Below are 46,062 nucleotides of genomic sequence, written 5' to 3'. Positions count from 1 at the left end.
ATACTGGGCCGCGTTCGAGCGGGTCCGCGAAACCAAGGACCTCGCCACTGCCTCGGTCGAGATGGTGCTGCATGAACTGGCGCAGGACGAGGCGACCGCCCCGCAGGTGCGCTGGCTCTCCGGCCTCAAGTGGTTCGAAGTCGACACGCCCGAGGACCTCGCCGTGGCCCGCGAAAGCCTGACCGCGTGAGCCAGGAGCAGAATGTCCGCGTTCTGGTGTTCGACCTCGACGGTACGCTGGTGCCGACGATGGAGGACTACGCCGACCGTGCGGCGCAATTGATGGAAGAATCATTCGGCACGCCGTTTGCGCAGGCCCGCCGCTCCTACTTCGCAACCTCGGGCCTGCCATTCGAAAAGCAGTTGCGCCAGCTTTACCCCGGGCAGGACACCGATCCGGTTGCGCAGCGCTTCGAGGACTGGAAGGACGGCTACCTTACCGGGATTGCCATTGCCCCCGACACGGCCGCGCTGCTGCAGCGGTGGCGCGATTCCGGCCTTCTCGTGGTCATCTCCTCGAACAACCTCGAGCAATATGTCGAGCGTCTGGCGAGCGATTGGCCGGTCGATTGCGCTTTGGGCTATCGCGCCCCGTCAATGGATGATCCCGGCTTTGCCAAGGGCGAACCGCACTTCGAAGCGATCGAGGAGCGGTTCGGAATCGACCGCTCCGCCTTCCTGTTCACCGGAGATTCACCGAACGACGCCCACATCGCGGCCGCCGCACGGGTGCGTTTTCGTGCTCTTCTGACCGATGCCTTTGGTCCGGAAGATTTCGAACGGGCGGTTCCGGGCACCCGGACCCTGATGAACCTGGCCGATCTCGGTGACCATATTGTAACGGTTGCCGACGCTGTGACCAGCTTGTGAAGGGCTTCTGGCGAAACGGGCTATCGCTGGCAGCTTTTTTCCGTTAAGGGCGCGGTCCCATCGGAAATTGCTGTGGCTTGCGCGCCCACCCTTTGGTGCAGCGCAGGCGGCACGATTGCGAGCAGGGAGTGGGGATTGCAAGGTCTGCCATGACCGGCGGTTCCCCGCTTCGTCTTGACGGACTGAGGATTCGGCTTGCATTCGATGGCATTTCGGTATTTTGAGGCAGTTTGATTACAGCCGCCGCAGGGCGCCTGTCTGAAGGGATCGTTATTCATGAAGCCAATCAAGGTCGCCGTGATCGGCGTGGGCAACTGCGCTAGCTCGCTGGTGCAGGGTGTAGCCTACTATCGCAACAACAATTCGTCGCAGGGCCTCATCCACGACCGCATTGGCGGCTATGGCGCCGGTGACGTCGATTTCGTGCTCGGCGTCGACGTCGATGCGCGCAAGGTTGGCAAGGACATCGCCGAGGCGATCTTCGCCGCGCCGAACAACACCACCGTGTTCCAGCCCAATGTCCCGATGACCGGCGGCAAGGTGATCATGGGCCGCGTGTCGGACGGCGTTGCCGCGCACATGACCTCGGTCGGCGAAAAGGGCTTCATCGTGGCCGACCAGCCCGAAGCCACCCAGGCCGACATCGTCAAGGCTCTCAAGGAATCGGGCGCCGAAGTTCTCCTGAACTTCCTCCCCGTCGGTTCGCAGGAAGCGACCGAATTCTACATGGAATGCGCGCTTGAAGCCGGCGTCGCCGTCGTCAACTGCATGCCCGTGTTCATCGCTTCGACCCCGGAATGGGAAGCGAAGTTCCGCGAGAAGCGCATCCCCATCGTCGGCGACGACATCAAGGCGCAGGTCGGTGCAACGATCGTTCACCGCGTGCTTTCCAGCCTGTTCGCTGCTCGCGGCGTGAACGTCGAGCGCACCTACCAGCTCAACACCGGTGGCAACACCGACTTCATGAACATGCTCGACCGCCAGCGTCTGGGCAGCAAGAAGGAATCGAAGACCGAGGCCGTGCAGGCAATGCTCGCCACGCGTCTCGAGGACGAGAACATCCACGTCGGTCCTTCGGACTATGTTCCCTGGCAGAAGGACAACAAGCTGTGCTTCATCCGCATGGAAGGCCAGCAGTGGGGCAACGTTCCGATGAACCTGGAACTGCGCCTGTCGGTTGAAGACAGCCCGAACTCGGCTGCTTGCGTGATGGACGCGATCCGCTGCTGCAAGGTCGCGCTCGACCGTGGCGAAGGTGGTGCGCTGATCGGCCCGTCGGCCTACTTCTGCAAGCACCCGCCGCAGCAGTTCAATGACGACGTCGCCGCCCAGATGGTCGACGAATACGCTTCGGTGGAGAAGCTCGCCGCTGAATAAGCGACAGCTTCCCTGACGGATTGAAAGGCCGGCCCGACGTTTCGTCTGGTCGGCCTTTTCATTTGGCTCCTAAACCTTTACCCGAAGCGACCATGGATGCGCTGATCATCGCTGCCGGTTTTGGCAGCCGCCTTGCCGAGCTTTCCCCGTCGAAGCCGATGACCCCGGTTGCAGGCGTGCCGCTGATCGAAATCGGCGTGCGGCAGGCCATGCAGGCCGGCGTTACGCGCGTCGTCGTGGTTACGGGCCATCAGGCCGACCTTCTGGAAGTTTTTCTTGCCGACCTTTCGATGCGCGCCGGCATCGAGATCGTGCCGGTGCGACTGACCAACTGGTCCACGCCCAACGGCCATTCGGTCATGGCCGGGGCCACGCGCTGCGACGGCAACTATCTGCTGATGATGGCCGACCACATGTTCGATGCCGACATTCTGGAGCGGCTGATCCACGAACACCGGCCGGACTGCGCCGTGACGCTGGCGGTTGACCGCCGCATCGACAACCCGCTGGTCGATCCCGAGGACGCGACTTGGGTCAAGATGGATGACGACGGCATGATTACCGCTATCGGCAAGACCATCGCACCCTATGATGCGGTCGATTGCGGGGCATTTCTGGCCACCCCGGACCTGGCCAGGGCGATCCACGAGGCGATTGCCGAAGGCAAGCCCGGCAGCCTTTCGGACGGCATGCAACGGCTCGCCGATGCAGGACGCGCGGGCACCATGGACATCGACGATGCGTGGTGGATGGACGTCGACGATCCGCGCGCCCATGCGCTGGCCGAGGAACTGGCGCCATGGCACCTGGCGCGCACTTTCGCGGATATCGGCGTGCCTGCGGGCGAGTAATACACAAGCTTCCCACCCCCAACCCCTCCCGCCTGCGGGAGGGGAGGAGGCAAGCGTTCACGGATACTTAAGATGAATCCGGGTCGACAGGCCGGACTTCGAGATGTTCAGGCGGACCGAGCGGAACGAGGGAATGCTTGCGATCGTCGGCGGATTGTTGGAAAAGCCGAAGCCTTCCTCGGGCAGGCCGAGAACCCCGCTGCGCTTGATGTTACGGCTCGCATCCTCGTCGTGATAGACGGCGAGCGCATAGACGCCGGGCTTGGGCACATAAAGGCACATGCGCGTTTCGGGCGCCGTGGCATCAACGCGGCCGACGTACATCGAGCCCTTCTTGACGAGGAACTTGCGCGGCTCGTCGGCATAGAGGGTCACCGCCATCAGTCCATTGCCGTTGCGCACGCCGTCGATCGTGACGTTGATCCAGGTGTCGCTCACCGGCCCTGCACAGTTCGGGCCAGCCGCACTGGCAGCAGTGCTTCCACCCATTGCAGTGGCGGCGAGTGCAGTGGCAGTCAAAGCGGCCGCAGCGCGCAGCCGTCTCGGCTTGGTCATATCAAAAAGCCCCGATTTCGATGTTTCCTGCGGCAACCGCTTGATCCACGCGCTTCCAATGAAAGCTCTCGCAGCGCCTCGTTTCTTCCCCGCCGATTCCAATAACGGCGGTTGGCTGGTTCGTTAAGTAAGATTCGTGCCGTGAATAGTGGCTGAACCCTTGGCTCGCCCGCCGTTCATCCCATCAACCGCCTCCAAAGCGGGACATTCCGTGTGGATAATGAGGCCGATAGTGCTTGTTCCGCCGATTCGCGAAAGGTAAGCGCAAGGGATGGGGTGGCTATGCCTGAGCGCATGAGCGTTTACCAATCTGCCTGCCACCCGACGCAGGAAGATGACCAGATGACCCCGCTGATTTCGCCGTCGATCCTTTCCGCAGATTTCGCCAAGCTGGGCGAGGAAGTGCGCGCAATCGATGCAGCCGGGGCAGACTGGATCCACGTCGACGTGATGGACGGCCACTTCGTGCCCAACATCACGATCGGACCGATGGTGGTAAAGGCGCTGCGCCCGCACACGACCAAGCCGTTTGACGTGCACCTGATGATCTCGCCGGTCGATTCCTACCTTCAGGCATTTGCCGATGCCGGGGCGGACATCATCACGGTTCATCCCGAAGCAGGCCCGCACATTCATCGCACGGTTCAGGCGATCAAGGGCCTTGGCAAGAAGGCGGGCGTTTCGCTCAACCCCGGAACCCCGGCGAAGATGCTCGATTACCTTATCGATGACGTCGATCTGGTCCTGATCATGAGCGTGAACCCCGGGTTTGGCGGGCAGAGCTTCATTTCCAGCCAGCTTCGCAAGATCGAGGCGGTGAGGAAAATGATCGACAAGTCGGGCCGTGACATCCACCTCGAGGTCGACGGCGGGGTCGACACCCGCACGATCCGCTCCTGCGTCGAAGCCGGGGCCGACGTGCTGGTCGCCGGGACCGCCACGTTCAAGGGCGGCCCTTCGCAGTATGCGGCCAACATCGCCGCCCTGAAGGCCCTCGGGCAGGGTGAGGCCGCCTGACATGGAGACACGCGGCTTCCCGGATGTTGGAAGTCGCCCGGCAGGTGCTGGCCGCTCTGCTCTCACGCCCGCCATCCCGCTCGATGCGACGAAGGAGGAACCGCTGGCCGATCCGACGCCCGAGGCAAGCAGCCGCTACGTGGCGCTTGACGACGACCGCCCGGACCCGGCGGTGATCGAGCCGGGGCGCGCGCTTGCCCTTGCCGATTTCGCACCTCCCGCCATCGGCACGGGCGACAGGCTGGTGCGGTTCGCCTACAGCCTGGGACTTCCGGCCAGCGCGATCCATCCTTTCCGCAAGCGCGCCCGCACGCGATTGACGGCCACGGTCACGCCGCCGCTGCCGGGCGATGCCGCAGCGGGCAAGGCCTTGCGCGCCGGGCATTTCCTTGTCCACGGCTACAAGTCACCCATCGCCGACACGGCTTTTTCGGGGCCCCGCCTGTCGCCCTCGTTCGAGCGGATGGTCCATGGTTTCCGCTGGCTGCGCGATCTTGAATCGGGCGGCACGCGGGCACAATGCGCACAAGTGGCCGAGCGTATTCTCCAGACCTGGCTGGCCGCCAATCCCAAGCCGGACCCCACGCCGGCGTGGGACGTGGGCAATGTCGGCCACCGCCTGCTGAACTGGATGGTCCACGCACCGCTGATCCTTTCGGGCCAGGACCGCGCGTTCCGGACGCGGGTGCTGCACACGATCGAGGACACGGCGCGCTGGCTCGACCGCCGCGTGACCAAGGCTGACGACCGGCTTTCCGAAGTGGCAGGCTGGTGCGCGCTGGTCGCGGTCGGTCTGCTCATGGCCGATGGCAAGCCGCGCCGCCTTTATGGCGAGGCCGGGCTGGTCAAGGCGCTGGGCGAACTGGTGGGTGACGATGGCGGCGTGCTGTCGCGCAGCCCGCTCTGCCAGATCGAGGCGATCGAGCTGCTGGTGGACCTGCGCGCCTGCTACGAAGCGATCCGGGCCGAACCGCTACCGCAGATCCAGACGATGCTGACGCTGCTGGTGCCGCCCCTGCTGGCGCTGCTTCACGGCGATGGCGGCCTTGGCAACTGGCAGGGCGCGGGCGCGATCCCGGCCGAGCGGATCGAGGAACTGGTGCGCGCCAGCGGCGTCCGCACGCGGCCCCTGCGCGATGCGCGGCAGTGGGGCTACCAACGCGCGACGGCAGGCAAAGCGGTGCTGCAGTTCGATGCGGGGCCGCCGCCGGTAGCGCGGCATACGCGCGATGGCTGTGCTTCGACGCTGGCATTCGAGCTGAGCCACGGGGCGGAGCGACTGATCGTAAACTGCGGTGGTGCAGCCTTCGCCGGAGGCATGATCCCGCTGCGGCTTGAACAGGGCCTGCGCGCGACGGCAGCGCATTCGACGCTGACGATCGACGATTTCAATTCCACCGCAGTGCTGATCAACGGCAAGCTGGGGTCAGGCGTGTCCGAGGTCGAGGTCGATCGGCGCACACTTTCGGCCGAAGGTGCAGGGCCCGGCGCGACGCGGATCGAGGCGAGCCACAACGGTTATGTCAGCCGCTACGGCCTGACCCACCGCCGCATCCTGATCCTGCGCGATGACGGGACCGAGCTGCGCGGCGAAGACCTGCTGGTGCCGTCGGGGCGCAAGGGCAAGCGCGGGATGATCGGCGTTGCTCTGCGCTTTCATCTCGGGCCCCATATCGAACTGGCCGCCAGCGCGGATGGCAAAGGCGTGACGCTATCGCTGCCAGACGGCAGCCTGTGGCAGTTCCGCTCTGGCCGCGATGCGGTCGGAATAGAGGAATCCCTCTGGGCAGACGGGCTCGGAAGGCCTATCGGCACGCGGCAATTGGTCGTGACGGCCAAGGTTCCCCGCAGCGGCGAGAGCTTCTCCTGGCTGCTGAAGAAGATGCGATAGATAGGAATTCCCACGTGAGCGAGGTTACGATCAAGCGGGCGCTGCTTTCGGTGTCCGACAAGTCCGGTCTTGTGGATCTTGGCAAGGCGCTGGCAGCGCGCGGCGTCGAGCTGCTTTCGACCGGCGGCACCGCCAAGGCACTGCGCGATGCAGGCCTCACCGTGAAGGACGTGTCCGAGCACACCGGCTTTCCAGAAATGATGGATGGCCGCGTCAAGACACTGCACCCGACGATCCACGGTGGCCTTCTGGCCGTGCGCGACAATCCCGAACACGCCGCCGCCATGGCCGAACACCAGATCGGCGCGATCGATCTGGTCGTGGTCAACCTCTATCCCTTCGAGGCGACCGTGGCCAAGGGTGCCGAGCGCGACGAAGTGATCGAGAACATCGACATCGGCGGACCTTCGATGGTGCGCTCTGCCGCCAAGAACCACGATTACGTGACGATCCTGACCGACGCTGCGGACTACGCCACGTTCCTGGGTGAGCTGGAGCAGACCGGCGGCGCGACGACGCTGGCCTTCCGGCGCAAGATGGCGGCCAAGGCCTATGCGGCGACGGCGGCCTATGACTCGGCGATCTCGCAGTGGTTCGCCACCGTGGACCAGGGCGAGCACTTCCCGCCCGTCCTCGCCACCGCGCACACCCGCGTGACGACGCTGCGCTATGGCGAGAATCCGCACCAGGACGCAGCGCTCTATGTGCCGCGCAATCCTGCCGTCACCGGCCTGCCACAGGCAACCCAGGTGCAGGGCAAGGAGCTGTCCTACAACAACTACAACGATGCCAACGCCGCGCTGGAACTGGTGGCGGAGTTCGCCGGCGCCAAGCCGACCGTGGTCATCGTCAAGCACGCCAATCCCTGCGGCGTCGCCACGGCGGATACGCTGCTCGATGCGTGGAAGGACGCGCTGGAGTGCGATTCGGTTTCGGCATTCGGCGGCATCGTGGCGACCAACGTTCCGCTCGACGGGCCGACCGCGAACGCGATTTGCGAAATCTTCACCGAGGTGGTCGTGGCGCCCGGCGCCGACGATGCGGCCAAGGAAGCCTTTGCGCGCAAGAAGAACCTGCGCCTGCTGCTGATCGACAGCCTGCCCGATGCCAATCGCAAGGGCCTGACGACGGTGCCGATCGCAGGCGGCCTGCTGGTGCAGGATCGCGATGCCGGCAAGATCGAGAAGGCCGACCTCAAGGTCGTGACCAAGCGCGCCCCGACCGAGCAGGAGCTGGAAGACGCCCTGTTCGCGTGGACCGTAGCCAAGCACGTCAAGTCAAACGCGATCGTCTATGCCAAGGACGGCGTCACCGCCGGTATCGGTGCGGGCCAGATGAATCGCCGCGACAGCTCGCGCATTGCGGCAGCCAAGGCCAAGGAAGCGGCTGAAACCCACGGTTTTGGCGAAGTGCGCACGGTAGGCTCTGCCGTTGCTTCGGATGCGTTCTTCCCGTTTGCCGATGGCCTGATGGCGGCGGTGGAAGCAGGCGCGACCTGCGTGATCCAGCCCGGTGGCTCGATCCGCGACGAAGACGTGATCAAGGCCGCCGACGAGGCCGGCCTGGCCATGGTCTTCACGGGCATGCGCCACTTCCGACATTGATTGCGTTGCAAACCCACCCCCAACCCCTCCCGCCTGCGGGAGGGGAGCGAGACTTGGCGAGCCGCAGGCGAGTTTAGTCGCAGCGGGGTGGGCATCACACTAACGTTGGCTGTCAGGAACATAGCAAAAGGGCCGGCCCCGCATCGGGGACCGGCCCTTTTCATTGCCGTCCAAGGCAGCTGAAATCAGCGATAGAAGATATGGCTGTCGACGCGCGCGATGCGGGTCTTGCCCCAGCGCGGTGAGACGTGCGCCGCGTGGAAGAACATTGCGCCCTCTACCGGGCTCTTCCACAGGCCTTCATCGGCGATCTTGGCGATGCGCACGGCCGTCTGCCAGGCGCGGCTGTCGCGGTTGATTGCCGGCATGCCGTGGCCGCGAACGAACGAAAACTGCGAGGGCTGGTAGACCACGCCGCAGTACGACGAAGGAAAGCGCCCGGAATTGGCGCGAGCGACGATCACGCGACCGACGGCAAGCTGTCCGGCAAGAGTTTCGCTCTTTGCTTCGAAGTAGACGGCGCCGGCAAGGCACTCGAGCTCGTTCGACAGTGTGGCGGGAATCGGGGTGTCCTCGACCAGCTCGGCAAGCGAATCCGCGTCGGCGGCTTCAGCTTCGATGGCAGCTCCGGGCGTTGCGGTGGCAACGGCTTGAATCGGGGTGGGCTGAACCACGGGCTGGGAGATGAAGGTCGCGGTGATCGCGGCCGGGGTGTTGAGGCTTTGAGCGGCGGCGTGGGATCCGCCAGTGCTGAGAAGCGTTGTGATGAAAGTCGCAGCAATGCTGAAGCTGGCTGCGTATTTGAATTTCGTGCTCATACTTTGTCGTCAATGGGCGGTGAGCTTCCTGCCATGGCGCGACAAAAGGCCGGTGTGCGCGAACGATGCCGCGTGCCGGTCAATCGCCGAAGGGCCATGTCGGTTGCCCCCCGTCTGCGTGCCAGTGCGTCGGGCCTTGCTGCCGTCCGTCACCGCCTGCGCAAAAATCGGTATGGGGCCTTTATTGTGCGCTGCGGAAGAGTCAACCCGCGTTCAGCCAGCGGAAAGGTTGTCCCGGACGAACCGTTCGCGATCCGCGACGGTCAGTTCAACTATCCACACGTCCGGATCCTGCTGCATTCGGCGGCTCAGATAGTCTTCGAATTCCTGCTTATTATCAATTACTTGTGACTTGGAAACCCGCCATTTGCGGCGTCCATCAACGTCGGGCATGCGTTCGTAAAGAATGCCAAGAGACTGATTTTCCAAGATAACAATCAGGACTGTTCCGCCATCGCGTTCGCCCTTGTGCAGCACCATGGCAAAGCCGCCTTCGGCTTGGACCGCACGGATGATTCCCTGGACTTCGAGGTGTGCCGGAAGGCGCGATTCCGTCACTGCGGATCAGGCGAGCGCGGCGCGCAGGCCGGCGTTGTAGCCATCGAGGCTGGACAAGGGGATGCGCGAGCGCTGGAACGTGCCGGTTCCCCGCCCCACTTCCTCGCCTTCCTCATCGATCAGGCGCGCTTCGGCCACGAGCACGCGGCGCCGGCCCGAGACCCAGCGCCCTTCCGCCGTGACGCGCCCGCCCTTGATCGGGCGGCTGAAGAACAGGTTGAACGATGTGGTCAGCAGGAAACGGTCGGTAACCAGCGTGTTCGCAGCGTAGAACGCGGCGTCATCGAGCATCTTGAAGTAGATGGTGCCATGGGCCGCCCCAGCAGCATGAAAACACGAGGGCGAGACATCGAAATGGATGCGGGACAAGCCCTCGCCGACGATTTCCAGGCGGGATTCGAACAGGCTGTTGACCGGCGCCGAAGCGTAGAGACCTTCCAGCGCGCGCCAGTGCAGGCTTGCGCTGTCGGCGCCGTCCTCAGGCGGCATCGCGATCGATGACGTTGACAAGCAGGCCGTAGATCGCATCGGCATCGGTAGCGGAGACCAGACGCTCGTGCATCCGCTCGTCCCGCATCAGGCGCGAGATCGCAGCGAGGGCCTGAAGATGCGTGGCGCCAGCCTGCGAGGGCGAGAGCAGACCGAACACGCAATCGACCGGCATGCCATCGGCGGCGGCAAATTCGACCGGATTCTCGAGCCGGAAGAACACTGCAACCGGACGTTCCAGCCCGTCGATACGCGCGTGGGGAATGGCAACGCCTCGGCCGAAGCCGGTGCTGCCAAGCTTTTCGCGTTCCTCGATCCCATCGATCACCACTTCCTTGTCGAGCGCGTAGACCGACGCGAAGCAGGCAGCGAGATCGGCAAGGATCTGCTGCTTGGAATCGGCGCGGATGACGCGGACAGCTTGTGGATCGAGTTGGAACAGAGCCGACATACGGTAAAACGTATCACATGAGTGCAAAGGCACGGTGAATTGGGGCGCGCCATGCTCCCGAATGCGGGGGAAGGCAAGCGCAAAGCACGTTCCTGGGCCGTACGCAGGCTTGCATTTGCCATCCCCGGCCCGCCGTGGCGAGCCGGGTTGGCCTGGCGGTCCTTACTTGGGCCTTACTTGGGTTCGACCCAGCCGATCGATCCGTCACCACGGCGATAGACCATGTTGTGCACCCCGGTGCCGGCGTTCTTGAACAGCAGGGCATTGGTGTTGCGCAAGTCGAGCATCATCACTGCGTCCGAGACGCTGGCGGTGGGCACGTCGACGCGGGTTTCGGCGATGACCAGCGGTGCGTCGGCGGGTTCTTCCTCACCCGCTTCGTCATGGGCGAAGACGGTGTAGGCGGCTTCCTGCAGTTCGAAGTTGGCCTCGTCTGCCTTGCGGGCGTGATCGGCGCCTTCATGGCGGTCCTTGATGCGGCGGCGATAACGGCGCAGCTGCTTCTCGATCTTCTCGGCCGACTGGTCGAGCGCAACGTGCGCGTCCTGCGCCACGGCGCTGCCCTTGAGGATCAGGCCCTGGGTCACGTGGGTTACGATGTCACATCGAAAGCCCCCGTGCGGGGCCTTGCCCAAGGTCACGTTCGAGGAAAGCGCTCGGGAAAAGTGCTTGTCGACGATGGCGCCGAGGCGCTCCTCGGCATGGGTCTGCAGCGCAGCGCCGGTTTCGACCTGGTGTCCCGAAACGCGAATATCCATAAGTCACTTCTCCTGTCACTCGGGCGAGACGCCCGGTCTGACTGAACCCACGGGCAAGCCGGAAGGTTTCAGCGCGACCAGATCGGCTCGGCAAAGCCCGCCATGAATTCGGCATGACGGGCAAGCTCCTCTGCGCTCGCAGCGTGCGGGCGCGGGGAACGGAAGGTGCGGGTCAGGCTGGAGGTGACGGTGATCGACTCCTCCACCACGACGAGACCGGCTGCCCCTGCGGCAACTGCCGCCAGTTCAAGGCCGATCTGCCGCCCGCCCATCAGCTCGACATAGAGCTGGGCGAGCAGTTCCGCGTCAAGTAGCGCCCCGTGCTTGGTGCGGTGGCTGCGATCTATGCCGTAGCGCGTGCACAAGGCATCGAGGCTGAGCTTGGCACCGGGGTGCTTGCGCCGCGCGATCGCCACCGTATCGACCATGCGATCCCGGCTGACAGGTTGGCGCCCGCACATTTCCAGCTCATTGTTGATGAAGCCGAAGTCGAATCCGGCGTTGTGCGCGACCATCGGCGAGTCGGCGATGAAGGCGAGAAACTCGTCTGCCAGTTCGGCAAACTTCGGCTTGTCGGAAAGGAATGTGATCGACAGGCCGTGGACAGCTTCAGCCTCGGCCGGCATGTCGCGCTCAGGATTGAAATAACAATGGAAAACCTGGCCCGTAGGCACCCGGTTGACCATTTCGACACAGCCGATCTCGACCAGCCGATCCCCGCTTTTCGGGTCCAGTCCGGTCGTCTCGGTATCGAAAACGATCTCACGCATTGAAGAATATGTGGACCCCTCGCCGCGGACTGGCAAGGGGGTGAGACGGTTACTGACGGGGGTTTTTTTCCCGGATGGCCGCAACCAGCGCGGCAACTTGGGCCTCCGTCTCGGCGAGGGTGACGCCGGTGTTGATCACGTGGGTCGCCCGGGCGCGCTTCTCGGCGTCAGGCACCTGTAGCGAAAGAATGTGGGCGAATTTTTCGGGCGTCATGCCGGGACGGGCGAGCACGCGCTTTCGCTGCACCTCGGCGGGGGCGGAGACGACCATGACCGCGTCGAGGTCAGCCCCATGGCCCTTTTCATAAAGCAGCGGAATGTCGAACACCACGAGCGGTTCGCCCATGTGCTCTACCATGAAGGCGTGGCGCATGCGGGCGACGGCGGGATGGACGATGGCTTCAAGACGCTTCAATGCTTCGGGATTGCCGAATACCCTTGCCCCCAATTCCTGCCGTTTGACGCCTTCGGGGCCGGTGGTGCCGGGGAAGGCTTCCTCGATGGCCGGGATCAGCTCGCCGCCCGGGCCTTGCAGGTGGTGCACGGCGGCATCGGCATCGAATACCGGCACGCCCAGTTCGCGCAGCATCAGCGCGACGGCAGACTTGCCCATGCCGATCGAGCCGGTGAGTCCGAGGATGTAAGGCCTGCTCACGCCAGAATTCTCGCACGAAGTTCGTCGTCTGCCTGCCCGCGCGGCGGCACGGCGCCGAAGAAGCGGCGGAAGGCGTGGTCGGCCTGGCCGATCAGCATCGACAGGCCATCGACCGTGCGGAATCCGGCAGCCCTGGCGGATTTCAGGAACTCGGTTTCGAGCGGGCTGGTGACGATGTCGTAGAATACCGAGCCCGGCGGGGCGTGGGTCATGTCGAAGGCGAGCGGGGGTTGACCGCTCATGCCCAGCGACGAGGCGTTGACGACGAGATCGAAGCAGCCTTCGCGGTCGTCGAAAGCGAAATCGGTGGCGTCGGCGAAGTGATCTAGCGGGGCGACGTGGTGCTCGCCCTGCGGATCGAGTTCGTCGAGCAGGGCACGGGCCTTTTCGACATTGCGGCCGGCCAGCACCACGACCATGTGCTCGTCCGCCAGCGCGGCAATGATCGCCCGCGCCGCGCCGCCGGTGCCGAGCACGCGGGCCATGCGGAAGTAGTGAGGTCTGCCGAGGTCTTCGCGCAGCGGTTCGAGGAAGCCGGGCGCGTCGGTATTGTAGCCGACCAGCATGCCGTCTTCTGGCACCACGGTGTTTACCGCGCCGATGCGCGCGGCCATGGGGTCCAGCCGGTCGAGCAGTGGAATCACCGCCTGCTTGTGCGGCATGGTCACGTTGCAGCCGCGCCAGTCAGGATCGGCGCGACGCGCGGCAAGGTAGTCTGCGAGACCTTCAGGCTTCACGTGCGCGCGATCATAGCGCCCTTCCAGGCCGAGCTTTTCCAGCCAGAAGCCGTGGATCACCGGGGATTTCGATTGTGCGATCGGATCGCCGATCACTTCGGCATAAGGCCCGGAAACTTTGTCAGGCTTCAAGACGGCAACTCACCCTGTTCACGCAACGCGCCCAGCAGCGCCAATAGCGGCATTCCGAGAACCGTGAAGTGGCTGCCCTCGATTCTCTCGAACAGTTGCACGCCCAGCGCCTCGATGCGGAACACGCCGACACAGCCCGAAACCTCAGGCCACTCCCTGTCGAGATAGCTCTGGATAAATGCGGGAGAAAGCTCCCGGACCCGCAGGTTTGCGGTCTCGCAGGTTTTCCACACCACCTTGCCATCGCGCATCAGCACGGCAGCGGAATGGAGGTGCAAGTCTTTGCCTGAGAAGAATTCGAGATGCTCGGCAGCGTTCTCGCGGCTCGTCGGCTTGTCGAACTGACGGCCGCAGACCTCGACCATCGAGTCCCCCCCGAGCACCAGCCGTCCGGGCATGGCGAGGGACACGGCAAAAGCCTTGGCTTCGGCAAGAACGCTGGCAATCTGGCAGCCGGTGACGCCGATCAGCTCGCGCTTGATCGCGGCTTCGTCAACATCGGATGTGCGCGTCTCGAAGGGCACGCCTGCAGCTTCGAGCATCATCCGGCGCGAAAAGCTCTGGCTGGCCAAAATCAGCTTCTGGGGCACGAATGTCATATCGGTTTTGCTCCGTCCCCGCTGCCGCCAGCAGCGCCACGTTCGTTATAGAGATTGATCACGGCCGCTGCTGTTTCCTCGATTGAACGCCGCGACACGTCGATCACCGGCCAGCCATTGTCTGCGAACATGCGGCGGGCGTACTGCACTTCGCGCGTCACCTGTTCGTTGTCGACATATGCGGTCTCGGGCGCCTGGTTCAAGGACAGGAGGCGGTTGCGACGCACCGCGATCAGGCGCTCCGGGCTGGTGGTGAGGCCCACGACCATTGGCCGACGCAGGGAAAACAGCATCGGCGGCGGCGGGCTTTCCACCACGATCGGAATGTTCGCCACCTTGTATCCACGATTGGCAAGGTAGATCGAGGTCGGCGTCTTTGAACTACGCGAAACGCCGGCGAGCACGATGTCGGCCTCTTCCCAGTTTTCCCAGTTCACGCCGTCATCGTGGGCAATGGTGAACTGGATCGCATCGACGCGGGCGAAATAGGCCTCGTCCATCATGTGCTGGCGGCCGGGGCGACCCTTGGCCTGAACGCCGAGCTGCTGCTGCAGCGCATCCGTCACCGCATCGAGCGCGGGGACCATCGGCAGGCCCAGGGCAATGCAGCGCTGTTCCAGTCGCTCGCGCGTTTCGGCATTGACCAGCGTGAACAGGACAAGTCCAGGATTTGCGGCAATTTCGCCCATGATGCGATCGAGATGCTGCATCGAACGCACCATCGGCCAGAAATGCCGCACGACGTCTGCGCCATCGAACTGCGCGAGCGCCGCCTTGGCGATCATTTCCAGCGTTTCACCAGTGGAATCCGACAGGAGGTGCAGGTGCAGGCGCTGCATTGGCGGGCTTTCCGTGGACATCCGGGCAGGGTCGGGATGACCCTGTGGAAACAGCACCGATAAACCACGGGACAGAGTCAGGGACAAGTTTGACCCGCAGATTCACCCTCGATCCGAGTCATCTTCAGGGGCACTTGTGGACAAGTGGACAGCGTTTTCCCCAGCCTGTGGAGAGCGGTGAGAACTTCGCGTTGACTCATGTGCTGTCCAGAGTCGCGAACAGCAAAAAGTGTGGAAGCGGACTCACAAATCGGGCAGTGACACGCAATCCCCGGTTTCCACAGGGCCAACAAACACCTTCAACCTGATTCTAAGAATCTATTTTAGTGGATTGGATCGAAATGCCCGGCCCTCTTCTCAGGACTCTTCAGGGTGAGAATCTTTCTTGTCGGCCGATCTGGCTGATGCGCCAGGCGGGGCGCTACCTGCCCGAATACCGCGAGTTGCGCGCTGAAAAGGGCGGTTTCCTGGCGCTGGTCTATGACACTGACGCCGCGGCAGAAGTGACCGTGCAACCGATCCGCCGCTTCGGTTTCGACGGTGCTATCCTGTTCTCAGACATCCTGATCGTGCCCTATGCGATGGGTCAGGATCTCAAGTTCCTCGTCGGCGAAGGCCCGGACCTGTCTCCGCGCCTGCTCGACGTTGCGCTGGAAAGCCTTGTCGCGGTGCCTGAGCGCCTTTCGCCGATCTACGAGACGGTGGCCAAGGTGAAGGCACAGATCGGCCCTGAGACGACGCTGCTGGGCTTTGCCGGAAGCCCATGGACGGTTGCCACATACATGGTGGCAGGCGAAGGCAGCCGCGATCATCACGATACCCGTGCGCTGGCCTATCGCGATCCCGGCCAGTTCCAGGCGATCATCGATGCCATCACGCAAGTGACCATCGAATACCTTTCGGGACAGGTCGAGGCCGGTGCCGAAGGCCTGCAGCTGTTCGATTCATGGTCGGGCAGCCTTGCCCCTGCCGAATTCGAACGCTGGGTCATCGCGCCCAATGCCAGGATCGCGGCCGAAATACAGCGCCGTTATCCGCACGTGCCGGTGATCGGCTTCCCCAAGGGCGCAGGCGAGAAGCTGGCCGCCTATGCCCGCGAGACGGGGGTCAATGCCGTGGGCGTCGACGAGACCATCGACCCGCTGTGGGCTGCGCGCGAAATGCCTTCCGGGATGCCGGTGCAGGGCAACCTCGATCCGCTGCTGCTGCTGGCAGGCGGACCGGAGCTGGAAAAGCAGACGATCCGCGTCCTCGAAGCCTTCGCCGACCGTCCGCACGTGTTCAACCTGGGCCACGGGATCGGCCAGCACACTCCGATCGAAAACGTCGAGGCCCTGCTGAAGATCGTGCGGGGCTGGTCGCGCGACTGAACTTTTCGGGCACTTGCAAACCCCGGTTTCTGCGCCGAAATAGCCCTCAGCAGGGGCGCACTGGCAGGCGGAGCCGCAACAGATGCAGCAGGTATTGGCGATGCTCTATCTCTGGCTCAAGGCGGGCCATGTCATCTTCGTGATTTTCTGGATGGCCGGCCTGTTCATGCTGCCGCGCTTCTTTGTCTACCATCAGGAGGCGTCGGAAGGCTCGCCAGAAAATGCGATCTGGGTGGATCGCGAGCGCAAGCTGATGAAGATCATCATGTGGCCGGCGCTGGTGGTGGTCTGGGTGCTCGGGCTGCTGCTGGCGGTGGACATCGGCGCATTTGCGCAAGGGTGGTTCCACCTCAAGCTGGCCTTCGTCCTGGTGCTGACGGCCTATCACTTCTGGCTGGCCAGCTACGCGCAGTTGCTCGCCCAAGGGGTGCGGAAGCTTTCAGGCAAGAAGCTGCGCATGCTCAACGAGATCCCGGGCATCGCTGCCGCGGTGATCGTGATCATGGTGATCGTGAAGCCGTTCTGATTTTTGGTTTCACGCAAAGACGCGAAGACGCAAAGAGTTTCCGAGCGCCGCAGGCTTCGCGGGCCGGTAAAGCGCCCGGATTGTTCACTCGGCTTCGCCGAAGCACGACATCTTCGCGCCTTTGCGTGAGAAATCCTTTTTCTTCAGCCGCGCAAGGTCCGCAGGCCATCGCGCATTGCGTTACGCACCAGGTGCATGGGTGAACGCGGCAGATGCTTCCATTGCGAGCCCCAGGCATTGGCCGGAGCATCTTGTGCCTGCGGGCGGGGGAAGGTTTCGCCGCGGCGGGGCAATCTGATCATTGTTGTTCCTCTCGAAAGACCGGTTTTCCGGTTTGATGCCGGGAGGATACCACCCCCGTGCCCCTATCCACAATTGACTATCGGCTGGCGCAGGCATATCTGCGGCGAACCGGAATGCAGATGTGCTGCCGATCGATGCAGCCGCCCTCTCGCTTTCTCCAAGCCCTTCAGAGGTTTCCGGCCATCTATCCAACCCTTTGGAAAAACACGAAATGCACCTGAAGGAACTCAAGCAGAAAACCCCCGCCGAGCTGGTCCAGATGGCCGAAGAGCTCGAGGTCGAAGGCGCCAGCACCATGCGCCGCCAGGACCTGATGTTCGCCATCCTCAAGGAAATGGCGGAAGACGGCGAGGAAATCCTCGGCATCGGCACGATCGAAGTCCTGCCCGACGGCTTCGGCTTCCTGCGCAGCCCCGAGGCCAACTACCTTGCCGGCCCTGACGATATTTATGTTTCGCCCAACCAGGTCCGCAAGTGGGGCCTGCGCACCGGCGATACCGTCGAAGGCGAAGTCCGCGCGCCCAAGGATGGTGAGCGCTATTTCGCGATCACCCGCCTGATCAAGGTGAACTTCGACGAGCCGGAGGCCGTGCGCCACCGCGTCAACTTCGACAACCTCACCCCGCTCTACCCGAACGAGCGCCTCAAGCTCGACACGCTCGACCCGACGGTCAAGGACAAGTCGGCCCGCGTGATCGATCTGGTCAGCCCGCAGGGCAAGGGCCAGCGCGCGCTGATCGTCGCCCCGCCGCGCACCGGCAAGACCGTGCTGCTGCAGAACATGGCCAAGGCGATCACCGACAACCACCCGGAAGTCTTCCTGATCGTGCTGCTGGTCGACGAACGCCCGGAAGAAGTCACCGACATGCAGCGCAGCGTGAAGGGCGAGGTCATCTCCTCGACCTTCGACGAGCCCGCCACGCGCCACGTGCAGGTTGCCGAGATGGTCATCGAAAAGGCCAAGCGCCTGGTCGAGCACAAGCGTGACGTCGTCATCCTGCTCGATTCGATCACTCGCCTGGGCCGGGCCTACAACACCGTGGTGCCCTCCTCGGGCAAGGTGCTGACCGGCGGTGTCGACGCCAATGCCCTGCAGCGCCCCAAGCGCTTCTTCGGTGCTGCCCGCAACATCGAGGAAGGCGGCTCGCTGTCGATCATCGCCACCGCGCTGATCGACACTGGCAGCCGCATGGACGAAGTGATCTTCGAAGAATTCAAGGGCACCGGCAACTCGGAAATCGTGCTCGACCGCAAGGTTGCCGACAAGCGCATCTTCCCCGCGCTCGATGTGGGCAAGAGCGGCACCCGCAAGGAAGAGCTGCTCGTGCCGAAGGACCAGCTCTCGAAGATGTGGGTCCTGCGCCGCATCCTCATGCAGATGGGCACTGTCGATGCGATGGAGTTCCTGCTCGACAAGATGAAGGATTCGAAGACCAACGAAGACTTCTTCGCGACGATGAACCAGTAACTCTGGGGGAACCAGTAACTCTGGAAACCAGTAAGCTCGATGAGCGCACGAGAATCGAGGGCGGGGATAAATTCCCCGCCCTTTCTTGTTTATGGGCATCATGCCCGCCACATTCAGACACATGGCCCCGCGCATTCCTGCCCAGCCTCGGAAGAGCGCCCACACCGGCGCAAATGGTGGAGGCGTGGTCAAGGCGGTGCTTGGGCCGACCAACACCGGCAAGACCCACCTCGCGATCGAACGTCTCTGCGCGCACTCCTCGGGTGCGATCGGCTTTCCGCTGCGGCTGCTGGCGCGTGAGGTCTATGACCGTGTCTGCGCGATCAAGGGCGCGAACAACGTCGCGCTGATCACCGGCGAGGAGAAGATCGAGCCCAAGGGTGCGCGCTGGCATCTCTGCACGGTCGAGGCGATGCCTTCGCGCCCGGATCTTGCCTTCGTCGCGCTGGACGAGGCTCAGCTCTCCGCCGATCCCGAACGCGGCCACGTCTTCACCGATCGCCTGCTGCACACGCGCGGTCGCGAGGAGACGATGCTGCTTGGCTCCTCGACATTGGAGCCGATGATCAAGGCGCTGGTGCCCGAGGCGGAAATCGTCACTCGCCCGCGCTTTTCGACGCTCACCCATGTCGGTGCCAAGAAGCTTTCGCGCATTCCGCCGCGCAGCGCGATTGTCGCCTTCAGTGCCGAGCAGGTCTATGTCATGGCCGAGATGCTGCGGCGCTTCCGCGGCGGTGCGGCGGTGGTCATGGGGGCGCTCAGCCCGCAGACCCGCAATGCCCAGGTGGCGATGTACCAGGCGGGCGAGGTCGACTATCTCGTCGCCACCGATGCCGTGGGCATGGGGCTCAATCTCGATGTCCATCATGTCGCCTTCGCCGGTTTGTCCAAGTTCGACGGCCATCGCCAGCGCCGCCTGACGACAGCGGAAATGGCACAGATCGCCGGCCGCGCCGGGCGGCACCAGCGCGATGGCACTTTCGGCACGTTGGCAGGCGCGGGCGGCACCAATCCTGAATTCACCGACGAGGAAATCTACGCGATCGAGGAACACCGCTTCCCGCCCCTCACCCGCCTGTTCTGGCGCGAGGCGGAGCCACGTTTCGACAGCATTGCAACATTGATCGAGGACCTCGAAAGCCTTCCCCCTCGCCCCGAACTGGCGACACCTCCGCAGGCTATCGACCTTGCTGTGCTCAAACGCCTGGCCGAAGATGCGGATACGGCATCGAGCGTTCGTGGTAAGCGTGCGGTCGAACGGTTCTGGGACGTCTGCCGCCTGCCCGATTTCCGCTCGCAGGGGGAGGAAACGCACAGCCGCTTCGTCGCCCGCCTGTGGCAGGATCTGCGCCATGGCTATCTCGGCGCGGACTACGTGGCGCAGGCGATCGCCCAGCTCGACAATCCTTCGGGCGATATCGACACTCTGCAGGCTCGAATTTCCGCAATCCGTTCGTGGGCTTACATCGCGCAGCGGCCTGACTGGGTGCTGGCCAAGGACGAAATGTCCGCCCGCGCCCGCGCCGTAGAGGCGCGCCTTTCCGATGCGCTGCACGCGCGGCTGACCGAACGCTTCGTCAATCGCCGCACTGCCGTGCTGATGCGCAAGGCCGAGGCTGACGCATCGCTGCTGCCGGTGCGTCTGTCGGACGAGGGCGCGGTACTCGTGGATGACGAGCCGATCGGACATCTTGAGGGCTTCCGCTTCGTGGTCGATCCCCTCGCCCGTGCCGAGGATCGCCGACTGCTGCTGGCTGCCGCCGAGCGCCACTTGCCGGGCCTCCTGCACAATCGCGCCAAGGCGCTGGCCAAAGCCACGCGCGAATCCAGGGGCATCGAGTTCGAGGACACCGCGCTGGTCTGGCAGGACACGGTGGTCGCCAAGCTCGAGCGCGGGCGAACCATGCTGGCCCCTCGGCTCAAGCCCGACGTCGCGCTGGACAGGCTTGCTCCCACCGACAAGGCGGAAGTCGTCGCGGCGCTGGACGGCTGGTTGCAGACGCAGCACCAGCGCCATCTCAAACCCCTGCTTGCGCTCGACGAAGCCAGCCGCGATCCCGCTTCCGGGCCTGAACTGCGCGCGCTGCTGCTCCATCTCGTGGAAGCGGGCGGGGTGCTGGTGCGGGAAGGCTCGGGACTGGACCGGCTCGACGCAGCGCAGCGCCAGCGCCTGAAGAAGCTGGGCGTGCGCATTGGTGCGCTCGACCTGTTCCTGCCCAATGCCTTGCGCCCTGGCGCGATGCAGGCGTGGCACCGGCTGGCGCGCATCTGGGGCAGACCAGCGCCCCTGCCGCCCGAGACGATGCAGCCGGTTGTCCACGCGAAGATTGCACCTGCCGGATACCGCAGGCTCGGCAACGAAAATCTTCGGGTCGATCTTGCCGAAAAGCTGCTCCAGGCGGCGCATGCAACCCGCATGGCCACGAAGGCAAGGCGCGTCTTCCTGGATCCCGCGATTGCCCGCTCGATGAATCTTTCGACCGCTGCTTATGCCGCCTTGCTGCGTGCCGGAGGCTTTCGCGTGCACATGGGGCGCAGCCTGCCCGAAAAGGCATTCGGCCCCCCGCACCCGCCACTATGGGACTGGCGGCCTTCCCGTCGCGAACCTGCGACCGAGCCGGAAAGACCGAAGCCGCCACCCACAGGAGCATTTGCCGCGCTCGCCGAACTGGTGGCGCGATAGGAGAGGAGACAGCCTGCTTGCGGATCGACAAGTTCCTCTGGTTCACCCGTTTCGCCGGCAGCCGCGGCCTTGCCCAGGATTGGGTTTCCGCGGGCCACATCCGCCTCAACGGCCGCCGGATCGAGCGATGCAGCGCGGGCGTGAAGATGGGCGACGTGCTCGTCCTGCCGATGCGCAGCCGGGTGACCGTTATCGAGGTTCTGGCGATCCCCGGACGGCGCGGCCCGGCCAGCGAAGCACAATCCTGCTACCGTGTGCTCGAAATTCCTGACCAATCCTCGCCAGACGGGTTGCCGGTTTGATGGCCCCGCTTGACGCCACGGCATAAAGGCCTCTAGCACGGCCTCAAACGAAGACCTGAGGGATCAAATCGCCATGACCTACGTCGTCACCGACGCCTGTATCCGCTGCAAGTTCATGGATTGCGTCGAAGTGTGCCCCGTTGATTGCTTTTACGAGGGCGAGAACATGCTGGTGATCAACCCCAGCGAGTGCATCGACTGCGGCGTGTGCGAACCGGAATGCCCGGCCGAAGCGATTCTGCCCGATACCGAATCCGGGCTCGAGCAGTGGCTTGAACTGAACGCCAAGTATTCGGCAGAGTGGCCGAACATCACCGCCAAGAAGGACGCTCCGGCCGATGCCGACGAGCACAAGGGCGAAGAAGGCAAGTTCGACAAGTACTTCTCCGCCGAGCCCGGCGAAGGCGACTGATTTCAGCACGTTGCAAGGGCCGGTGGCTCCTGCCGCCCTTGCGCTTCCGACCCTCCGCCTGCGCAGCGTAAGGCGTTTGTTGTCTCCGCAACGGAGACAGCAAACGATTTCCGCTGCGCTGCAGTGCGTTCAGGGGTGGTAATTTTGTTGCCGAGATGTTATGTAGGCCGTCAAGCGCCGGTGGGTTCATGCCCGTCCGGCGTCTTTCACCACGAAAAACGGCAGGACAAGAACAGCAACCGGATCGCAAGCCTCGCATGACCGTCGATCCGGCGGGCTCATGTCCATTTCCCCCAAGGCTTCGCTGATCTCCGTTTGCCGGTCCTGCCCGCGTCGAAAGGATTACCAATGGCAGGTAAGGCTCTCGCCTTCGATGTTGGGGACTACGTCGTTTATCCGAAGCATGGTGTCGGCCGGGTGGTCGAACTTCAGGACGAAGAAATTGCCGGCATGAAGCTGCAGCTCTACGTGCTGCGCTTCGAAAAGGAACGCATGACTTTGCGCGTTCCTGTCAACAAGGTCGAAGCGATCGGCATGCGCAAGCTGTCGTCCGACAAGACGCTGCGCGAAGCGCTCGATACTCTCAAGGGCAAGCCCAAGGTCAAGCGCACCATGTGGTCGCGCCGCGCCCAGGAATACGAAGCGAAGATCAACTCCGGTGACCTCGTGTCGATCGCCGAAGTGACGCGCGACCTGTTCCGCGCCGACGATCAGCCGGAGCAGTCCTACTCGGAACGCCAGATCTTCGAAGCGGCTTCCTCGCGCCTCGCCCGCGAACTCGCGGCAATGGAAAAGACCGACGAGCCTGCTGCGCTCAAGAAGATCCTCGCGATCCTCAACGAACACGCGCCGAAGTACTACGAAACGGCCTGATCCGTTTGACGCACTGGCGCATGAAAAGAGGCCTCCGGGAAACTGGGGGCCTTTTTCGTTGCCACTTTTGCGACCAACTTATGGCCCGGCTCCACCAACGACTTGGTCGAGATCGTATCACCGTGTTATATCGGCAATACAGTCAGAAATAGCGTCAGGAGTGACCAAGTCATGTTAAAGAATTTTGCTCGCGCGCTTGCTGGTGTTGCCGTCATGGGTCTGGCCACTGCGCTCGCTGGTTGTGACGGCGGCAATATCTCGTTCAATGGCAAGAAGGGCGTTCCGCTTGCCGATCTCGATCTGAGCGGTGCGGCGCCGACCGGCATTGCCCTGCTCGGTCCCGACAACGTGCGCATCACCCGGGGCGACAAGCTGGCGATCACGGTCGAGGGCGAAGGCGCCGACAAGCTGCGCTTTGCCCTGTCCGAAGGCCAGCTTGGCATCACGCGCGAGGATTGGAAGCTCGGCCAGTCAACCCGCGCGGCTACGGTCAACGTCACGCTTCCAGCGTTGAGCGAGGTCGTGCTGGCCGGATCCGGCAATCTTACCACAGACCAGCTCGGCGGCAGCGATGCCAAGATCACCGTCGCCGGGTCAGGCGTGGTCGAGGCGCGCGCGATCGACGCGCAGAAGCTCGGCATCGACGTGGTCGGTTCGGGCAAGCTGCGCGCGGCGGGCAAGGCCAGGGAATTGAAGATGACTGTCGCCGGCAGCGGCGATGCCGAAATGGACGGGCTGACGGTCGACGATGTCAAGGTCGACGTTGCCGGTTCGGGCAATGCCCGCTTTGCCTCCAACGGACACGTCAACGCCAACATCATGGGTTCGGGCGAAGTGCGTGTTTTCGGCCGCGCTACCTGCAAGGTCAGCGCCATGGGCTCGGGCAAGCTGGTCTGCGAGAATGGCGTCACGCCGAACAGCGATAAGGATACGGCAGGCGCGGCTGACGCCAGCGAAGATGCCGACGGCCAGTGACCTGCAGTGCAACCTGCACCGGATTGACTCCGCGAGGACCAAACTGGTGCAGGTCCTGCTTGCCAAGTGGCTAGGATAGTGGGATTTTTCCCTTGAGGGAGAAGTTCATGCGCCGTCGCCTGAAAGGGCTTTCCATTCTGGCGTTCGCGCTTTCCGGCTGCGTCGCCAAAAGCGCGTTCGACCTGGCGACAGCGCCGGTGCGGGTGGGCGCGAAGGCCGTCAACACGACGGCTGGCGTCTACGATCGCATCACGGTCAGCGATTCCGAGCGGGACCAGAAGCGCGGCCGCGAAATCCGCCGCCGTGAAGAGCGCTATGGCAAGCTTGCGCGGCAATACGAAGAGGCGCGCCGCGATTGCAGCCGTGGTGATGATGAGGCCTGCAGTGACGCCCGCAGCATCTATGCCGAGATGGACGCGATGCGGGCCAGCGTGCCCTATGAGGCACGCGACTAAAGCGCTCTAGGCCGCAGCACGGCGCAGGCGGTCGTTGATCGCCACGCCGATGCCTTCGTCGGGGATCGGTGCCACGGCGATAAGCGGTTGCGGCGCTGCCGAGCCTTGATGCAGGCAGGCGTAGAGCCGCGCCGCCCCCTCAGCCAGATCGCCCGTCGCCGACAGCGTCACGTCTCCCGCGATATTGCCGAAGCCGATCAGGAACTCCCCTGCCCGCGCCTCCACCGCGTTCAGCCGCACGGGCTTGCCCGGGGCGTAGTGGTTCGCCAGCTGCCCCGGAGCCTCGATCTTTGCTGACGTCATGGCGGCGCTCTGTCCGCCCAGGACGCCGGCAATTTCGGCTTCGGTGATCGGGCCCGGACGCAGGACGGTCCATGACCCATCCGCGCGCAGGCCGACGATCGTGGATTCGATTCCCTGCCGCGTTTCGCCGCCATCGAGAATCAGGTCGACGCGGTCACCCAGCGATGCCGCGACATGGGCTGCGCTGGTCGGGCTCACCCCGCCCGAGCGATTCGCCGATGGCGCGGCGAGTGGCAATCCACAGGTTTTCAACAGGGCCTGCATTACCGGATGTGCCGGACAACGCAGGGCCACGGTGGGCAATCCGGCGCTGACGGCGGGCGCCAATAGTGCACCCTCGCGCAAGGGCAGGACAATGGTCAGCGCACCGGGCCAGAAGGCCTTCGCCAGGCTCGTCGCGCGCCTGTCAAACAGAGCAAGAGCTTCGGCGGCCGTAACGTCGGGCACGTGCACGATCAGCGGGTTGAAATCGGGCCGGCCCTTGGCGCGGTAGATCCCGGCCACCGCCGCATCGTCGTCGGCGCGGGCGGCCAAGCCATAGACCGTCTCGGTCGGCACGGCGACCGTCCCGCCGCGCGTGATGACCTGCGCGGCGAGCTCGAGTCCTCGGGCGTCGGACAGATGCACTTTGGAAGGCTTTGTCGGCTCCATCAGGCTCGCTATAGGGAGACCCAGGCTCCGCGCCAAGCGCACATGCCCTGCGCCTGAAATTGCGCGAGACAGGAGAGGACGATGACTTTCACGCCGCCCACCGCCGACCAGCTTCTCGCCATCCGCGTGAGCGCCGGGATCGACGAACTGGCCCAGAGCGAACGCTTTGCCGCTGCCACGCCCGATCTGGTCGAGGCGATCGTCGAAGGCATTGGCGCATTCGCTGCGGGGGAATGGGCGCCGCTGCACCGCGCGGGCGACCAGATCGGGGCGAAGTGGCGCGATGGCGAGGTTACCCTGCCCCCCGGCTATGTCGACGCCTACAAGGCCTTCGTCGAGCAGGGCTGGAACTCGATCGCGGGGTCCACGGAATTTGGCGGTCAGGGACTGCCGTTCACGTTGGCCACTGCCACTCTCGAAACGCTGGGCGCGGCCAACATGGGCTTCACCCTGCTACCGATGCTCACCGTTGGCGCGATCGAGGCGCTGGAGCATCACGGCAGCGACGCGCAAAAGGCCATGTACCTGCCCAAGCTGATCAGCGGCGAGTGGTCGGGCACGATGAACCTGACCGAGCCGCAGGCCGGCTCCGATGTTGGTGCGCTGCGTACCACCGCCACGCCGATCACCGAAGGGCCTCACGCCGGCAAGTGGCGCATCGCCGGGACCAAGATCTACATTACTTTCGGCGAGCATGATGCCGCCGCCAACGTGGTCCACCTCGTTCTCGCCCGCACGCCGGGTGCGCCCGAGGGTTCACGCGGCATTTCGCTGTTCATCGTTCCGAAGTTTCACGTGGAACAGGATGGATCGCTCGGTGCCCGCAACGATGTCCGCTGCGTCTCGATCGAGCACAAGCTCGGCATCCACGCCTCGCCCACTTGCGTCATGAGCTATGGCGACGATGGCGAATGCATCGGCGAGATGGTCGGCCACGAGAACGGCGGCTTGCGGGCCATGTTCATGATGAACTCTGCCCGCATCAATGTCGGCAGCCAGGGCGTGCAGATCGCCGAGCGCGCCTTCCAGCAGGCGCGGGCCTATGCGCGTGACCGTGTGCAGTCGGCCCGCGCCGGTTCGGCCGACAAGGCCCCGGTCGCGATCATCGAGCATCCCGACGTCCGCCGCATGCTGATGCGCATGCGGGCGCTGACCGAAGGCAGTCGTGCCCTGCTCTACTACACCGCAGGCCAGGTCGATCGCGGTGCGCTCGGCAACGACGCGGCGCAGAAGCGCGCGGAACTGCTCGTGCCGATGCTCAAGGCGTGGGGCACCGATATCGGATGCGAAGTCGCCAGCCTCGGCATTCAGGTCCACGGCGGCATGGGCTTCATCGAGGAGACCGGCGCTGCCCAGCACCTGCGCGATTCAAGGATTGCTCCGATCTACGAGGGCACCAACGGCATCCAGGCGGCGGATCTCGTCACGCGCAAGCTCGGATACGAAAACGGCGGCGTGCTGCAGGCGCTGATGGCCGAGATCGCGTCGGAAATGGAAGACGTCCCCGAAGTCGCCGCGCTCGCCAAGGACGCGGCGGCCATTGGCCAATGGATGAGCACTACTGCCTCGCTGGACGACAAGCTGGCGGGCTCGGTGCCCTTCACCACGATGTGCGCCGTCGCCGTCGCCGGTTGGCAGCTGGCACGCCAGTCGCGCGCGTCCGACCTGCACGGCAAGATCGCGGTCACCAAGTTCTTCAACCGCGTGATCGTACCCGAAGCGCGAGGCCTCGGCTCCTCCGCCATGGCGGGTGCAGCGTTGCTCTACGATCTCGACAGCGAGGCGCTTGCGGGATAACCGCCGGCCCGATAATCGGCTGGGCATGACCGCAGCCCTACTCACCCGCATAGCCGAGGCGCTGGAGCGCCTTGCCCCGCCGCGCGAGGCCAGCGTCGATTGGCTGGCCTTCCCCGCCTATGTCTGGGACGGCAAGGCGGCGCGGGGGATCGATCCGCTGGAAGCGCCGGCGCTCAACCTGATGCAGGGAATCGACAAGCAGAAGGCGGCAGTGGTCGAAAACGTCGCACGGCTTTCGCGCGGCGCTGCGGCGCACGACATGCTGTTGTGGGGCGCGCGGGGCATGGGCAAATCGGCCCTGCTGCGGGCGGCGACGCTGGCAGCGCAGACCGCTCTGCCCGGATCCATCGCGCTGGTGCAGGCGAGCCCGGACGCTGGCCTCGCCGATCTCTTCGCCATCCTGCGCAAGGTCGATCGCCGCTTCCTAGTCTTCCTGGACGATCTTGGATTTGACGCCTCCGACAGCGATGGCGCGCGCAAGTTGCGTTCGTGGCTGGAGGGTGGCGTGGAGGCACGCCCGGCCAACGTGCGTCTGGCAGTAACGTCGAACCGCCGCGCGATTGTGGAGCGCCATCTTTCCGAGCAGGACGATCCGATCAACCCGCGCGACGTTGTGGATGACCGGCTGGCTCTTGCCGACCGCTTCGGCCTCAGCCTCGGCTTCCACAACTGCACGCAGGACGACTACCTCGCCATCATCGCCGGCTACGCGGCGCACTTCGGCCTGGCTTACGAGGAAGGCGACGCGTTGGAATGGTCAAAGCGCCGGGGTGGCCGCTCCGGCCGCGTGGCGTGGCAGTACGTCAACGAGCTGGCGGGCCGAGCTGGTCGGTCGCTCTGACGAGCCCACCCCGCCGCGACTGACTTCACTGCGTTCAGAAAGTCTCGCGGCCCTTCCGCAGGCAGGAGGGGGCGGGGTGGGCAAAAGCGCTTACTGCTGAGGTTTCATCAGGTCCGAATCAGCGTTGGGTTTCATGATGAACTTGCCGGTGCCCTTGGGTTGCGGCGGTGCCGTACGCGTCGGGAGCGGCGTTATCGCGGCAGCAGGCTTCGCCCCCGGAGCCGAGACTCGCCAGATCACGCCACCGGTATCGTCGCTGACCAGCAGCGCGCCATCCTTGGCAAAGGTAACCCAGGTCGGACGGCCACGCGCCTTGTCGTCATCGGTCAGGAAGCCGGTCAGCACCGGCACCGGCGGATTGGGCAGGACGTTGCCGCGCGTGTCGAACTTCACGAAGACAACATCGTAGCCCGAAAGCGGACGGCGGTTCCATGATCCGTGGCGCGCAATGAACGCACCCTGCTGGAACTTGTCGCCCATCAGGTTGCCACCCTTCGCAAAGGCAAGGCCCAGCGGGGCAGTGTGTGCGCCCAGGCCGTATTCCGGCTTGCGCACGTAATCGAGCATGTATTCCGGCATCGGCGCGGTCACGCGCTGGTCGATGTTGTTCTTCCAGTAGACCCACGGCCAGCCATAGTTCGCGCCAAACGGTACGTTGGTGAGATAATCGGGCACGAGGTCAGACCCGAGCATGTCGCGTTCGTTGACCACGGTCCACAGCTCTTCACTGTAGGGATTGAAGTCCAGACCATTCGGGTTGCGCAGCCCGCCTGCGTACTCGAACGACTTCTTCTTGGCAAAATCGTACTGGTGGATCGAAGCACGGCGATATTCGGTATCGATGCCCTCTTCGGCAATGTTCGAGGCCGAGCCGACCGTGACGAACAGCTTGGAACCGTCCGGCGCAAGCAGGAGGTTGCGGGCCCAGTGGTTGCCGCCGCCCGGCAGGTCCATCAGCTTCTCGGGGCTGCCCGTCAGCGCGGTCTGCCCCAGCCCATACGGGAACGAGAGCACTGCGTTGTGGTTCGCCACCAGCAGGCGACCTTCGCGGAAGGCCATGCCAAATGGCGAATCCAGCGCCGGATTCTCCATCACGAAGCGCTGCTCGGCCTTGCCGTCGCCATCGCCATCGCGCAGCAGCACGATCTTGTTGGGCGAAGGGCCGCCAGCGCCGACCTTCTTGAACAGATACCCCATCACGACTCCGGTGATGCCTTCGACCTTGCGCGGCGGCGAATTGGTCTCGGCAACCAGCACGTCCCCGTTGGGCAGGGTCACCACGGTGCGGGGGTGATCGAGCTTGTCGGCAAAGCGGGTGACCTGCAGACCCTGCGCCGCGACCGGAGCCTCGCCGTCCTTCCAGCCAATCGGATCGGCCGTCTTGATCGTCGGGATCGTCTGGCCGTCGGGTCGCGCCAGCTTGGGTTTCGGTCCCGAGGTTTCGTTGAGCGTGTACTCGGCCGGGGACCCGTGAATTGACCAGGCAACCCAGGCGGCGATGATGGCGACGATCACGAGCAGCGCGATCAGCAGTTTCTTGAGGAGCTTCATGCCCCGGAATCTAGGCCTGACCGTGTCTCAGAGCAATGGCACACCTGTGCGAAGTTGCGCGGCGCGACTTTTCGGACCGGTTACGCTAGATACCTTGCCATGTTCACATTCGCACCCACCGGCGGCCAGAGCCGCGCCGAACTCCACGCCGATCTTCTCGAAGCCGCCAAGGCCCTCACTGAAGGCGAGCCCGACGGCATCGCCAACATGGCCAATCTGGCCGCGCTGATCTGGCAATTCCTGCCGGATCTGAACTGGGCAGGCTTCTACCGCATGGTCGGCGGGGAGCTTGTGCTTGGCCCCTTCATCGGCAAGCCCGCCTGCATCCGCATCGCGCTCGGCTCGGGCGTTTGCGGTACGGCGGCAGCGACCGCGACGACCCAGCTCGTGCCGGATGTGCACGCCTTTCCGGGCCACATTGCCTGCGATGCGGCGAGCCGCTCCGAACTGGTCGTGCCGGTGATTCGCGATGGCGCCGTGATTGCAGTGATCGATCTCGACAGCCCCTCGCCCGACCGTTTCGACGAGGACGACGCGCGCGGGATCGAGGCGCTTGCCACAGCAATCGCGGCTCGCATCTGATCCTGGCATCTGATTCCTGCCCCGATTCGGGACAGGCGGCACTCTCGCGCGCCGGAAACCTTGGTTTTATGCGGGTCCTGGTGGTAAGTTTGCGGTTAACGAACCTTTTCAGGGGCAAACCGCATGCTTCGTCGTCTCTTGATCGCAGCCGTTGCGCTGGGTGCCGTGTCATCTCCGGCACTGGCTGGTGAACACCGTCATCCCGGTCCGGTCAGCGGTGGCTGGCAGGGCGGTTACACCGGCGGCTATTACGGCGGTGCGGCAGGCCCCGTCTACTATCCGCCAATGATCGGCGCGCCCTACCCCACGGTGGTGATGACCCAGCCTGTGGTCGATGCGCCGCCCCCTCCCCCGCCGGCGCAGGGCTACTATCCCAACGCCTACCCGCAGCCAGACCCGCGCTGGGCCGAAATGAATGAGCGCTGCGCCAAGGTCTATGGTGACAAGGGTGTCGGCGGCGCGCTGCTAGGCGGCGTGATCGGCGGCGTGGCGGGCAACCGCATCGCCGGAAAGGGCGATCGCGTGCTCGGCACCGTCGCTGGCGCTGCCGTGGGCGCAGTGGCTGGCAATGTGATCGACAAGGCCGAGGACAAGAGCCTGCGCCGCGAATGCGACGACTATTTCGCCTCGCTTCCGCCGCAGCCTTATCCCGCCGGGCCTTATCCCGGAGGCTATCCGGGCTACTATCCCGGTTACGCGCCCTACGGATATGTGATGGTCCCGGTCATGCTTTCGCCGCAGAAGCCCTGCGTCGAGAAGACCGTAGTCACCGAAACCTGGGTCGAGACAAAGCGCCGTCGAGTGATCCCCGCCAAGACGAAGATCATCAAGGACAAGCGCGTCAAGGAGAAGCGCGTCTACACCGGCTGAACCTTGCAAATGCGCAAGCAGATAGGCCCGCTCTCCTGGATCGAGAGCGGGCCTTTTGTTTTCATCGGCGGTTGATGATTAGAGCTTGCGCCCGATCAGCTCCTTCATGATCTCGTTGGTGCCGCCGAAGATGCGCGTCACGCGCGCGCCGCGCCATGCACGGGCAATCGCGTATTCGTTCATGTACCCGGCGCCGCCATGGAGCTGCAGGCACTTGTCCATCACTTCCCACTGCAGTTCGGTGTGCCACAGCTTGGCGGCAGCACCTTCTTCGGGGGTGAGTTCGCGCTTCAGATGCCGCGCCAGGGCCCAATCGAGGTGTGCCCAGCCCACCTGCAGCTTCGCCTTGATGTCGGCCAGCGTGAAGCGGGTATTCTGGAAGTCGAGGATCGGCTTGCCGAATGCCTTGCGCTCGCGGGTGAACTCCACCGTATCGTCAAAAGCCTTCTGCGCCGACGCCTGCGCACTGACGGCAATTGACAGGCGCTCCTGCGGCAGTTCGCTCATCAGGTAGATGAAGCCCTTGCCCTCCTCACCAAGGCAGTTGGTGATCGGAACGCGCACGTCCTCGAAGAACAGCTCCGAGGTATCGGCTTCGTCCTGGCCGATCTTGTCGAGGTTGCGACCACGCTTGAAGCCCTCACGGTCGGCTTCGACCAGCACGATCGAAACGCCCTTCCATGCGGGCTGCACATCGGTGTCGGTCTTGCAGCACACCAGGATCAGGTCGGCGTTCTGGCCATTGGTGATGTAGGTCTTCGACCCGTTGATCACATAGTGGTTGCCGTCTTTCTTCGCGGTGGTCTTCATGCCCTGAAGGTCCGAGCCGGTGCCCGGTTCAGTCATGGCGATGGCAGTGATCACCTCGCCCGAGACCATCTTGGGCAGCCACTTCTTCTTCTGCTCTTCGGAGCCGTAGGAGACGATGTAGTTGACCACGATGTCGGACTGCAGCGAGAAGCCGGTGGCCACGCGGCCATAGTAGGCGCTCTCTTCGTCGACGATGGCGTTGTAGCCGAAGTCGAGGCCGAGCCCGCCGTATTCCTCGGGCACCGTCGGGCACAGCAGGCCAAGCTCACCTGCCTTGGGCCAGACGCTCTTGGGCACGATGCCAGCTTCGGCCCATTCGTTCGCGTGCGGGGCGACTTCGTCCTGCAGAAAGCGGCGGACGGTCTGGCGGAAGGCTTCGTGGTCTTCGTTGTAGGCTGTGCGCGGGATCAGGTCGAGCGACATGGCCAATCTCTCCGGTTCTGGTTGTTTGCACGCAGCCTATGCGCACAGCCCCATCCCGGTCAACGAGAATTAATCGACCAATTAATGTCCGATGGTGCAGGCAGTGCTGACGCCGTGACGTCACCACAGGCCAACAATTTCAGATATTTAGAACTCACCGCCCGTCAGGCGCTGGCAGATCAGGTCCAGCTGGTCGAGGTTCTTGTAGCGAATCGTCACCGCGCCGGTCGTCGGATCGGAGTCCGGCTGGATCGTGACCTTGAGCCCGAGGAAGTCCTCGAGGTGCTGCTGGATCGCTGCCAGATCCGCCGCGCCCACCGGATCCTTGCCCGCGCGAGCCTGGCGACGCTGGCCTTCGGGCCGCGACGCCTTGCGCGCCAGCTTCTCGACATCGCGAACCGAAAGGTCCTTGGCCACCACTTCGCGTGCCAGCCCGATCGGATCGGGTGCGTTGATCAGCGCGCGGGCATGGCCCATCGACAGTTCGCTGCGCACCACCATGTCGAGCACTTCATCGGGCAGCCCGAGCAGGCGCATCATGTTGGCGACGTGGCTGCGTGACTTGTCCACGAACTTGGCGATATCGTTCTGCGTCAGGCCCTCGCTGTCGGCCAGGCGCTGATAGGCCCGAGCTTCTTCGACCGGGTTGAGATCCTCGCGCTGCAGGTTCTCGATCAGCGCCAGCGCGGCAACATCGCGATCATCCAGCTTGCGCACGATCGCTGGAATCTCGTGAACCTGCGCCTTCTGCGCCGCACGCCAGCGCCGCTCACCAGCCACAAGCTGATAGCGTCCGCCCGGCAATGGCCGCACGACCACCGGCTGGATCACGCCGCGTGCCGCGATCGACTGCGCCAGCTCTTCAAGCGCGTCTTCATCAAAATGCCGGCGCGGCTGTTCCGGATGCGGCTCGATCGACGCTACTGTCAGCAGCGCCAGCCCGCCGTCCCGGCTCTCGGCGACATCCGCGGGCGAAACCGAGATGCGCGCGATCGGCTCCTCGCGCCGCACTTCACCCATCAGTGCGCCAAGGCCACGGCCAAGCCCGGTCCGGCGTGCCGGTGCTTTCACTGCGTCTTCGCCGCTCATGCCGCTTGTCTCCTCTCGGGCAGGCGACCGATTAGTTCGCGCGCCAGTTTCATGTAGGCCTGCGATCCGGGGCAGGCATGGTCATAGATCAGCGCCGGCAACCCGTGGCTCGGCGCTTCCGACAAGCGCACGTTGCGCGGAATCACGCTCTCGAACACCAGATCGCGCAGGCACGAACGCACGTCATCGGCGACCTGGTCGGTCAGGCGGTTGCGCCGGTCATACATGGTCAGCACGATGCCAAGGATGCCCAGGTCCGGATTGAACCGCTCCTGCACCCGCTCCACCGTCTGCAACAATTGACTCAACCCTTCGAGCGCGAAGAACTCGCATTGCAGCGGCACCAGGATCGTGTCCGCCGCGGTAAGGGCATTGAGCGTCAGCAACCCGAGCGACGGCGGGCAATCGATCAGGCAGATGTCATGCCCGGTATCGCCATTGAGCACCTTGCGCAGGCGATGGGTGCGGTCCTCGACACTGACCAGCTCCACTTCCGCGCCGGACAGATCGACCGTCGCAGGTACGATATCCAGGCCCGGGATGCGTGTCGCCATCAGGCAATCGGCGACCGAAGCCTGATCGATCAGCAAGTCATAGGAAGATCGCTCACGTTCACCCGCCGCGATACCGATGCCCGTCGAGCAGTTGCCCTGCGGATCGAGATCGACCAGCAGCGTCTTCCACCCCGTTGCCGCGAGTGCGGTGGCGATGTTGATCGCCGTGGTGGTCTTGCCCACCCCGCCCTTCTGGTTTGCGACCGCGATCGTGATCATTTGCGTTTGCCCTTGGCGTTCGAGGGGCGCGGTGGACTGCCGCCGAGAAGTCGGCCGCAGATCACACCAGCGTTCGCATCCGTCAGGGATTGTTCCACGTGGAACATGTGATTCCATGATTCGGGGAGCATCTGCAATTCTTGCGCTGCCCCTGCCCCTTTCGGCAACAGCCAGACCGTGTCCGGTGTGGAAAAGCGTGCGGAAAGTGTGACCAGCTTGTCCAGAGGCGCAAATGCCCGAGCAGAAATGACCGCATGCGGACCTGACGGCAGGTCTTCAACCCGCGACAGGACAACGCGGACATTGCCTAGCCCCAGCACATCTGCCGCGCGCTGAAGCCACTCGGTGCGCAGGCGACGCGAATCTACCAGTGTCACCGGCCGTTGAGGTTGCAGCGCCGCGATTGCGAGGCCCGGAAACCCTGCTCCGGTGCCAAGATCGAGCCACTCCCCCGCTGGAAGTGTTTCACGTGAAACATGCAGCAATTGGGCGGAATCAACGATATGGCGCACCCACACGTGCGGCAACGTTCCTCTCGCCACGAGGTTCTGCCGCTCGTTCTCTTCCAGCAGCAGCGACACCAGATGGGCCAATCGCTCCATGGTGGCAGCGTCTACCTCCAGCCCATCGCGCAACCATGCCTGCGCTTCAGCTTCGGTTGCGATCGTCATGCCAGAATCCTCCGCCGCGCGTGAACCAGCAGACTGGCGAGCGCTGCCGGGGTGATTCCGGCAATGCGACCGGCAGCAGCAAGGGTGTCAGGCTGAGCCTTCTCCAGTCGCTCGACCATCTCGCGCGACAGGCCGGGCACTTCAGCAAAGGGGAAGCCCTCGCCCAAGGGGACATGTTCCGACGCACGCAGGTCCCGCAGCTCAGCCTCCTGCCGTGCGAGGTACGGCGCGTAAGCTGCGTCTTCCTCAATCTCCTCGGCAAGGAGTGGATCGAAGGTCTCATCGCCTATCCAAGGCCGCAAGGTTTCGAGCGTCACTTCCGGAAAGCGCAGCCATTCTGTCAGTGAGCGTCGCGCTCCATCCGCGCCAACCGTCATGCCGACGCGGCCGAGCTCGGTAGGCGTTGCTGTCTGCGCCAGTGCTTCTTCCAGCCGTCCCCGCATCGCCTGTCGCGCTTCGAACCACTGGGCTCGCTCATCAGCGATGCACCCGACCGCCAGGCCGATCGGCGTCAGCCGCGAACTCGCATTGTTGGCCCGCAGGCGGAGACGATACTCGGCCCGTGCCGTCAGCATCCGGTAGGGCTCGCTCACGCCGTGCAGGGTCAGGTCATCGACCATCACTGCCATGTAGCTGTTGGCGCGATCGAGCTCCGGAGCTTCACGTGCCAGCACCGCCGCGGCGGCATGCATTCCGGCGACGAGCCCCTGCGCCGCGGCTTCCTCGTACCCGGTCGTGCCGTTGATCTGGCCGGCGCAGTAGAGGCCTGGAATCGCCTTGACCTCAAGGCTCCGGCGCAGCGCGCGCGGATCGATGTGGTCGTACTCGACAGCGTAGCCGGGCACGGTGATCTCGGCCTGCTCCAGCCCTTCCATCGAACGGATCATCGCCACCTGCACATCCGTCGGCAGCGAGGTGGAGACTCCATTGGGATAGACGGTCGGGTCGTCCAGCCCTTCTGGTTCCAGGAAGACCTGATGCCCGTCACGGTCGCCGAAGCGATGGATCTTGTCCTCGATCGACGGGCAATAGCGCGGACCCTGTGCGCCGATGGCACCGGTGAAGAGCGGAGACCGATCCAGCCCTGCCCGGATGATGTCGTGCGTCCGTTCGTTGGTCCGGGCGATGGCGCAGAACACCTGCGGCAGCGGACGGGCCTTGGTCAGCGGCGACATCGTCCACGGGTCGGCATCGCTCGGCTGCTCAGGCAGGCGTGCCCAATCGATGGTCCGACCGTCGATACGTGGCGGCGTCCCGGTCTTCAGGCGCGCCATCGGCAGGTCGGCTGCCCGCAACTGCTGAGCGAGGCGATGCGCCGAACTTTCCCCGATCCGGCCGCCGTCCATGCGCTCCTCGCCGCGGAACAGGCGCCCGCCCAGGAACGTGCCGGTGCACAGGACGACCGCCCTGCCCTGCAGTCGCGAGCCGTCGGCCAGGTCGATGCCGGCAACTCGCCCGTTTTCGAGATGGAGCGCCGCAGCCTCGCCCCCGACAAGCGTCAGGTTCGGCTGTGCGGCGATCATCATCTGGATTGCCGCTTTGAAGCGCTTGCGGTCCGCCTGAACCCGCGGTCCCTGCACCGCGCTGCCCTTCGACCTGTTCAGCATGCGGTAGTGGATGGCGCCCGCGTCGGCTGCGCGCGCGATAAGGCCGTCAAAGGCATCGACCTCGCGAACCAGGTGGCCCTTGCCTAGGCCGCCAATCGCCGGGTTGCAGCTCATTGCGCCAACCGTTGCAGGATCGAACGAGACCAGAGCGGTGCGTGCACCCATTCGCGCCGCAACGGCGGCCGCCTCGACGCCGGCATGTCCGCCGCCGACCACGATGATGTCGAATTGCTGCATGAGTGGCGCGATACGCGACTTGTGGATTCGCGTCAAAGCATCAGGTGCACTGTTTCACGTGAAACACTACTTGCCGATGCAGAACCGCCCGAACAGCGCATCAAGCATCTCCTCGGTGCCGGTCCGGCCAACGAGTGCATCCAGCGCCCGCCGCGCGAGGCGAAGGTTCTCGGCGGCCAGCAGACCATCGCGCTCCACTGCCGCAAATCGAAGCGATGCCGCCACCTCGCTCAACCGGTCATGCTGTCGTTGATTGAGCGCTGCGTCTCCCGGCGCAGGCAGCGCGCCCTGTGCATGAGCGACCAGTGCTGCGCGAAGCGCCATCATTCCCTCACCTGTCCGTGCAGAGACGATCAGCGCGTCCCCTGACTTCCTGGCAGCGGCCGGATCGTCCGCCCGCGCAGAAACTTCCCACAGGGTCCGTCCTTCTGGTCCCTTTCCTTCTGGACCCAGCCACAGGATCAGGTCGGCCTTCTCTGCGGCCGCCCTCGCTCTTGCGATGCCGATCCGTTCGATCTCGCCCGCGCCTTCATCGCGCAGGCCGGCGGTATCGACAAAGGTGAACGGCACGCCATCGAGCGACGCCGCGAACGTCAGCACATCACGGGTGGTGCCGGGCTCGGCCGCCGTGATCGCAGCCTCCTGCTCTACCAGTGCATTGAACAGGGTTGACTTGCCTGCGTTGGGAGGTCCGGCAAGTACGACGCGGAAGCCCTCCTTCAGCGGCTCTGCGCGGGGCCGATCGAGCCACGCGGCGATCTTTCCTGCCAGTGCAAGGCAGTCACCGGCAAACCCTGTCGGTAGCGCACACTCCCCTTCCGCGACATCGTCTTCGTCCGAAAAGTCCAGCGCCGCTTCCAGCTTTGCCGAAATGCCCAGGAGTTCCGCGCGCCAGCCTTCAACGTCACGCGAAAGCGCGCCTTCGGCCATGGCCAGTGCGACGCGTCGCTGCAGTTCGGTCTCGGCAGAAAGCAGATCGGCAAGGCCCTCTGCCTCCGCCAGATCGATCCGGCCATTGGCAAAGGCACGGCGGGTGAACTCGCCCGCCTGCGCCCTGCGCAAGCCCGGCAGGCGCTCGAGCGCTGCTTCGACGGCAGCCACGACAGCCCGGCCGCCATGGAGATGGAGTTCGGCACTGTCCTCACCGGTGGCCGTTCCGGGGCCGGGCAGCCAGAGCACCATTGTGCGGTCGAGGTGGGTACCGTCTGCGGGATCGGCGAGAGTTGCCAAAGCTGCGCGGCGCGGCGCGGGTAGCTTGCCTGTGAGTGCGCTCAGGGCAGGGCCGGCTCGCGGACCACTGATCCGAACGACAGCGATGCCCGCGGGCGGCGGGCCGGAGGAGAGGGCGAAGATGGTGTCGGTCACCGCTCCGCCCTACACTGTTCCACGTGAAACGTCAGTCCTTCGGCTTCTTCGAACTTCCGCTCATGGCGCCAAGTCCGCCCTGCTCCATGAAGTTCTGGAAGAGCTTCAGCCCGATCTCGCCCATCGGCGCGACCTGCTTGGCGAAGCTCTGCAACTGGTCGAGGCTGCCCGCCCCCTGCATCGCCTTGGCGACGCTCTCGACATAGACGTCATTCGCTTTCGAGACATCGGGCAAGCCGAGGAACCGGCGGGCTTCTTCGGGCGTGCAATCGACTTCGACGGTGACTTTCATGTGCGCCCTTTCGGCATCCGCTGTTCGGCAGAGATTGTCATGCACGCTTGGCAAAGTCCACCGCGGGGGCCAACATGGTATCCGACCAACTCCTTTGAATCGCAGGATGAACGACAATGGGTGAAAAGATCACGTTTGCAGCGCTCGATGGCGAAGGCGAAATTCCGGGCTATCTGGCAACGCCCGATGGCCCCATCCGCGCCGCCATCATCGTCATCCCCGAGATCTTCGGCGTGAATCCCGGCATCCGCCACAAGTGCGAGGCCTGGGCCGATCTGGGCTACATGGCGCTGGCGCCTGACATCTTCTGGCGCTTTGCACCCGGCGTAGAGCTCGATGCCGACGTGCCCGAGCAGTTCCAGGAAGCCCTCGGCTATTTCGGCCAGTACGATCCGGATGCGGGCGTGAAGGACATCGAAGCGGCGATCCGCTTCCTGCGCGGCTACGAAGGCATCGACAAGGTCGGCCTCGTCGGCTTCTGCTTGGGTGGGCGTATGGCCTACATGGCGGCGGCGCGCACCGATATCGACGCCTCGGTTGGCTACTACGGCGTGATGATCGACCAGATGCTGAACGAAGCACACGCCATTGCCAACCCGCTCATGCTGCACATCCCGACTGCTGACCATTTCGTTGGTCCGGATGCGCAGAAGGCGATCCATGATGCGCTCGATCCGCATCCCCGGGTCACGCTGCACGATTACGAAGGGCTGGACCACGGCTTTGCTGCCGAGATGGGCAGCCGCCGTGACGAAGACGGCGCGGCCCTCGCCGATCGCCGCACCCGCGATTTCTTCGCGCAGCATCTCGGCTGAGGCGCCAGCGTTGCGCCGGATCAATGCCGATGCAACGCCCCTGCCCTAACCAGAAACAGAACAACGGGAGAAGCACATGAAACTCGGCCTTGCAGCCTGGCACCGATATATGGTCAGCGGCGACATTGCGCTGCTCGACGAACTTGTCGCCGACGATGCCGTGTTCCACTCCCCCGTTGTCCACACGCCGCAGGAGGGCCGCGAAAAGGTGCTGATGTACCTCACCGCTGCCGGCGAGGTCTTCGGCAACGGCACCTTCCGCTACGTGCGCGAGCTCGTGGATGGGGCCGAAGCCTGCCTCGAGTTCGAATGCGAGATGGACGGGATCAAGGTCAATGGCATCGACCTGATCCGCTTCGACCTCGAAGGACGCATCGCCGATTTCAAGGTGATGGTCCGCCCGTTGAAGGCGATCAACAAAGTCTGGCAGCTGATGGCTGAAAGACTGGAAAACACATGAAAAAAGCCCGCAGCGCGAACCTGCGGGCTTTTTTTAAGTCATTGATCTGAAACTCAAATCAGCCGTCGTAGTCAGCACCCAGCGAGGTGTTGCGCACCGGTGCCGCGGCGGTGATGCGCAGCGCTTCGGCCGACTGCGACAGCGAGCCGATTTCATCGACTTCATCGTCGTCATCGGGCAGCACGCGCTGCAGCGACTGGATCACGTTTTCCTTGAGCACGGCGGGACGCACGGTCTCTTCGGCGATCTCGCGCAGGGCGACGACCGGGTTCTTGTCGCGGTCACGATCGACGGTGAGTTCGGCGCCGCCCGAAATCGCGCGTGCGCGCTCGGCAGCCAGCAGGACGAGATCGAAACGGTTGGGGACCTTGTCGACGCAATCTTCGACGGTAACGCGCGCCATCAGGCACTCCAATCAATCAAAGGATACGGAAAGGACGGCAGCTAGGCCGGAGGTGTGGAAAAGTCAAGGATTCGCATGGACCACTTCCGGCGTCGCGTCGAATCGTCCATCATTGCGCCTCGGCATGGGAGGGATGCAGATGGCGATGCTGGAGGATGTCATGGCGGGAGCCCCGCTCCTAGTACGGTCTCGTGGGCTCGGAGATGTGTATAAGAGACAGGTGCTGGGCGTTGCCTTCTTCCTGTTGATGGCCCTCCTCTGTCACCTCGGCATGCGGCTCGGGCGTCTGCGGGGCGAGGTCGATCGTGGTGAAAGCGGCGATGGCTACCTGCTTTCGGCGGTGCTCGCCCTGCTTGGCCTGCTCATCGGCTTCACCTTCTCGCTTTCGCTCTCCCGCTACGATTCCCGGCGAGAGATGGTGGTGGCGGAAGGCAATGCCATCGGCACTGCCTGGCTGCGGGCAACGCTCGTTCCGGGGCCCGAGGGCGATGGTCTGCGCACGGCGATGCGCAGTTACGGCGATATCCGGGCGAGCTTGCACGACGCGACTGACCGCAGCGCCGTCGAGGCACGATCCGCCGTCGCACAGGGCACGGTCTGGAAAGCACTTGGCCCCGCCCTTGCCCGGCTCGACCCGCCGATGGCTGCCTCGCTGGTCGGCGCGACCAATGAGATGTTCGATGCCGCGTCCAGCCGCAAGGCGGAGCGAGAGGCGCGCATTCCCGGGCGGGTGCTCGACATGGTCAGCCTTTATGCGCTCATGGCTGCCGGCATGGTGGGCTATGTGCTAGGGCGCTGGCAGGATCGGCGGCATCTCGCTGCCAGTCATGCGCTATTCCTGCTGCTGTCGCTGGCAATGGTGCTGATTCTCGATCTCGATCGGCCATGGTCTGGCGGAATTACCATCTCGCCACAGCCGATCCTTGATGCCCGGGCGCTGATGCATCAGGCGCCGTAACGGGTCTACTCGTCGTCACTCGCGTAAGCGGCGCGCAGGTCATCCGGCGCAAGGTCGCTGAAGCGGGTGATGCGTGATTCGAAGCGCAGGCGGACCTTGCCGGTGGAGCCGTGGCGCTGCTTGGCCACGATCAGTTCTGCCAGGCCATAGACGCGCTCCATTTCCGCCTGCCAGGCGGCGTGAGCTTCCTGCACCTTGGCGTCATCATTGCCCTGCGGCTGCTTCGGCTCCTTGGCGGCGACGTAATAGTCCTCGCGGAACACGAACCAGACCATGTCGGCGTCCTGCTCGATCGAGCCGGATTCGCGCAGGTCCGACAGCATCGGGCGCTTGTCGTCGCGCTGTTCCACCGCACGGCTGAGCTGCGAAAGCGCGATTACCGGAACCGAGAGTTCCTTGGCCAGCGTTTTCAAACCGCGCGAGATTTCCGAGATTTCGTTCACGCGGTTGTCGCTGCGGCCCGATCCCTGCAGCAGCTGCAGGTAGTCGACGATGATCAGCCCGATATCGTGGCGGCGCTTCAGACGGCGGGCACGCGCGCGAAGCGAGCCGATCGTCAGCGCCGGGGTATCGTCGATATAGAGGGGCAGTTCGGCCAGACGCTGGCTGGCGAACGACAGCTGCTGGAAGTCCTCGCGGCTGATTCGGCCCATGCGCAGCGCTTCGGAACTGATGCCTGACTGTTCGGCCAGGATACGCGTGGCGAGCTGGTCGGCGCTCATTTCGAGGCTGAAGAAGGCGACCCCTGCCCCAACCGAATCCTTGAGCGCAATGCCATCGGCCATGTCGCGGCGCAGCCGGTCGGCCGCGTTGAATGCGATGTTGGTGACGAGCGAGGTCTTGCCCATGCCGGGGCGTCCGGCAAGGATGATGAGGTCGGAATCGTGCAGGCCGCCGATCTTCTCGTTGACCGAGGTCAGGCCCGTGGTCTTGCCCGAGATATGGCCGCCCGAAAGCAGCGCCTTCTCGATCATCTCCAGCGATGCGCGCGTCGCCTGCGCAAAGCTCTGCGCCTCGCTCCCGGTCTGCGCACCTTCTGCCACAGCATAGAGTGCGGCTTCGGCTTTCTCCACCTGCTCCAGCGGGGCGACCGAATCGCTTGTATCGAGCGCGCCTTCGACAAGGTTGCGCCCGACCGAGATCAGCTCCCGCAGCAGGGCGAGATCATAGATCTGCTCGGCCAGTTCGCGCGGATTGAGCAGGCCCTGCCCGTCCGAGGTCAGCCGCGCCAGATAGGCAACGCCGCCGAGTTCCTTCAGCCCCTCGTCGCTCTCGAAATAGGGCTTCAATGTCACTGGGGTGACCACCGCCTTGCGATCGATCAGCGCCTGGATGCGCTCGAACACCCGGCCATGGACGGCGGCAAAGAAATGCTCGGATTTCAGCGGGGTCTGCAGTTCCTCCAGGATGCGATTATCGATCAGCACCGCCCCCAGAAAGGCCGCTTCCGCCTCGACGTTGGAGGGGAGCGCGCGGATTTCCGAAGGTTCGCGGGTGAGGATGGCTTCGCTGGCGGACATTTGCCCATAGTGCCCGAACCGGCCCGATCCGGCAATGGACGGACCCTGTGGATAGCGGGGAGCACCGGGTCAAAACCCTTGCCCGAGCCCAACGCGTCTGCAACACAGGTGACCCCTATGGCCGACCCGCGCATCTCGCATATCGAGCTGGACGAAGCGACGATCATCTGGCGCAACGCCGATATCGAGCAGGAGCGGCGCATCGCGATCTTCGATCTGATCGAGGAAAACACCTTCAAGCCGCTGCGCGCGTTTGAAGCCGGGCACACCGGGCCCTATCGGCTCAAGCTTTCGGTCGATGACGGGCGGCTGGTCCTCGCCATCGCCGACAATGATGGCACCCCGCTCGAGACGATCATCCTCGGCCTGGGCCGTTTCCGCCGCCCGATCCGCGAATATTTCGCGATCTGCGACAGCTACTATCAGGCGATTCGCAAGGCTACGGCGTCAGAGATCGAGACGATCGACATGGCCCGGCGCGGCATTCACAACGATGCTGCCGACACCCTGCTCGAACGGCTCGAAGGCAAGATCGATACGGATTTCCCCACGGCCCGTCGGCTCTTTACCCTGATCTGCGTGCTGCATATCAGGGGCTGATCTGAGACTCGGGGCGCGCGCAACTCTCCATATGCCGAAAAAACGGAATACTCGCCGCCCCGGTGCGGCACGAAGGCGCATTCTTGGCGTCCTGCTGCTGGTGGCCCTGGTCGCCGGCGGCCTTGCGTGGTGGAAGGCCCGCACATGGATGCCGGACAGGCGCGACTATGCGGTGCAAGGCGTCTGGCTGAGCGACGATGACGGTCCGATCGACTGGCGCCTGCTGCGCGCCGCAGGGGCCGATTTCGCCTACCTGACCGCAAGCGAAGGCACTTCGACCCGCGACGCCGCCTTTGCCGATGGCGTGATCGCCGCGCGGCAGCGGGGCATTCAGGTCGGCGCAGTCCACGTCTACGATCTGTGCGCTCCGGCCGATGCCCAGGCGGCGAACTTCGTCACCATCGTCCCGCGTGACAAGGACCTGCTGCCGCCCGCCATCCGGCTCGACATCGATTCGCGCACCTGCCCGCAGGTCCCCGGCGAAGCGCAGATGCAGAGCGAGCTGACCACCTTCCTCAACCAGGTGGAAAAGCACGCCGAAAAACCGGTGATCCTGATGGTCTCGCGCGGTCTCGAGAAGGAGTACCACCTCGCCGCGCGGATTGACCGTAACATCTGGGTTGCGCAGGATTTTCTCGCGCCGACCTATGCCGGCCGGCCGTGGGTGATGTGGACGGCGAGCGACCGCTTGCGTCTGGATGCCAGCACAAGGTCGGTGCATTGGGTGGTGGTGCAACAATGAGGATGCCGGTGTGAGCGACGTTCTGGCCGAGTCCCGCGAAGACCTGATCGCCGCCGCCCGGCGCGCGATGGACAGCGCCTATGCTCCGTACTCCGGCTTCCACGTCGGTGCGGCGCTGCTGTTCGATGATGGCGCGATCGTCACCGGCGCGAATTTCGAGAATGCCAGTTACGGCCTCTCGCTCTGCGCCGAGACGGTCGCCGCCTCGATTGCCTCGCACGCCGGACGGCGCGGTGGCCTGCTTGCCGTGGCCGTGCTTGGCGGCATGGGCGGCGCAATCGATGCCGCGATCAGCCCATGTGGCCGCTGCCGCCAGATATTGAACGAACTGGCCGCGCTGGGCGGCACCGATCCGCTGGTGATCTGCGTCGGCGCGCAGGAAACCGTGGAAATGCGCCTGTCGGTGCTCTTGCCCAACGCCTTCGGCCCCGCCAATCTGGCTTAGACATTTCGGGCCATTCCCCCCTCCCGAAAGCGGGAGAGGCCGGGGGTGGGCATTCCCGCACAAGCTTCACATGGGAGAGCCAGTTGGCCATTCTTTCCGACAAGTGGATCCGCGACAAGGCGCTCAACGAAGGCATGATCGAGCCGTTCGTCGAGAACCAGCGCCGTGATGGCTGCATCAGCTACGGCCTTTCGTCCTACGGCTACGATGCCCGCGTCGCGCCCGAGTTCAAGATCTTCACCAATGTCGATTCTGCCGTGGTCGACCCCAAGAACTTCGACGGCGCCAGCCTGGTCGACCGCGAGACCGACGTCTGCGTGATCCCGCCCAATTCCTTCGCGCTGGCCCGCACGGTCGAATACTTCCGCGTGCCGCGCGACGTGCTGGTGATCTGCCTTGGCAAGAGCACTTATGCACGTTGCGGCATCATCGTGAACGTCACCCCGCTTGAACCCGGTTGGGAAGGCCACGTCACGCTGGAGTTCTCGAACACCACCCCCCTGCCCGCCAAGATCTATGCCAACGAAGGTGCATGCCAGTTCCTGTTCCTGCAGGGCAACGAACCGTGCGAAGTCAGCTATGCCGACCGCGCCGGCAAATACATGGGCCAGCGCGGCGTCACCCTGCCCAGGTTGTAAGCACCCCTTAACCCGGCGCTTAAATCCGGTTGCAATCGTCACCGAACTCGCCAAGCTGACCGCCATAAGCACAACAGGCGGAGAGGCTGATGGAGAAGTCGGAGAGGCCCTATGACATCGTCGTCTACGGGGCGACGGGGTTCACCGGGCGGCTGGTAGCAGAATATCTTGCACGCCATTACGGGCAGGAAGGCCCGCGCTGGGCCATGGCTGGACGCTCGGCGGCAAAGTTGGCAGAGGTTCGCGCCCTGATCGAGGCGCCCAAGAACACGCCGCTGATCGTCGCCGACGCTGCCGATCCGGCCAGCCTCAAGGCCATGGCAGCCCAAGCGAAAGTCATCGTCACCACGGTCGGCCCCTATCAGCTTTATGGCGAACCGCTGCTCGCCGCCTGCATCGCGGCCGGCACGGACTACGCCGATTTGTGCGGCGAACCCGTGTGGATGCGCCAGATGATCGACAAGTATGGCGAAGAGGCCCAGCGCACCGGCGCGCGCATCTGCTTCTCCTCGGGCTTTGATTCAATCCCGTTCGATCTCGGCGTACTGATGCTGCAGAAGGAAGCGGTGGCCCGGTTCGGCCGCCCTGCTCCGCGCGTGAAAGGGCGCGTGCGCGGCATGAAGGGCGGCGCTTCGGGAGGGACCGCCGCCAGCCTCAAGGCCACGCTCGCCGCGCTGGCCAAGGACCCCTCGCTGATCCCGCTGATGCAGAGCAGCTTCTGCCTCACCCCCGGATTCGAAGGCCCGGCCCAGCCTGCGGGCGACAAGGTCCAGCACGACGATACGCTGGATTCATGGGAAACGCCGTTCATCATGGCGGCGATCAACACCAAGAACGTCCACCGCACCAACGCCCTGCTCGGCCACGTCTGGGGCACCGATTTCGTTTATGACGAAATGGTGCTCACCGGCCCCGGCGATCAGGGCAAGGCGATTGCCGAGCACATGGCGAAAACGCCGATGATCGGCCGTCCCGACGATCCCCAGCCGGGTGAAGGCCCCTCGAAGGAAGAGCGCGAGACCGGCTTTTACGACGTGCTGTTCCTGGGCGAGATGCCCGACGGCCAGACCATCCGCTATGGCGTCAAGGGCCGCTACGATCCGGGCTATGGCTCCACCAGCCGCATGATCGCCGAAACTGGCATCGCCCTGCTGTCATCCAGGGCGCCCGGCATGATCGGGACCCCCGGCGCCATCCTCGGGGAAACCCTCGTCGAGCGCCTGCGCACCCACGCCGAAATCAGCTTCGGGGCAGAGTAAGCACCGAAGCCCACCCCCAACC

51 protein-coding genes are annotated in these 46,062 nt (G+C 64.3%); 28 read left to right on the top strand and 23 right to left on the bottom strand.

Annotation, left to right across the window (positions count from 1 at the left end):
- The 4 genes from AX703_RS27760 to AX703_RS04985 form a co-directional block, all read left to right on the top strand.
- The coding region (locus tag AX703_RS27760) for a hypothetical protein (protein ID WP_197423620.1) at positions 1-190 on the top strand (190 nt) is incomplete at its 5' end.
- Positions 187-870, top strand: a complete 684-nt coding sequence (locus tag AX703_RS04995; protein WP_062343054.1) for an HAD family hydrolase — start codon at positions 187-189, stop codon at positions 868-870. The genes AX703_RS27760 and AX703_RS04995, both read left to right, overlap by 4 nt.
- 276 nt (positions 871-1,146) lie before the next feature.
- Positions 1,147-2,247 (top strand): inositol-3-phosphate synthase, encoded by a 1,101-nt coding sequence (locus tag AX703_RS04990; protein ID WP_039333237.1) that lies wholly within the window; start codon positions 1,147-1,149, stop codon positions 2,245-2,247.
- A gap of 92 nt (positions 2,248-2,339) precedes the next feature.
- A complete protein-coding gene (locus AX703_RS04985) occupies positions 2,340-3,098 on the top strand; it encodes an NTP transferase domain-containing protein (RefSeq protein ID WP_062343052.1) in 759 nt (252 codons plus the stop codon).
- Positions 3,099-3,155: 57 nt separating this feature from the next.
- On the opposite strand, the gene AX703_RS04980 is transcribed toward AX703_RS04985, so the two are convergent.
- On the bottom strand, positions 3,156-3,653 hold the full coding sequence (locus AX703_RS04980) for a DUF2141 domain-containing protein (protein WP_039333233.1): 498 nt from the start codon (positions 3,651-3,653) through the stop codon (positions 3,156-3,158).
- A 342-nt stretch (positions 3,654-3,995) separates the two neighbouring features.
- On the opposite strand from AX703_RS04980, the gene rpe reads away from it, so the two are divergent.
- The 3 genes from rpe to purH are packed head-to-tail and all read left to right on the top strand — an operon-like array spanning position 3,996 to position 8,165.
- Complete coding sequence (gene rpe, locus AX703_RS04975) at positions 3,996-4,670, top strand: ribulose-phosphate 3-epimerase (protein ID WP_062343059.1); 675 nt, start codon at positions 3,996-3,998, stop codon at positions 4,668-4,670.
- Between the two features lies 1 nt (position 4,671).
- A complete protein-coding gene (locus AX703_RS04970; protein ID WP_062343050.1) occupies positions 4,672-6,561 on the top strand; it encodes a heparinase II/III family protein in 1,890 nt (629 codons plus the stop codon).
- A gap of 14 nt (positions 6,562-6,575) precedes the next feature.
- Positions 6,576-8,165, top strand: a complete 1,590-nt coding sequence (gene purH, locus AX703_RS04965) for a bifunctional phosphoribosylaminoimidazolecarboxamide formyltransferase/IMP cyclohydrolase (RefSeq protein WP_062343048.1) — start codon at positions 6,576-6,578, stop codon at positions 8,163-8,165.
- 185 nt (positions 8,166-8,350) lie between these two features.
- Here the strand turns inward: purH and AX703_RS04960 are convergent, their stop codons facing one another.
- The 10 genes from AX703_RS04960 to AX703_RS04915 form a co-directional block, all read right to left on the bottom strand.
- Positions 8,351-8,983: a cell wall hydrolase gene (locus tag AX703_RS04960; RefSeq protein ID WP_062343046.1), complete on the bottom strand. Its 633-nt coding sequence runs from the start codon at positions 8,981-8,983 to the stop codon at positions 8,351-8,353.
- 213 nt (positions 8,984-9,196) lie between these two features.
- Positions 9,197-9,541 carry a DUF1491 family protein gene (locus AX703_RS04955; protein ID WP_039333226.1) on the bottom strand — a complete coding sequence of 115 codons (345 nt, stop codon included), beginning with the start codon at positions 9,539-9,541 and terminating at the stop codon, positions 9,197-9,199.
- A gap of 6 nt (positions 9,542-9,547) precedes the next feature.
- Complete coding sequence (locus AX703_RS04950; protein ID WP_039333224.1) at positions 9,548-10,030, bottom strand: PaaI family thioesterase; 483 nt, start codon at positions 10,028-10,030, stop codon at positions 9,548-9,550.
- Positions 10,020-10,481 (bottom strand): PTS sugar transporter subunit IIA, encoded by a 462-nt coding sequence (locus AX703_RS04945; protein ID WP_039333222.1) that lies wholly within the window; start codon positions 10,479-10,481, stop codon positions 10,020-10,022. Before AX703_RS04945 ends, AX703_RS04950 begins: the two co-directional genes overlap by 11 nt.
- Positions 10,482-10,654: 173 nt before the next feature.
- Positions 10,655-11,239, bottom strand: a complete 585-nt coding sequence (gene hpf, locus AX703_RS04940; protein ID WP_062343044.1) for a ribosome hibernation-promoting factor, HPF/YfiA family — start codon at positions 11,237-11,239, stop codon at positions 10,655-10,657.
- Positions 11,240-11,307: 68 nt separating this feature from the next.
- On the bottom strand, positions 11,308-12,009 hold the full coding sequence (gene dnaQ / locus AX703_RS04935) for a DNA polymerase III subunit epsilon (protein WP_039333217.1): 702 nt from the start codon (positions 12,007-12,009) through the stop codon (positions 11,308-11,310).
- A 49-nt stretch (positions 12,010-12,058) separates the two neighbouring features.
- Positions 12,059-12,664 carry a dephospho-CoA kinase gene (gene coaE / locus AX703_RS04930; RefSeq protein ID WP_062343042.1) on the bottom strand — a complete coding sequence of 202 codons (606 nt, stop codon included), beginning with the start codon at positions 12,662-12,664 and terminating at the stop codon, positions 12,059-12,061.
- Positions 12,661-13,533, bottom strand: a complete 873-nt coding sequence (gene aroE, locus AX703_RS04925; protein WP_062343040.1) for a shikimate dehydrogenase — start codon at positions 13,531-13,533, stop codon at positions 12,661-12,663. Before aroE ends, coaE begins: the two co-directional genes overlap by 4 nt.
- The gene (locus tag AX703_RS04920) at positions 13,530-14,132 is read right to left on the bottom strand and encodes a nucleoside triphosphate pyrophosphatase (protein ID WP_062343039.1); all 603 of its coding nucleotides are present in this window, start codon (positions 14,130-14,132) and stop codon (positions 13,530-13,532) included. Before AX703_RS04920 ends, aroE begins: the two co-directional genes overlap by 4 nt.
- On the bottom strand, positions 14,129-14,971 hold the full coding sequence (locus tag AX703_RS04915) for a pyruvate, water dikinase regulatory protein (protein ID WP_039333360.1): 843 nt from the start codon (positions 14,969-14,971) through the stop codon (positions 14,129-14,131). The genes AX703_RS04920 and AX703_RS04915 overlap by 4 nt, the downstream gene beginning before the upstream one ends.
- Positions 14,972-15,312: 341 nt before the next feature.
- Here AX703_RS04915 and hemE point away from each other — a divergent pair, with 341 nt between their 5' ends.
- Both hemE and AX703_RS04905 read left to right on the top strand, forming a co-directional pair.
- Entirely contained in the window at positions 15,313-16,341 is a 1,029-nt protein-coding gene (gene hemE, locus AX703_RS04910; RefSeq protein ID WP_062343057.1) for a uroporphyrinogen decarboxylase, read from the top strand.
- 82 nt (positions 16,342-16,423) lie between these two features.
- The gene (locus AX703_RS04905) at positions 16,424-16,867 is read left to right on the top strand and encodes a CopD family protein (RefSeq protein WP_062343037.1); all 444 of its coding nucleotides are present in this window, start codon (positions 16,424-16,426) and stop codon (positions 16,865-16,867) included.
- 143 nt (positions 16,868-17,010) lie between these two features.
- On the opposite strand, the gene AX703_RS27235 is transcribed toward AX703_RS04905, so the two are convergent.
- Positions 17,011-17,169 (bottom strand): hypothetical protein, encoded by a 159-nt coding sequence (locus AX703_RS27235; protein ID WP_156135736.1) that lies wholly within the window; start codon positions 17,167-17,169, stop codon positions 17,011-17,013.
- Between the two features lie 212 nt (positions 17,170-17,381).
- Between AX703_RS27235 and rho the strand changes: the two genes are divergently transcribed.
- The 7 genes from rho to AX703_RS04870 all read left to right on the top strand — a co-directional run bounded on the left by rho (position 17,382) and on the right by AX703_RS04870 (position 24,338).
- Positions 17,382-18,638, top strand: a complete 1,257-nt coding sequence (rho, locus tag AX703_RS04900; protein WP_039333211.1) for a transcription termination factor Rho — start codon at positions 17,382-17,384, stop codon at positions 18,636-18,638.
- Between the two features lie 121 nt (positions 18,639-18,759).
- Entirely contained in the window at positions 18,760-21,321 is a 2,562-nt protein-coding gene (locus AX703_RS04895) for a helicase-related protein (protein WP_062343056.1), read from the top strand.
- 17 nt (positions 21,322-21,338) lie between these two features.
- On the top strand, positions 21,339-21,623 hold the full coding sequence (locus tag AX703_RS04890; protein ID WP_230487733.1) for an RNA-binding S4 domain-containing protein: 285 nt from the start codon (positions 21,339-21,341) through the stop codon (positions 21,621-21,623).
- Between the two features lie 73 nt (positions 21,624-21,696).
- Positions 21,697-22,035 carry a ferredoxin FdxA gene (gene fdxA / locus AX703_RS04885; RefSeq protein WP_011443786.1) on the top strand — a complete coding sequence of 113 codons (339 nt, stop codon included), beginning with the start codon at positions 21,697-21,699 and terminating at the stop codon, positions 22,033-22,035.
- Positions 22,036-22,383: 348 nt separating this feature from the next.
- Positions 22,384-22,908, top strand: coding sequence for a CarD family transcriptional regulator (locus AX703_RS04880; RefSeq protein WP_011443787.1), 525 nt, complete (start codon positions 22,384-22,386; stop codon positions 22,906-22,908).
- Between the two features lie 171 nt (positions 22,909-23,079).
- Positions 23,080-23,883 carry a head GIN domain-containing protein gene (locus AX703_RS04875; protein ID WP_231735384.1) on the top strand — a complete coding sequence of 268 codons (804 nt, stop codon included), beginning with the start codon at positions 23,080-23,082 and terminating at the stop codon, positions 23,881-23,883.
- A gap of 107 nt (positions 23,884-23,990) precedes the next feature.
- Positions 23,991-24,338 (top strand): hypothetical protein, encoded by a 348-nt coding sequence (locus tag AX703_RS04870; RefSeq protein WP_082734418.1) that lies wholly within the window; start codon positions 23,991-23,993, stop codon positions 24,336-24,338.
- 6 nt (positions 24,339-24,344) lie between these two features.
- Here the strand turns inward: AX703_RS04870 and AX703_RS04865 are convergent, their stop codons facing one another.
- Positions 24,345-25,292 (bottom strand): L-threonylcarbamoyladenylate synthase, encoded by a 948-nt coding sequence (locus AX703_RS04865; RefSeq protein WP_062343033.1) that lies wholly within the window; start codon positions 25,290-25,292, stop codon positions 24,345-24,347.
- Positions 25,293-25,373: 81 nt separating this feature from the next.
- Between AX703_RS04865 and AX703_RS04860 the strand changes: the two genes are divergently transcribed.
- The gene (locus AX703_RS04860) at positions 25,374-27,089 is read left to right on the top strand and encodes an acyl-CoA dehydrogenase (protein ID WP_062343031.1); all 1,716 of its coding nucleotides are present in this window, start codon (positions 25,374-25,376) and stop codon (positions 27,087-27,089) included.
- 25 nt (positions 27,090-27,114) lie between these two features.
- Positions 27,115-27,930 (top strand): DUF815 domain-containing protein, encoded by an 816-nt coding sequence (locus AX703_RS04855; RefSeq protein ID WP_062343028.1) that lies wholly within the window; start codon positions 27,115-27,117, stop codon positions 27,928-27,930.
- Between the two features lie 90 nt (positions 27,931-28,020).
- On the opposite strand, the gene AX703_RS04850 is transcribed toward AX703_RS04855, so the two are convergent.
- On the bottom strand, positions 28,021-29,481 hold the full coding sequence (locus AX703_RS04850; RefSeq protein ID WP_062343026.1) for a sorbosone dehydrogenase family protein: 1,461 nt from the start codon (positions 29,479-29,481) through the stop codon (positions 28,021-28,023).
- A 99-nt stretch (positions 29,482-29,580) separates the two neighbouring features.
- On the opposite strand from AX703_RS04850, the gene AX703_RS04845 reads away from it, so the two are divergent.
- Complete coding sequence (locus AX703_RS04845; protein ID WP_062343024.1) at positions 29,581-30,063, top strand: GAF domain-containing protein; 483 nt, start codon at positions 29,581-29,583, stop codon at positions 30,061-30,063.
- 123 nt (positions 30,064-30,186) lie between these two features.
- Entirely contained in the window at positions 30,187-30,933 is a 747-nt protein-coding gene (locus tag AX703_RS04840) for a glycine zipper 2TM domain-containing protein (protein ID WP_062343022.1), read from the top strand.
- A 78-nt stretch (positions 30,934-31,011) separates the two neighbouring features.
- Here the strand turns inward: AX703_RS04840 and AX703_RS04835 are convergent, their stop codons facing one another.
- From AX703_RS04835 to AX703_RS04805, 7 genes are all read right to left on the bottom strand, one after another.
- A complete protein-coding gene (locus tag AX703_RS04835) occupies positions 31,012-32,166 on the bottom strand; it encodes an acyl-CoA dehydrogenase family protein (RefSeq protein ID WP_062343020.1) in 1,155 nt (384 codons plus the stop codon).
- Between the two features lie 147 nt (positions 32,167-32,313).
- Complete coding sequence (locus AX703_RS04830) at positions 32,314-33,255, bottom strand: ParB/RepB/Spo0J family partition protein (protein ID WP_039333183.1); 942 nt, start codon at positions 33,253-33,255, stop codon at positions 32,314-32,316.
- Positions 33,252-34,028, bottom strand: coding sequence for a ParA family protein (locus tag AX703_RS04825; protein ID WP_039333181.1), 777 nt, complete (start codon positions 34,026-34,028; stop codon positions 33,252-33,254). The genes AX703_RS04830 and AX703_RS04825 overlap by 4 nt, the downstream gene beginning before the upstream one ends.
- Complete coding sequence (gene rsmG, locus AX703_RS04820; protein ID WP_039333179.1) at positions 34,025-34,699, bottom strand: 16S rRNA (guanine(527)-N(7))-methyltransferase RsmG; 675 nt, start codon at positions 34,697-34,699, stop codon at positions 34,025-34,027. Before rsmG ends, AX703_RS04825 begins: the two co-directional genes overlap by 4 nt.
- On the bottom strand, positions 34,696-36,543 hold the full coding sequence (gene mnmG / locus AX703_RS04815; RefSeq protein WP_062343018.1) for a tRNA uridine-5-carboxymethylaminomethyl(34) synthesis enzyme MnmG: 1,848 nt from the start codon (positions 36,541-36,543) through the stop codon (positions 34,696-34,698). Before mnmG ends, rsmG begins: the two co-directional genes overlap by 4 nt.
- A gap of 66 nt (positions 36,544-36,609) precedes the next feature.
- Positions 36,610-37,908: a tRNA uridine-5-carboxymethylaminomethyl(34) synthesis GTPase MnmE gene (gene mnmE / locus AX703_RS04810; RefSeq protein ID WP_062343016.1), complete on the bottom strand. Its 1,299-nt coding sequence runs from the start codon at positions 37,906-37,908 to the stop codon at positions 36,610-36,612.
- 31 nt (positions 37,909-37,939) lie between these two features.
- A complete protein-coding gene (locus AX703_RS04805) occupies positions 37,940-38,200 on the bottom strand; it encodes a DUF6489 family protein (RefSeq protein WP_039333172.1) in 261 nt (86 codons plus the stop codon).
- Between the two features lie 116 nt (positions 38,201-38,316).
- On the opposite strand from AX703_RS04805, the gene AX703_RS04800 reads away from it, so the two are divergent.
- Positions 38,317-39,015: a dienelactone hydrolase family protein gene (locus tag AX703_RS04800; protein WP_062343014.1), complete on the top strand. Its 699-nt coding sequence runs from the start codon at positions 38,317-38,319 to the stop codon at positions 39,013-39,015.
- Between the two features lie 76 nt (positions 39,016-39,091).
- Entirely contained in the window at positions 39,092-39,475 is a 384-nt protein-coding gene (locus AX703_RS04795) for a nuclear transport factor 2 family protein (RefSeq protein ID WP_039333167.1), read from the top strand.
- A gap of 58 nt (positions 39,476-39,533) precedes the next feature.
- Here the strand turns inward: AX703_RS04795 and rpoZ are convergent, their stop codons facing one another.
- Positions 39,534-39,878: a DNA-directed RNA polymerase subunit omega gene (gene rpoZ, locus AX703_RS04790; RefSeq protein WP_039333165.1), complete on the bottom strand. Its 345-nt coding sequence runs from the start codon at positions 39,876-39,878 to the stop codon at positions 39,534-39,536.
- 247 nt (positions 39,879-40,125) lie between these two features.
- Here rpoZ and AX703_RS04785 point away from each other — a divergent pair, with 247 nt between their 5' ends.
- Complete coding sequence (locus AX703_RS04785; protein WP_197423619.1) at positions 40,126-40,836, top strand: hypothetical protein; 711 nt, start codon at positions 40,126-40,128, stop codon at positions 40,834-40,836.
- 5 nt (positions 40,837-40,841) lie between these two features.
- Here the strand turns inward: AX703_RS04785 and AX703_RS04780 are convergent, their stop codons facing one another.
- Complete coding sequence (locus tag AX703_RS04780; protein ID WP_039333163.1) at positions 40,842-42,356, bottom strand: replicative DNA helicase; 1,515 nt, start codon at positions 42,354-42,356, stop codon at positions 40,842-40,844.
- Between the two features lie 117 nt (positions 42,357-42,473).
- Between AX703_RS04780 and AX703_RS04775 the strand changes: the two genes are divergently transcribed.
- From AX703_RS04775 to AX703_RS04755, 5 genes are all read left to right on the top strand, one after another.
- The gene (locus AX703_RS04775) at positions 42,474-42,956 is read left to right on the top strand and encodes a UPF0262 family protein (RefSeq protein ID WP_039333161.1); all 483 of its coding nucleotides are present in this window, start codon (positions 42,474-42,476) and stop codon (positions 42,954-42,956) included.
- A gap of 31 nt (positions 42,957-42,987) precedes the next feature.
- Complete coding sequence (locus AX703_RS04770; RefSeq protein WP_062343010.1) at positions 42,988-43,698, top strand: glycoside hydrolase family 25 protein; 711 nt, start codon at positions 42,988-42,990, stop codon at positions 43,696-43,698.
- A 10-nt stretch (positions 43,699-43,708) separates the two neighbouring features.
- Positions 43,709-44,143, top strand: a complete 435-nt coding sequence (locus tag AX703_RS04765; RefSeq protein ID WP_231735383.1) for a cytidine deaminase — start codon at positions 43,709-43,711, stop codon at positions 44,141-44,143.
- A gap of 83 nt (positions 44,144-44,226) precedes the next feature.
- Positions 44,227-44,781, top strand: a complete 555-nt coding sequence (gene dcd / locus AX703_RS04760) for a dCTP deaminase (protein ID WP_039333155.1) — start codon at positions 44,227-44,229, stop codon at positions 44,779-44,781.
- Between the two features lie 89 nt (positions 44,782-44,870).
- Complete coding sequence (locus tag AX703_RS04755; RefSeq protein WP_062343008.1) at positions 44,871-46,040, top strand: trans-acting enoyl reductase family protein; 1,170 nt, start codon at positions 44,871-44,873, stop codon at positions 46,038-46,040.
- The last annotated feature ends 22 nt before the right edge of the window (positions 46,041-46,062 follow it).

The sequence above is a fragment of the Novosphingobium sp. CCH12-A3 genome (assembly GCF_001556015.1).
Taxonomy (GTDB): domain Bacteria; phylum Pseudomonadota; class Alphaproteobacteria; order Sphingomonadales; family Sphingomonadaceae; genus Novosphingobium; species Novosphingobium subterraneum.
This window is presented reverse-complemented; position numbering and strand designations above follow the sequence as displayed.

Coding starts and splice junctions, on each gene's coding strand:
- AX703_RS04990 (WP_039333237.1), top strand. CDS start 1,147: ATGAAGCCAATCAAGGTCGCCGTGATCGGCGTGGGCAACTGCGCTAGC.
- AX703_RS04985 (WP_062343052.1), top strand. CDS start 2,340: ATGGATGCGCTGATCATCGCTGCCGGTTTTGGCAGCCGCCTTGCCGAG.
- AX703_RS04980 (WP_039333233.1), bottom strand. CDS start 3,653: ATGACCAAGCCGAGACGGCTGCGCGCTGCGGCCGCTTTGACTGCCACT.
- rpe (WP_062343059.1), top strand. CDS start 3,996: ATGACCCCGCTGATTTCGCCGTCGATCCTTTCCGCAGATTTCGCCAAG.
- AX703_RS04970 (WP_062343050.1), top strand. CDS start 4,672: ATGGAGACACGCGGCTTCCCGGATGTTGGAAGTCGCCCGGCAGGTGCT.
- AX703_RS04960 (WP_062343046.1), bottom strand. CDS start 8,983: ATGAGCACGAAATTCAAATACGCAGCCAGCTTCAGCATTGCTGCGACT.
- AX703_RS04950 (WP_039333224.1), bottom strand. CDS start 10,030: ATGCCGCCTGAGGACGGCGCCGACAGCGCAAGCCTGCACTGGCGCGCG.
- AX703_RS04945 (WP_039333222.1), bottom strand. CDS start 10,481: ATGTCGGCTCTGTTCCAACTCGATCCACAAGCTGTCCGCGTCATCCGC.
- hpf (WP_062343044.1), bottom strand. CDS start 11,239: ATGGATATTCGCGTTTCGGGACACCAGGTCGAAACCGGCGCTGCGCTG.
- dnaQ (WP_039333217.1), bottom strand. CDS start 12,009: ATGCGTGAGATCGTTTTCGATACCGAGACGACCGGACTGGACCCGAAA.
- AX703_RS04920 (WP_062343039.1), bottom strand. CDS start 14,132: ATGACATTCGTGCCCCAGAAGCTGATTTTGGCCAGCCAGAGCTTTTCG.
- AX703_RS04915 (WP_039333360.1), bottom strand. CDS start 14,971: ATGCAGCGCCTGCACCTGCACCTCCTGTCGGATTCCACTGGTGAAACG.
- hemE (WP_062343057.1), top strand. CDS start 15,313: ATGCCCGGCCCTCTTCTCAGGACTCTTCAGGGTGAGAATCTTTCTTGT.
- AX703_RS04905 (WP_062343037.1), top strand. CDS start 16,424: ATGCAGCAGGTATTGGCGATGCTCTATCTCTGGCTCAAGGCGGGCCAT.
- AX703_RS27235 (WP_156135736.1), bottom strand. CDS start 17,169: ATGATCAGATTGCCCCGCCGCGGCGAAACCTTCCCCCGCCCGCAGGCA.
- rho (WP_039333211.1), top strand. CDS start 17,382: ATGCACCTGAAGGAACTCAAGCAGAAAACCCCCGCCGAGCTGGTCCAG.
- AX703_RS04895 (WP_062343056.1), top strand. CDS start 18,760: ATGGCCCCGCGCATTCCTGCCCAGCCTCGGAAGAGCGCCCACACCGGC.
- fdxA (WP_011443786.1), top strand. CDS start 21,697: ATGACCTACGTCGTCACCGACGCCTGTATCCGCTGCAAGTTCATGGAT.
- AX703_RS04880 (WP_011443787.1), top strand. CDS start 22,384: ATGGCAGGTAAGGCTCTCGCCTTCGATGTTGGGGACTACGTCGTTTAT.
- AX703_RS04875 (WP_231735384.1), top strand. CDS start 23,080: ATGTTAAAGAATTTTGCTCGCGCGCTTGCTGGTGTTGCCGTCATGGGT.
- AX703_RS04870 (WP_082734418.1), top strand. CDS start 23,991: ATGCGCCGTCGCCTGAAAGGGCTTTCCATTCTGGCGTTCGCGCTTTCC.
- AX703_RS04865 (WP_062343033.1), bottom strand. CDS start 25,292: ATGGAGCCGACAAAGCCTTCCAAAGTGCATCTGTCCGACGCCCGAGGA.
- AX703_RS04860 (WP_062343031.1), top strand. CDS start 25,374: ATGACTTTCACGCCGCCCACCGCCGACCAGCTTCTCGCCATCCGCGTG.
- AX703_RS04855 (WP_062343028.1), top strand. CDS start 27,115: ATGACCGCAGCCCTACTCACCCGCATAGCCGAGGCGCTGGAGCGCCTT.
- AX703_RS04850 (WP_062343026.1), bottom strand. CDS start 29,481: ATGAAGCTCCTCAAGAAACTGCTGATCGCGCTGCTCGTGATCGTCGCC.
- AX703_RS04845 (WP_062343024.1), top strand. CDS start 29,581: ATGTTCACATTCGCACCCACCGGCGGCCAGAGCCGCGCCGAACTCCAC.
- AX703_RS04840 (WP_062343022.1), top strand. CDS start 30,187: ATGCTTCGTCGTCTCTTGATCGCAGCCGTTGCGCTGGGTGCCGTGTCA.
- AX703_RS04835 (WP_062343020.1), bottom strand. CDS start 32,166: ATGTCGCTCGACCTGATCCCGCGCACAGCCTACAACGAAGACCACGAA.
- AX703_RS04830 (WP_039333183.1), bottom strand. CDS start 33,255: ATGAGCGGCGAAGACGCAGTGAAAGCACCGGCACGCCGGACCGGGCTT.
- AX703_RS04825 (WP_039333181.1), bottom strand. CDS start 34,028: ATGATCACGATCGCGGTCGCAAACCAGAAGGGCGGGGTGGGCAAGACC.
- rsmG (WP_039333179.1), bottom strand. CDS start 34,699: ATGACGATCGCAACCGAAGCTGAAGCGCAGGCATGGTTGCGCGATGGG.
- mnmG (WP_062343018.1), bottom strand. CDS start 36,543: ATGCAGCAATTCGACATCATCGTGGTCGGCGGCGGACATGCCGGCGTC.
- AX703_RS04805 (WP_039333172.1), bottom strand. CDS start 38,200: ATGAAAGTCACCGTCGAAGTCGATTGCACGCCCGAAGAAGCCCGCCGG.
- AX703_RS04800 (WP_062343014.1), top strand. CDS start 38,317: ATGGGTGAAAAGATCACGTTTGCAGCGCTCGATGGCGAAGGCGAAATT.
- AX703_RS04795 (WP_039333167.1), top strand. CDS start 39,092: ATGAAACTCGGCCTTGCAGCCTGGCACCGATATATGGTCAGCGGCGAC.
- rpoZ (WP_039333165.1), bottom strand. CDS start 39,878: ATGGCGCGCGTTACCGTCGAAGATTGCGTCGACAAGGTCCCCAACCGT.
- AX703_RS04785 (WP_197423619.1), top strand. CDS start 40,126: ATGGCCCTCCTCTGTCACCTCGGCATGCGGCTCGGGCGTCTGCGGGGC.
- AX703_RS04780 (WP_039333163.1), bottom strand. CDS start 42,356: ATGTCCGCCAGCGAAGCCATCCTCACCCGCGAACCTTCGGAAATCCGC.
- AX703_RS04775 (WP_039333161.1), top strand. CDS start 42,474: ATGGCCGACCCGCGCATCTCGCATATCGAGCTGGACGAAGCGACGATC.
- AX703_RS04770 (WP_062343010.1), top strand. CDS start 42,988: ATGCCGAAAAAACGGAATACTCGCCGCCCCGGTGCGGCACGAAGGCGC.
- AX703_RS04755 (WP_062343008.1), top strand. CDS start 44,871: ATGGAGAAGTCGGAGAGGCCCTATGACATCGTCGTCTACGGGGCGACG.